The following is a 57671-nucleotide window of genomic DNA, read 5'->3' as shown; positions in this document are numbered from 1 at the left end:
CTTGGTGCTGTGCTTCGTGACCGATTTCAGCGCCAGGCTGTCCGCCAGGTCCTCGCGGACCCGCAGCGGACGGTCGGACTCGCCCTTGCGCTCGACCGTCTCAAGCCGCGCGCTGACCTGGAAGTGGCCGGCCATCGACCGCTTCGGTCCGGCGTGCACCGCGAACACCTTGGAGGACCAGCTGTTCGTGGTCCACCAGCGGTTGCGGTCCTTCAGGGCCTTCTCGCTGAGCAGTTCGGCCGAGACCTCGTTGAGGAACTTCGCCGCCTGGGCCGGCGGCACCTTCGCCTTCTTGAGGTGGTCGGCGAGCTGGTCGACGACCGCCCGCGGAGCGACCGCGTTCACCGTCGAGATGACCGAGCCGAGCCCGGCCGCGTCGGTGACCGGCCGCGGACCCGACGAGGCGGCGGGCTCCGCCGGGCTGTACGCCTGCGGGAAGGCCATGGTCAGCCGGTTCGGGATGCGGAAGGTCATCGGCGCGCCGTCGTCCAGCCGGGCGGTCACCCGGACGTCGCTGTCGAAGGCGTGCATCTCGTCGACCAGGGTGCGGCTGGCGTCCTGGGTGTCGACGGTGACCGTACGGGACGAGCCCTGCGCACCGGACATCTGCACCCGGACGGACGGCGCGACCGCCGCCAGCGGGGCGACCCCGGTCAGCGGCACCGCCATGTCCAGCGGGATCGACGACTGGTTGCTGGTCTCCGTGGCGCTGCCCCGGGTGACGGTCGGTTCGTTGTTCCGGGTGAAGGGCCTGGTGTCGGCCTTCGGCAGCGCCTCGGTGTGCCGGAAGTTCTCCGGCCAGGCGGTGATGCGGACCGACTTGCCGTCGGCCCGGAAGGACAGGCCCTCCTGGAACAGCTTCTGCCAGGCGCGCGGGTCGTCGCTGGTGACGATCGGGCGCAGCTTCACGAGCAGCTTGCCGATGGTGCTGTCGGGCACGCCGATCGCCTTGAGGGTGTCGCTGGTGCGCAGCAGCCAGACGTTGGCAGACTCGTGGGCCCAGGGGCTCACCTTTTCGACATATCCGTCGCCGAGCGCGCCGTCCGCGACGTACCAGGGCACCTGCGGCGCCGGGGTGACGGGCGGCGCCGGGTTGACGGGGGCGGCGGGGTTCGGCGCCGGGGCCGGGTTGACCTGAGGGGCGGGGTTCGGCGCCGGGTTCGGTAGGGGCTGGGGGTTCGGTAGGGGCTGGGGGTTCGGTACGGGCTGGGGGTTCGGGCGGCTGAGGACCGGGCCGTTCTCCGGGCTGGGCAGCAGCGACGGGTCCAGGGTCGGCGCGCCGGGCACCGGGTCGAACCGCGGGGTGCCGAACAGCACACCGCTGGTCGTCTGCGGCCAGTCGCCGAGCGGGAAGCGGGTCAGCTGGTCGGGGTCGTAGTCGTCGACGTTCGCGCCGAGACCCACGGTCACCGGGGTCCCGTCCGTCTCGGAGCGCTCGTCGGTGCTCATGGCGAAGTGGTCGCCCCCGGAGCCGTTGACCACGAGCGAGCCGCGGCGCGGCGCCGGTCCCCGGTCGTCCTGCCAGCGCCGGATGTCCTGGGTCGGCGGCAGCAGCGCCTTCGTCAGACGTTCGCCGAAGGTCAGCTCGGCCTGCTCGTCGGTCATGCCCGGCGGTGTCTTGTACATCTCGGTGATCCAGGACGAGCTCAGGACGCCCTCGTGGAAGGCCGCGAGCATCACCGTCTCGTAGCAGTTGAGGACGGCGTCCTGGGTGAACTGCGGGGCGCTCTCCGCCGGGGCGCCGTTCTTCGCCCAGCGGACGAAGTCGGTGTCGGTGTTGAGCCCGGACGGCTCCCAGTGCATGGTGAGCCGCTGGTCGGCCAGGGACAGCAGGGCGTTCGCCACCCGGCGTCCCGCGTGCGCCTCGGGCAGCAGATCGCCGGACAGGTAGCTGTCGACCAGCATCCGCACGGCGTCGGGGCCGGACGTCGTGGCGGGCACGGGCAGGTCGAAGTCGGAGAGCAGGGTGCGCACCGCCTCGACGTCCGTCGGACGGTTGACGCCGCCCGTACCGACCGAGTCGTCGACGTGCAGGCTCAGCTTGGTGGCCTGGTCGGGGGAGAGCGGGGAGGCGAGCGCCTCCTTGTACGCGTCGAGCACGGGCGCCAGGGTCAACGGCGGGAGCTCCTTGGGCGGCCGGCCCTTGCCGATGACCCAGGTCGTCTTCTTGTCCAGGTTCTCCGTGTGCTGCGCCTGCAACTGGTCCCGGAGGCCGCCGAGTTCCGAGAGGTCGCCGCCGACGCCGAGCCGCTCCATCCGGTCGATGACGCCGAGCACGTCGGCGGGCATGTTGTTGCCGCGTCGGTTGATGCCGCCGAGGCGGCTGCCCGAGGCCAGGGTGACGGTGCCGTCCTCCGGGTTCTCGCCGTTCTCCGGGTCGGCGTCGAGGACGAGCGGGCCCGCGGAGTCGTCGCGGTCCGCCGCGCCGTCACGGGCGTCGCCCAGGGGGCGGTCGGCCGGGTCCGGCCGGTCGGCCGAGGTGTCGGCCAGGGCGCCGGGGTCACCGGCGCGGTGGCCCGGGCCCTGGAGCTGGTCGGGGTCCGCCGTCTCGGTGCGCGGGCGCGGATGGAAGGTCTTGAACACGCCGTCCGTGCCGTCCTGCGACGGCCGGACGAACAGCACGGCCTTCTTGGTGCCGTCGAAGGGCGCGGCGGCGTCGTCGCTCACCACACCCGTACGGCCGGTCGGCGCGTGCACCACGTGCCCGGTGGTGTCGGCGAGTTCCTGCGCGTGGGCGTCCGACTCGCAGCCCGCGAGCACGAGGTCGGCCCGTCGCCGGTCGTCCGGGCGGGGACCGTCCTGCTTCGCGGCCGCCGACCAGTCCTGGAAGGACGGCCAGCTCGCCATCTGGACACCCAGGTCGGTGCCGCTGGTCGCCTTGTCGAGCACGAAGCCCTGCGCGTCGGCGTGGCTCGCGAAGAAGTAGGCGTTCTTCGGGTCCCACGGGACCTGCTGCCGCTTGCCGGTGGGCTGCTGCCAGACCTCGCGCTGCTCGTACTCGGTGAGTTCGGGCAGCTGCCGGTACAGGTCCTCGCGGATGCTCCAGTCGGCGTCGTCGAAGACGGCCTTGCCGAACGGGCGTCCGGCGTCGTCGACGAGGTCGCGCCCGGTGGGCGGCGTGACCGGCCGGTGCGCGGGGTTCTCCGGTCCGGTGGTGTCCTGCGGCGAGTTCTCCGGTTCCGGGCGCGGCGCGGGCGGCGGGGTCCGGTCGGTGCGGTCGCCCATGAACGCGTCGCGCCGCTTGGTCAGGTCGTTCGCCCAGGCCGTCTTGCCGTACAGGGCGGCGAGCTGCTGCTCGGCGACCGGGTCGCCGTCGAACAGCAGGCGCATCAGGTCGACGGTCGAGCGGGCGTCCTCCTTCAGCGTCGCGGCGTCGATCCGGCGGCCGTTGCCGCGGAGCCTGGCGCTGTGGGTGCCGATGGGCTCCCAGGCGCCGAGGTCCGGCTTCCGGTCGCCGAGGGACTCCAGCACCGTGTCCAGATGCGGCGCCAGGTCCACCAGGGCCCGGGCGAGCCGGACCCGGGCCTGGATGACGCCCGGGTCCAGGACGGCGTCGGGGCCGCGCAGCTCGACCCGGTCGCTGGCCCGGTTGTCGGTGTTCATCATGTTGAGCGCGAAGTAGCGGCCCTTGTTGGGGTTGCGCACCTCGTTCAGGGTCTTGAAGCCCTGCGGCGGCGGCATCTCGTTGGGCCGGCAGTTGGCCAGACCGCGGTGCTGGCCGCTGTTGGGGTCCTGGTACAGCCGGTACTGGGAGTCCTCACGCCACCTCTGCTCGTGGAGCAGGTTGGCGTAGTCGTTGGGGGAGTAGTCGCCGGTGCTCAGGTTGATGTGCAGGCCGCCGATGCCGTTGCGGGTCTCGCCGCCGTGCTTCTTGATGATGTCGAGGGCCTTGCCCAGGTTCTCCCAGCTCTGCTTGGTGTCCCGCATCACCGGGGTGACCACCTCGGCCGCGACGCCGACCTCGTTCTCGATGCGCCAGGTGTCGGCTTCCTCCGTGTAGCCCTCCTCCGCGATCTCGTGGGAGGTGTACTGGTGGTCGCTGCGGCTCAGGCCCGCCTCGACGAAGTCCTTGCGGATGTTCGCGAGGGCCTTCACCTGGTCCTCGGGGGACATCAACAGCGGGAACTTGAAGGTCAGTTCGAGACCGAACGGCCGTCCGCCGTCCGGGTCGTCACCCAGCACGTTGTCCCGGACCTCGAACGGCACCTGGAGCTCCGCGTCGTCGCGGTAGCGGTACGCGGTCTCGGCGAAGGTGTCCAGGGACTGCTGCGGGGTGTGCGCGCCGGGCAGGCCGCGCGGCGGCAGCGGGCGCTTGGGCAGCGCGAGGCCGCCCGCCTCGCGCAGCGCGCGCAGCCGGTCGGCCGAGCCGTGCCCGCCGGTCGTCGCGTCCAGGTCGGACAGGATCGCCGGGACCTGGTCGAGCCGGGCCCGCCAGCCCTTCAGGGCGGCGCCCTTGGACAGCGGCAGGTCGGGCGTCGTGCGGTCGGCCCCCTGGCCGCCGTCACGCTGCGCCAGGTGGGTGGCCAGCGCCTTCAGACCGGCCTTCGCGGTGTCGGCGGTCCAGTCCCGGCCGCTGACCGGACCGGAGTCGGTGTCGAGCAGCTTGGCCAGGTCCGCCCCGGCGAGGGCGAGCACATCGCTGCCGCTGAGCCCGTCGGGAACGGTCTTCAGCGACGCCGCCTTGGCGGTGGTGACCAGCGTGTCGAGGACGCCTGCCGTGTCGTCGGTCCTGACCAGCTCCTCCAGGAGCGGGTCGCCGCCGCGATGGGCGGCCCGCAGCAGCGGGTGCGCGGCCAGGATGTCCTTGACGGTGGCGCCGGCCCGCTTGTACGCGGGGAGGTCGACGGCCCCGGGGTCGCGCTCGCGCGCCCCGCGCATCGACTCCTGGAGGCTCAGCAGATAGGCGGCGGCCTCCTTGACGCTCAGTTCCGAGTGGCCGGGCAGGTCGTCGATGACCTCGGCACGACCGCTCTCCACCGCGCTGCCCATCCGGCGGCCCTCGGCGAGGTTGCCGTTGTCACGGCGGTCCATCGCGGCCTGCTGGATGTCGCGGTCGGCCGTCTCGGGCCGCACCCGGGGCTTCTCCGGCGGCAGTTCGTAGCGCTGCCGCTCGGCGTCGACGACGGCCGCGTCGCGCTCCGGGCGGTCCGTGTACAGCGACCTGACGTCGACGAGGGCGTCGACGAGGAAGCTGTGCACCGGGTCGGAGCCGAGCTGGTCCGGGTCGGAGAGGAGCTGGGCCCACCGGGACGCCAGGTCGCCGCCGGATCCCTTGACGAGGTCGGCGAGGTCGGCCGCGAGCGCGGCGTCCGCGGACTCCTCGCGCTGCGCGAACGGCGGGGCGTTGTCGAGCGCGTCGGAGAGCGCGGAGGCATCCCGGGCCGTGCCGGGCCCATCGGCGCTGTCCGACGGGCTGCCGTTCCCGTGCTCGTCCGGGGTGCCGAACCGGACCGTGCCCGGCTCGGCAGCGAACGGGCTGTCCGGGGCGACGGCGGCGACGAAGCGGACGCCGGTGCCGTCGTCCCCGGGCAGCATGAGGAGCGTGATCACGCCGGGGCCGGGCTCGGCACCGCCGTGGACGGTGCCGTGGGTGTCGACCACGGCCGTCTCCAGCTCGAACACGTTGTAGAGCAGGTAGGGCAGCAGCTCGGCGTGGCCCTCCCGCCAGTCGTTGCCCTCCCGCAGCTGACGCATCAGCTCCGCGGCGTCCTGCTTCGTCCTGGCGTGCTGCCGGGAGTCGGAGCCCGACTGCCAGTCGTCGTTGAAGTCCTCGGCGATGCGCTCGCGCAGCACCGCGACGGTCGGGGTCTCCCCGTCGTCGAGGCGGCCGGTCTCCTCGATCAGTTCGGTGCCCGCGTCCAGGAACGCCTTCAGGAACGAGTCGAGGTTGCTGGTGTCGTGCGGGACCGACGGCACGAGGTTCAGCTCGGTGAGGACCTCCTGCTGCTCCTCCGACATGGTGATGCTGTCCGTGCCGAACGACACGGCGTCGTCCGGCGTCAGCAGACCGTCGGCCGTGTCGGTGCGGGTGAATCCGTCGGCCGGGTCCCGGTCGCCGCGCGGCGGCAGTTCGGGGCCGAGCCGCTCGACGCCCGGCTCGGTGCTGTCGGTGTCCGGCCTGCTGAACCGGATCCAGTCGTGCCCCGGCACCAGGGCCGGGACGAGTCCGCCGTTCGGTCCCGGCCGCAGGCCCACCGACTGGGTGGTGACCAGGGCGCCGTTCCCGTCGGGCAGCGAGGTGAACCAGACCGGCCCGTCGGCGGCGTACGCGTCGGCGGTGACGCCCGCGCCCCACAGCTGGTTCATCACCGACGTGAGGTACGTGGCGTCGAGCGCGAGACCGCAGCCGACCAGGCGCAGCGGCGTGACGCCGTCCCAGTCGCCGCGCTCGCGCAGTCCGAGCAACTGGTCGGCGAAGTCCTTGGCGGGCAGCCTGCGGCCGCCCTGCGTGGGGACGTGGTCCGGGCCGGTGTGCATGGCGACGGTGAGGTAGTGGGCGGCGTCCGGGAACCGCTGGAGCGCGGCCTGGGTACCGGCCTGCTTGGCGGCGTCGGCGTGCGGGTCGCCGATCCAGTGCACGGGGGCGGGCGCGGGAGTGGCGGCGGCCTTGAGGGCCTCGACGGTCAGCGGCACCGTGGTGGTGTCGACCTGCTCGGCGAGCGCGAGGAGTTCCCGCACCTGGAGCGGGCGCGCCGGGGTGTCCGGGGTGCCCTGCTCGCCGGTGCCGGCGGTGGGGAAGACCTCGCGGCTCACCAGGCGGACGGAGACCGCCGGTTCGGGGTGCGGACGCAGCTTGGCGAGGCCGTCGAGGGCGCCGACGGTCTGCACCGTGGGCCGCTGGTCGTGCCGGACCGCCAGCTCGACCAGGCCGCGGTAGTGCCGCCGCTGCTCACGGGTGACGGGCGCGTCGGGGGAGAGCCCGAGGGAGTCCCGTACCAGGGTGTCGACGTCGGCGGTGTAGCGCGGACCGTCGGTCTGGTCGGCCTGGTTGGTCTCGTTGGCCTCGAAGAGGTCCTTCATCCCGCCGATCGACCGCAGGTCGACCGGCAACCCCAGGGTGCGGGCCGCCTCGGCGAGCGACAACAGGTCGCCGACCTGCTCCGGCGTCGGGGTGTCCTCACCCGAGAGGCCGAAGGCCATCCGGGTCAGCTGCTCCATGCCCCACTGCTCGCTCTTGCCCGCGGCGGACGGAAGCTTCTGGACGGTCCGCAGCAGCAGGTCCCTGGTCGGCGCGCCCCAGAAGCCGGTGCCGTGGTATGCCTCGGTGAGGTCGGCCTCGGTGATCGGCTCGCCGGGGCTGTCCAGGGTCGCCATGATCCGCACCAGGTCGGCGATGTCGCCGTCGGCGAGGTCCTCGCCGGTGACGCGCCGGACGAGCGGCGCCAGATGGGACACGTCGGACGTGCGCAGGTTCTCGCCGTCGAGCTGCTTGAGCAGGTGCAGGGCGCGCAGGTTCCGGGCGTCGACCGGGAGTCCGAGGTCGAGCAGGGCGGCGCCGTGCGCGAACAGCGCCCGGATGTCGGGCGCCCCGTCGGTGACCCGGTTCGCGAGGGCGTGCACCTGCCGCATGTCGGGACTGGCCTGAGCGTTCGGCCGGGCCGCCTGGAACACCTCGTGCACGGACCGCAGATTGCGCTGCCGGTTGTCCTGGCCGCGCAGCGGGATCCCGTGCGCCTCGGCGGCGTCGATCACCCGGTTGATGCCCCTGGACTGGCTGGGGGTGGGCGTGGCGGTGCCGTGGAACCAGCGGGCCGCCTGGCTCTTCAGATGGGTCCGCTCCACGACGGACAGCTGCGCGGACCGGCCGGGGCGCGGCACGGGGCCGGGCGCGGGCATGTTTCTGGCGAGGCCCGTACCGCCGAACGGCACGGCGTCCGCCAGGTCGGTGAGGCCGCGAGCGGCCTGCTCGTGCGGCAGCAGCCCGTCCTTGGCCACCTTGGCACGCACGTCCACCAGGCTGATGCCGGGCAGGTTCGCGTACATCGTCGCCGCGTCCTTGAACGCGTCCTTGGGCAGCGGCGGCAGTGCCCCCGCCATCTCGGCGCCCTTGAGGATCTCGTACACCGAGTGGTCGGCGGAGGTCAGCATCCAGCCCATCAGGGCGTGCAGCATCGAAGTGTCGTCGACGCCGGGGACCTTCAGGAGCTTGAACGCGTTGAGCATCCGCGCGGTGGTCGCCGAGATGCCCGCGATCACCGGCATGCCCCGGCCGTCGTGGACGTCCTGGTACCAGCCGCTGTTCTCGTTGATGGTGTTGAGGGACCGGCCGGACCGCCAGCTCAGCGGCAGCTCCGGGCCCGGCACGCCCGGCTCCAGATCGGCCCGCCGGGGGTTGTCGATCGTCGCGGGGCCTTGGGTGACCAGGGTGACCCGCGGGCCGCTGCCGTCCTCCGGGTGGCTCACCACGACCTCGACGACGTCCTCGCGGGCCCGCAGCGCCGCCAGGTCGATCTCGCCGTGCTCGTCGCGCGGCACGCGGTCGCCGGTCAGCTGCTCGGACTTCAGGCCGAGCAGCTCCATGGCGACCGGGTGGGAGTCGAGGAAGTTCAGCTCCCGCTCGGTCAGTCCGGCGCCCAGCTCGCGGTAGTCGCGCGGCGTCATGGCGTGCGGGCTGTCGTACCGCTCCGAGGCCGGACGCGGCTTGCGGGCGGCGATGCTGGAGGTGAACTCGCCGCCCTGCTCACGCCAGTTCTTCGACTGGGCGAGGATGTTGCCGGTCGCGAACACGTCCTTGTCGAACATGGCCCGGCCGGGCAGCAGCTTGGAGAGGACCGCGTCCATGGTGCCGCGGGTCCAGCCGTTGAGGAAGTCGGCCTGCTGCTTCAACGCCTTGTCGTTCAGGCCGAGTTCCTTGGCCCGGTCAAGATCGCCGTCGTTCACGAGCTCGTTGAGCAGGGACTTCAGGCCCAGCGCCGAGTCGTTGAAGTAGGCGGCGTTGAAGAACGCGGTCATCAGCTCGCGGGTGGTGCCGTGTTCCATCAGGTCGAAGAACTCGGCCGTGGTCAGGTCGGTGCCGACCTGACCCGCCGAGGTCGGGTCGTCCTTGAGGAAGACCTTGGCGATGTCGGCGGTCCTGGCGTCGGGGTGCGCCGCGGACAGCGTCTCGAACAGCCGCAGCACGGTCTCGCGGGCCGCGTGCTTCGCGGTGGGCAGGTCGTGCGCGTAGGCGCCCAGCGAGGTCTCGAAGGACTCGGCGCTGAACTGGTACAGCGGATCGCGGTGCAGGTCGCCGGGGGCACCGGTGCGGGGCGCCGCGTCGGTGTCACCGAACGAGGTGGCGCCGCTGATGGACGACATCAGGCCGCCGAACAGACCGCCCGCGCCCGACGCGGGGGAACCCGGTACCCGGACGAGCGTGACGACGCGGTCGCCCGTCAGCTCGGCACCCGCGCGATGGCCGGAGTTGATCGTCTCCAGCACCTCGGTGATGATCCGCTTCGGGACCCGGTCGCCCGTCAGCTTCATGGCCCTGTGGAGGAACTCCGTGACGTGGTCGTACGTCACCTCCTCGTGCCGGCCGAGGTTCAGATAGGTCCGGGCGCCGTCGGCGAGGGCCCGGACGTTCTTCAGCGTCTCCCGGTTGACCATGCTGGTGCTGCCGTAGACCTCGCGGGTGAGGTGCGCGATGTGCCACAGCCGCAGCCCCGACCGGTCGTGGCCCTCGCCCGGGTTCAGCCAGTCGGACACCTTGGCCGACGCGGACTCGTCGACGGGCAGCCCGATGTCCTGGGCGAGATGGCGCAGGTCGCGCGGGCCCTTGACGGGGCCGTTCGCGAACGTCGCAAGGCGCTGGGCCATCTCGTCGTGCAGTCTGCGGCGGCCCTGACCCGCGCCCTTGCCCAGATAGGGCAGTCCACCGCTCTCCTCGGTGGCGATGATCCGGGTGACGCCGTCGGCAGGGTCGGTGTCGCGGTGGGTGATGCGGACCCGGGTGCCGGGCTTGAACAGCACCTCCGCCTCGCTCGGGACGCGTGAGAACGGCGAGATGGAGACACCGTTGCGCCCGCTGGCCGCCATCTCCCACATCACCTTGTGGGAGAGCGTGCCGGTCTCCGCCCGGTTGGCGAACATCTGCGCCTGGCTCTTGTTGGTGCTGAAGCTGGCGAAGTGGTCGAAGGTGACGTCGTCCTTGCCGTACTCGGAGAGGAAGCCGAAGGTGCCCGCCGGATCGAGGCCGAGCGACCGGCCGCCCCGGTACACGGTGCCGACGGCGGGCGGCAGCAGCCGCAGCGCGTCGAGGGCCATGTGGGTGTGGAGCCTCATCTCCTCGCGGATGGCGGGCAGCAGGGCGAGCGCGTCCGCCTTCGCCTGCGCCCGGACCGCGTCGAGCTGGTCCATCGGGGTGGCGCGGAAGTTGAGCACGCCCGGCAGGGTGGCGATGACCGCCGGCAGCGCGATGGGCTGCCCTCCCTTCGCCACCTTGTCCATCCAGGTGTCGATGAGCCCCGTGACGGCCGTCTTCAGCGCCAGGTCCTGGGTGTGCCCGCTGTACTTGAGGAGCGGGTTGATCAGCGAGAAGCTCGGACCGGTGTAGACCGCGAGGGCGGTGAAGTGCGACGGGGAGAGTGTCTCGAGGATCCGGTCGGCGCCGACCCCTTGGTCCCGCAGCCAGTCGCTGATCCCCGGCACGAGGCGGCCGCTGTTGGCCAGCGAGAAGTTCCTCCGGGTGTTCTCGGCGAACGTGACGACGTCCCTGTTCGCCTCCTTCAGCGTCTGCGCCTTGACCTTGTCCTGGTAGACCGACTCGTGCGGCAGGACGTCCAGACCGAGGGTGCCGCGCAGGTGGCTCAGCGGCACGCCGGGGATGTCGCGGTACAGGTCTGCGGCGTCGGACAGGTCCCGCTGGGGCGAGTCGCCGAGCGCCCCGGCCAGCCGGATGCCGGCGACGATCTCGTACAGCGAGTGTTCCCGGGTCGGCAGCTGCCAGCCGTAGAGCGCCTGGGCGAAGCGGGACGGGTTCTGCGAGCTGGTGGCCAGGAAGGCACTCATGGTCCGGGCCGCGGAGCCGGAGATGCCCGACAGGGTCGGGATGCCGCGGTCCTTCATCTCGCGGGTCCAGGGCGAGTTCGGGTCGAGCGTGAACCGGTCGGAGCGGGACTTCCAGCCGGTGTCGAGGTCGAAGCCGTCCGACCGCCCGGACCTGGCCAGCAGGTCGAGCTCGGCCTGACTGAGCGGCATCCGCTGCCGCCCGAACTCCTGCGGGGTGCGCGGGCCGTTGTGGGCGGGGAGCTGCTGCGGCGGCCGCATCTTGCGGGCCAGCACCGACGACACGTACTCGCCGGTGTGGGCCTGCCAGCCGTCGGTGGGGTCGACCATGCCGGGGCCCTTGAGCAGGTCGCGCTCCAGGAGCGCGGCGCTGTCGCCCGCGGTCGACCGCAGCGCGGTGGTCAGCTGCTTGCGCAGCCCGTCGTCGGTGGCGGCGGTGAACCGGCCCTGCAGGTAGGCGTGGTCCAGGCCGATCCGCTCGGCCTCCGTCCAGTCCTGGTCCGCCACGATCCGGTCGATGACCCCGTTGAGGGACATCGGGCCGTCGGAGGTCGCCGCGTTGTGGAACGCGGTCATCATCTCGCGCAGATTGCCGTGCTGGAGCAGCCGGTCGAAGGCGGCCTCCCGCTCGCCGGGGGCGGGAACACCGACCTGGCCGGGCGTGCTGGGGTCGTCGCTGAAGAACGAGAGCAGCACCTCGTCCGGGCCGGCGCCCGGGTGGGCCTTGGCCAGCACCGTGGCGAGGTCGAACAGCGAGGCGGCGACCGCCTTGCGGACCTCGGGGTCCCGGTAGTACGTGATGCCGAGGTTCTGCTCGAACTCCTCGGTGTGCTGCTGGAACGACGGGTCGTCGTACAGCGCGCGGTAGGCGGCGTCCTTGCCGAACTCGGTGGTGTCCGAGGCGTCGAGCGTGGACAGCGGGGTCGGATCGGCCTGGTCGAGCGGCGTGTAGCCGTCCGGCGCGGGCAGCGTACGCGGCGGCATCGAGTCGTCCACCGGCATGTACGCGTCGAGCACCCGGGTCTCGACGGAGTCCTGGTGCGGGGCGACGGACAGCTCGATCCAGTGGTCCGGGGCGACCCGGGCCTTGCCGTCGGCGTCCCAGCCGACCTGGAGCGCGGCCACGGTGTGACCGGGACCGTTGCTGTCGGTGGTGCGCGGCCCCGTGACGGCGGGCACGAACCACATGGTGCGCTGCGGCGCGTACGCCGTGAGCGCGGTGTCCGGGCGCAGCGCGCGCAGTTCCCGCAGGGTGGCGGCGGCGTACGACTGGCCGAGGCCGCGGCCGGTGTTGCAGGCCGCGAACCGCAGCGGCTTCGTCAGGTCCCAGCTGCCGTTCTCGGCGAGCTTGGACAGCACCGCCGCCAGCTCGGCCGGGGGCATCGCCCGGCCGCGCCAGGTCGGCGCGCCGTCGGCCCGCACCACATGGGTGGCCAGGGTGAGGAAGCGGTCGTCGGTCGGGAAGCGGCCGACGGTGTCGTTCAGCTTGGCCGCCTCGGCCGGGTCGGTCGCCGGGTCGATGAGGTGGTGGGTGCCGTTGTCCTGGAGCGAGTCGGTGATCGCGGCCACGATCTCGTCGACCCGCGCGGGGTCCGGCTCGAAGGTCGGGTACGGGTCGGCGGACGGGTCCGTCGTGGGGTCCCCGTCCTGCGCGGGGCCGTCGCCGAACTGCCGGGCGCCGGTGATCGGGTCGAGACCGGCCGGGTCCGAGCCGGACGGAGCGGGGGTCCGGCCGCTGGGGCCGGGGGCGTCGTCGCCGTCGGTGGCGAACATGTTCAGCAGGTCGGCGCCGAGGTCGTCACTGTCCGAAGCGTCGTCCGGGTTCTGGGCGTCGGCGTGCCGGGCGACCGGGGTGTCCGGCAGCGGCTCGTCGAAGAGACCGCCGAAGGTGTCCTGTGCGTCCTGCTGCGATCCCTCCCCGAACAGGTCGAGACCGCCGTCGGACAGGTCGTCGAAGGTGCTCGTGGACGCCTGCGCCTTGCCCTTGCCCTTGCGGTCCGCGGGCGCGGGCGCGGGTGCCTGCGGGTCGGGCAGCGGGGTGGCGCCCAGCTGACGGGCCTCCAGGTCGAGGCGGCGCTTGCCGATCGTGCGGAAGTTGCCGCGGATGGTGTCGGGATCGGTGAACATCGCCGCGAGGTCGCGGTACATCTGCTCGTAGTGGTTCGCGAACTCGAACCGCAGCGGCCGGACCGGGTTGCCGTCGGCGTCCGTGGCGAGCTTCGGGCCACCGTCCAGCGGGTGCGTCTGGTTGGGCGACAGCTGGCCGTCGGCCGGATGCCACGCGCGGTTGAAGGTGCCCTTGCCGTGGGCGGCGGCGGCCTCGACGGCGTCGTCCTGCGGACGCCGCTCACCCGTGGTCGTCGCGCGCGACTCGCCTGACTGACCCGATTCACCCGACTTGTCGGACTCCCGGGACTCCTTCGACTCCTTCGACTCCTTCGACTCCCGCGATTCCTTGGACTCCTTGGACTCCTTCGATTCCTTGGACTCCTGCGACTTCTCGGACTTCTCGGAGTGCTCGGACGACAGGGACGCCGTGTCGTCGCCCACCCGCTTGCTGCCGCCGGCCCCGTCCGGCACGAACCCGCGCTGGTCCCAGACGAGCTGCTCGCGGCGGACGTAGCGGGAGTAGCTCGTGTACGAGGAGTAGTCGGCCTGGTAGTACTGGTGGAACTCGTGGAACAGCTTCCCGATCAGCTCGGTGTCCGCGTCCGTCAGATCGGCCATCCGGCGGCCCGCGTCGTCGTGGACGACCACGTCACGGCCGTTCAGCCGCAGCGCGGCCTCTGCCAGCCACTGGAAGGTGTGCTCGCGCTTGGCCGCGGGCGTCTTGCCCGGGTGCATCCCGCGGTAGTAGAAGCCGAACGGGTCGCTGTCCACCATCATGACCGCGGCCTTGAAGGACTTCTCCGCCTCGGGCCCCGACCCCCACAGGTGCCGGAAGCGGCCCATCAGTTCCACGGCGCCCCGGTGCTCGGGCTCGGCGTCGTGGGCACCCTTGGCGCCCTCGCCGAACATGCGCTTGGAGTTCGACTTCTCGATGTCGTGGAAGAGGATCGCCTTGACCACGGCGTCGACCGGCACCACCCGGTCGGTGTCGGCCGCGTCGAGGGAGGCCAGCTTGAGGTACTGGCCCGCGACCATCTGGGCGTGCTCGAAGAAGCTGTACTTCTCGGTGTCCGCGCAGATCTGGCTGTACAGGTGGGACAGCTCCGGGTAGTCCCGCATCAGCCGGTCGACCATGCGGTAGGTCGGCGCGCCGTTCTGCCAGAGCGCGGTCAGCTTCTCACCGGCCCGGAGCTGGAGCCGGACGTTGTCGTCCAGGTCCCGCCGCAGCCCGGCGAAGTCGTGCATCACCGGCGCGTCGGTCAGATTGCGGTCGGCCGAGACCTCGTCGGCCTGCCGGGACAACAAGTGGGCGATCTCGGCGTGCGAGGCCCAATTGAGCACGGTGTCGTGCATGAAGGTGTCCACGCTCGACTTGTCGTGCCCGGCCGACTCGATGTCCGCGTCGAGCACCCGGAGGTCGGGGGCGAGCGTGAGATCGGCCGCGTACAGGGCGGCGTGCTCGGTCAGGAACTTCTTCAGATCGGCGAGCCGGCGGTCGTAGCTCGGCAGATCGGTCTCCGAGACCAGCGGATGCGGCATCCGCTCCTGCGGCTGCTGCTGGAAGTGCTGCCAGGTGACGTAGTGCTGGCGCAGCGTCGTGGAGATCTTCTTCAGGGCGCCCGCGTTGTTGCGGTGCCGGTCGCCGTCCAGCCACGGGTTGTGCGCGGAGGTGAGCTGGCGGCCCTCGACGTCCGGGATGTCCAGACGGCGGCGCAGTTCGTTCACATGGACCGCGCGGCCGTTCTTGGAGTGGGCCGTGCCGGGGGTGTCCTGACTGAGGGCGGTGTCGGTCTCGTAGTACGTGACGAGGGAGTTCGGCCGGATGCTGCGGCGCAGCAGTTCGAGGGACTCGCCCCGGATGCCGAACTGGTTGCGCTCGGCGGGCTGGTCGGTGTTGACCGTACGGTCCCGCATCGGCGTCGGGCCGTCGCCGATCGGGTTGACCTCCGCCTTGCCGGTGAAGGCGGCGTGCTTGTCGGCGTACTCCTGGTGCTTGACGACGAGCTCGGGCGGCGGCGGGGCCAGGTGGGAGTCGGTGCCGCGGAAGGCGGCCCCGGGCTGCTTGGAGTCCTGCTCGGGGACCGCGTCCAGGGTCAGCTTGTGGAACACCGTCATCGGCACCAGATAGGAGCGGATCAGCGGCTTGTTCGCGGCGGGGTCCTCCGCCTTGTACTTCATCGCCCAGGCGACGGCCCGGGCGGGCGTGCCCGCGCCGGTCCAGATGATCGCGTCGCCGGTGCCGCCGGTGCTCAGGACGATGTTGCCGGTGGCCGGGTCCTGCTGGATGTCCTTGTACTTCGCGGAGGTCGCCCGGCCCGGCTGGGCCGGGTCGACCGTCAGATCGGTCTGGTTGGTGACGGCCGTGTACATGCGCACGTGCGGCTCGTCGCCGACCATCTCCACCTCGACCTCGCCGCGGTGGATGTACTTCGGGCCGCGGAAGCCGTACTGCTTCTTGGCCGTGTCGTAGACCAGCGTGGAGTCGAGCGGACGGCTCGGACCGGGGTAGGTCACCCCGGGTATGCCGAGGACCGGGACGTCCTTCGGGCTCGGCAGCGGCCGGGGCAGCGACTGGCCGAGCTCGCTGCCCTGCTTGACGTGCGGGTGCAGCTCGCGCACGGTCACCCAGGACCGGCCGTCCGAGCCGTTGTGCACGCCGGTCACCTCGAAGCGGGCGTCCGGCGCGAACACCACCCGGTCCCGGCCGAGCACGGGACCGGCGTCCCGGGCCGAGTGCGGCTCGACCAGGAACACCACGTTGTGGTCGGGGGCCGGGCGGTGCGCTCCGGCGGTCTTGAAGTTGTTCGTCTCGCCGAACAGTTCGGTGTGCGACAGGACCGAGTGGTCGGTGCCGATGTTGTCGGCGAGGCCGCGCAGCGCGGTCACGGCGACCAGCGACATGGTGGCGCTGTGCTGCACCGGCGTCCGCACCGGGTCGAGCGCGGCCTGGCCGCGCTTGATGCCCGCCACGGTCGGCTGCGGCGAGGAGTCGGACCCGGACAGCAGGGTGCCGTCCCCGCGGGCGTGGGCCACGGCCAGGGTCAGGTCGGCCGCGTCGACCTTGCGGACCTTCTCGGCGCGCAGCAGGTCGATCGCCGTCTTGAAGTGGCTGCTGTGGTCCGGCCGGATGTCCAGGAGCGTCGACAGGGTCGCCGAGCGGCGCCGGTCGGGCCGGGGCCGCTCCTCCTCGCTGTCGGAGTCAGAGAGGTCACGGCCCCGCGAGACGGTGTGGAAGTCGACCAGGTCCCGCAGGCCCGGCTGGTCCGCGGTCAGGTCGGCCAGGTGCCGGTCGATCGCCTCGGCGATGGCCTGAGCCCGCCTGGCACCCGTCCCCTTGGCGCCGAAGAGGCTGTTGCCGCCCGCCGCGACGGTGACCGTCAGCCGCTCCGGGTCCTGCGGCGACTTGTCCTGCCGGTAGGCGAGTTCGGGCAGCAGGCCCCGGGCGAAGTCCCGCAGCCGCCGCTGCTCGTCCGCGCTCAGCTCCTTGGCCTCCTTGTCGAAGGAGACCGTGAGGCGGCTGGGCCGGGCGAGGTCGCCCATCAGGCTGACCTGCACGGAGACGGAGTCGTCGTCCGAGGACGCCCCGTCGTCCTGACGCAGCGCTTCGTCGCCGGAGTCGACGTTGCCGTCGAGGCTGCTGCCGCGATGGCTGTCGGAGTCGGCGAGGCCGTCGGGCTCGTCGGTGTACTGCTGCTCGTTCGACAGCTCGTACGGCTGCTCGTGCGGAGGGTCCGCCTGCGACGGGCCCGGCCGGTCGTCCGCGCCTCCGGTGTCGACCGGGTCGGTCTCCGTACCGAACATGACGGCGTCCGGGTCCGCGCCGTCCTGGAGCTCGTCGCTCCACCGGACGGAGTCGTAGCCCTCCGGCGCCGGGCGGCTCCGGCCGCCGTCCTCGGGCAGGTAGCCGTCGTTCAGGCCGTAGTCGGTGGACAGGTGCTCCGCGCCGCCCTGGTCGGTGAACTCGCGCCACAGCGCGCCCCCGGAGACCACGGCGGGCTTGTTGTCGGCGGTGAAGCCGACCTTGTGGGCCACCACGAGGTGGCCGCCGCCGGTGGTGGCCGGCCGCGGGGTGCCGTCGGTGTTCCGGGCCGGCACGTACCAGACCGGGGCGTTCGCGGCGTAGCCGACGATCTTGTCGCGGTCGGGGGCCACGGTGCCGTCCGGCCGCTGCGCGCGGTGCTTCCACAGGCCGGTCATGATCGTCTTGACCGTCGTGGCGTCGATGGCCATGGCGAGCGAGCAGCCGGTGAACTGGATGCGGGTGACGTCGTCGAGCAGGCCGTCGTCGTGGGCCTTGGTCAGCGCCGCCACGGTCGTGGCGACGTCCGGCGAACCGCCCCGCTCGATGTGCATGCCGACGACGAACGTGCCGGGCACCTTGGGCAGGTTGCGCAGCGCCTGGACCTGGGCGGGGGAGAGGTTGTCGCCCAGCATGAGACCGGCGGGCATGGCCTGGACCACCGGACCGGGGCCGGCGTCGGTGAGGTCGGGGTCGGGGAGCGTACCCGGCAGCGGGGCGGCGTCCTGGTCCTGGGTCTGGTTCGTGTCCTGGGTCTTGTCCTGGCCCTGGTCCTCGCCGGTGGTGTCCTGCGGCTGGTCGGTGCCGGGGCCGGTGGGGTCGGTGGTGTCGGTCGCCGTGGTGGTGGCGGGCTGCTCCGGGCCGGGGTCCTGGCTCGGCGTGCCGGAGTCCGGCGTCGGGTCCGCCCAGTCCATGACCGCCGACATGGGCTCGGCGAAGGTGTTGTCGGAGACGGTGACGACGTTCGGGGTACGGGCGGGGCCGTCGCTCAGCGGCAGTCCGGTCGGCGGGGCGGGACGCTCGCCGAGCGGCAGCCGGGGCAGCTCGGGGGCCGGCTGCGTGGCGTGGTCCAGCGTGACGTCGCCGAGCGCCGCGTTGAGGTCGTCGCCGAACGTCGGGTCCGTCGTGATCTCCGGCAGCCCGAAGTCCTGCACCGGGCCGCCGCTCTCGGTGCGGGGACGGTCCGGGGTCGGCGTGGTGCCGGTCGGCGGGGCGGGCGTGTCGGCCGCGGGGGTGCCGGGGTCGGTGCGGTCGGGCAGCGGACCCGCGCTCTGGGTCGGCGTGTTGAGGACGTCGGCGACCGCGTCCGGCGTCGGCACGTCCACGTCGGTGTCGCCGTGCCTGGCCGGGTGGATCATGCTGCCCAGCGGTACGTCGATGAACGAGACGCCGGAGACCGGGCGCGAGAACACCCACTTGAGCATGTTCTTCATCTCGGTCGCCACCAGGCCGTCGCCCTCGCCGTGGCTCGGACGCGGCACCGGCCACGGCGCCGGGTGGCCCGTCAGGTTGGAGATGAAGGACGCGATGCTGATCGGGTGCAGGATGCCGAAGAACTTCGCGTCGTTCGGGTTGTCGGCGTACTGGTGGCTGAGGACGAACTCCTGGTACTTGATCATCGCGGGCTCGAACATCTTGTGCAGGCCCTTGCCGATGAGGCCCATCGAGACACCGGCCGCGAACGGCCCCCACGTCATCTCGAAGCCCTTGCCCTCGAAGATGACGTTGTAGAACGCCTCCGAGAACGCCTCCTCCGCGCCCTCGTTGAGGGCCTCCGCGACCGCGCCGCCCAGCTGGTACAGCGGGTTGCCGTGCAGCGGGTTCTGCTCCAGGAACATCCGGCGGAACGGGGCGGTGAACTTGCTGCCCTCGGTCTTGGCGGTGGAGAACAGGTCGGGCAGGGCGTCGGTGAGGTTCTTGAGCGACTTGTTGCTGCCGAGGTCGCCGAGCACCTTCTGCAGCGCGTCGGACAGACCGGTGTGGTCGGCGCCCAGCCGGCTCCAGTTGCGCAGGAAGGTGTCGCCGAAGTCGGTGCCGAGGTTGCGCAGTTCCTTCTGGAGCGCGAGGTTGGCGCCCTCGCCGCCGAGGTGCTTCTGGAAGAGGTCGCCCATCCGGTCGGCGAACGCCTTGGACATGGTGCCCTCGCCGAACCGGGTGAAGCCGGTCTCCATCCGGTCGGAGACGCTGCCGAAGAGCTGCCCGAGGTCCTTCGCGAACGCCTTGCGCGCGGCCTCGGTGGTGAGCATCGACTCGACCGGCGGCAGGTGCGACGCCTTGCCCGCCGCGCCGCCCACGCCACCCGCGGTGCCGCCGACACCGCCGGTGGCGTCCGCGGCGCCCTTGCCCCCGTACGCGGGCGGGGCCTCGGTGCCCTTCGAGTACACCGGCGGGTCGGTCTCGGTCCGCGTCGGCCGGCCCGTGGGGGTCTCGGTCTCGGTCCGGGTGGGGCGCCCGGCCGGGGTCTCGGTCTCGGTCCGGGTGGGGCGCCCGGCCGGGGTCTCGGTCTCGGTCCGGGGCGGGCGGCCGGCCGGGGCGTCCGGCGCGTCGGGGCGCGGGCCGCCGGGCGGCGGGGTGAGGTCGTCGCTCGCCGTCCTGACCGGGCGCGGCGACGGCGGCGGGGGCGGGATGTCGGGGGTGTCGTTGAGCGGGGTCTTCTCCGGCAGCGGGCCGGGCTTGAGGTCGTCCGCCTTCTTGGTGATGCCGCCCGCCGGGTTGTCGAGCAGGTCCTTGCCGCCCGACTTGGCGCCGGTCTCGGCGGCGTTCTTGGTGCCCGCGGTCAGCCCGCCGTCGACCTTGTTCAGGACGTCGTCGAGCTTCTTGCTGATGATCGAGGCCGGGTCGCTGCCGCCGAGGAACTTGCCGATGACCTTGCCGCCGAAGTGCGACAGGATCTCCAGCGGGCCGCCGACCAGACCGGTGAGCGCGCCCTGCTTGACGGAGTCCAGGGTCTTCTTGCCGTCCCACTCCTTCGCGTGCCCGGAGCCGATCTGGTACAGCTGCACGATCGCGTCGAGGAACACACCACTGGTGATGCCGATGAAGGTCTGGCTGATGATGGTGCTGATCAGCCAGAGGATGAGGTTCTTGAAGCCCTCCCGGGTCGCCGCCATCGACAGCGAGACCGGTCCCCACAGCCCGCCGAAGGTGAACGGCGAGAAGATCATCGCGAAGATGATCTGCGCCAGCAGCTCGACGAGCTGGAGGATCGCCATGATCTTCGTGTACTCGACCTGGTTGGCGACGTTCCGGGCCGCGTCGGCCAGGTCCATCGACAGCTTCGACGCGTCGAGCAGCTGGTTGCCGCCGCCGATCTGGCCGGTCAGGTCGTTGATCGAGGTGACGAACGCGTCCGCCGCCTCGCCCTCGAAGCCGTTCTTGACGATCGGCAGCAGCTCCAGGCAGTACTCACTGAGCTTGGCGAAGTCCAGGCCGGCGGCGGCGTAGGCGTCCGCCACCTGCCGCATCAGGTCCTCGTCGGCCTTGGGCCATTCCATGCCCGTCACGAATCCGAGAAGGTCGGCGAGTTCCTTCGGTGGATTGATGGACATGGTGGTGTTCCTCTACTGCGGGGGACGGCTTCGCAGGAGAGAACGGGGCCGGTCTCGGACCCGGTTCACCAGTTGTCGGCGGTCGTCTTCGACTCGTCGTCGGCCTTGTTCATGATGTCGGCCGTGTCGTAGCCGCCGTCGACGATCACTCCGAGCCGCTTTCTGACGTAGGCGATGGTCTCCGTCAGGTTCTCGGTCGGCTTGTCGACCTGCTGGTGGTACGCCTGGCCGATCTCGTCGTCGCCCGCGGAGGTCTTGTTGAGGGTGTTCACCCGCTTGATCATCTTGTCGAGATCGTCCAGGCACGTCTTGTACTCGTCGTAGTGCTGGAACCGCTTCTTGAGGTCACCGAAGACCTTGGTGGTGTCAGCCATGGAACTCCTCCTGCTTCCCGGTGGGCACGCGGCTGTCGGATTCGGCCGCGAACTCCTCCTGCTTCTCGCCGCGTTCGGCCTTCGCGGCGGCCGCGGTGGCCTCGTCGGCGATGTACTCCTCCTGGCGCTCGTCCTTCTCCTTCTCCTTCGCCTCCTCGACCTCGAACTCGGCGCCCATCGAGCGCAGCGGCTTCATCAGCTCGTCGAGGTCGGAGGGCATGTCGGCGAACCCGGCGGCCACCCGCAGGGTGGAGCCGAAGTCGGCGAACCCCTTGATCTTCTCGGTGACCTGCTCGCCCATCCGGGCGCGCGCGTCGTTGAGGACCCGGATCAGCGCCGTGGCCAGCTCGGCGGGTGCCATCTGCTGGTACGCGGTGGTGTGGAAGGTCAGCGAGACGACCTGGCCCTGCGGGCCGACGGTCACCGAGACCATCCGGTCCTTGGAGGTCACGGACGTGCTGGCGGCCTCCAGTTCGGTCCTGACCTCCATCATCCGGTCGCGGTGCGCGGTCAGTGAGGCCATGGCCTCCTTGATCCGGGCGTCGATGTCGAGCTGTCCGCCGTTGGGCGGGACGACCCCCGGCGGCAGGAGGCCGGGCTGCGGGGGAGTGCCGAACTGCATGGTGTGTCTCCGGTGGGTCGTACGGGGGAGTCGGGAGGTGCGGTGGGGCGGCGGGGGCGGGCCGGGGCGGGCCCACCCCCGCCGGCCGGAACACGGCGGAACGGGAACAGGGACAGGAGCAGGGGACAGGGACAGGGGCCGGGGCTCAGCGTCCGATGACGCCGCTGACCGTGCCGGTGTCGGTGCCCCAGGTGTCCTCGTCCTCGGTGAGCCAGGTGGTGCGCTGGCGGTCCTTGCCCTGGTTCGGCGCACCGCCCGCGCCCGCTCCCGCGCCGCCCATCGGCGGCATCATCGGGGACTGCTGCCCGGGGGCCTGGGCCGAGGTCTGCGCCGCGGTCCTGGCCTGCTGCGCGGCCGCGGCCGCCGCCGTGGAGGCGGCGGTGGTCGGCGCGGTGGCGCCGAACTTGGTGGCGCGGTCGCCCAGGGTGTTGAGACCGCCGACGGTGTTCGGCGTGCCCGGCTTGACCTTGGGGACGCCGTTGCCGCCCGGCAGCTCCGGAGAGCGGGAGTGGTTGGGGACGTTGGTGCGGTAGTTGTGGTCGCCGCCGCCCTGCGAGGTGGTGTTCGGCCGCGGCGTCGTCCGGTTGTTGTACGCGTTGTCGGCGTTGGTCAGGAGCTGGTGGCTGCGGCTCAGCGGCTTGCCGTCCGGGCCGTAGATCACGCCGTCCTTGATGGTGGAGCCCTTGGGCAGCGTGTACGGGTTGCCGTTGGCGTCGTACAGCTGCTTGCCGTCGGCGCCCACGACCGTGCCGTTCGGCAGGATCTTGGCCCCCTCGGGCAGCCGGATCTGGTCGAACGTGTTCTGGCCGGGGAGGTTCGTATTGTTGTTGTTGTTGTTGTTCTGCGACTGGTTGGGCGTGCCGACCTTGGCGCCGGGCGGGGCCACGATCTGCTTCTTGTCCGGGCCGAGGACCGGCTTGCCGTCCGGGCCGTAGACCTTGCCGTCCTTGCCGATCCGGGAGCCGGGCGGCACCATGATCGGCTGCTTGTTCTTGTCGAGGACCGGCTTGCCGTTCTTGTCCAGGAGCGGAACCTTGTTGCCATTGCCGTTGCCGCCGGGCTGGCCCGGGACGGGGATGTCCGGCTTCGGGACCGTGGGCGGCTTGGTCCCGGGGGTGCCGGGCGGCTTGGTGCCGGGCGTGCCGGGGGACGGCACCGGGGGGATCACGGGCTTGTCGCCGGTGCCGCCGGGCTTGTCGCCGGTCGTGGGGATGTCGGGCTTGGGGATGTCCGGCTTCTCGGTGCCGCCCCCGCCCTCGCCCTCGCCCTCGCCGTCCTTGTCCTTGAAGATGTCGTCCAGGCCGGTGTTCCCGGTGCCGCCGGGACCGGTCCCGCCGCCTCCGCCCGGGGAGAGCGTGAGGTTGGGCGAGTAGACGCCCTTGCCGAGGGCGCGGGCGAGCGTGGAGTAGGCGTCGTCCAGGGGGCCGACGGACGCGTTCGACGCCTTGTCGAGCGTCGCGATCCCGGCCAGCCACTTCTTCTTCGCCTCGGCCTCGACCTTCTTGATCCAGTCGCCGCCCACCACGTCGGCGCCCGTACCGTCGACGACCGTGATGACGTCGGGGTGCTCGTAGTTCCAGCGCTTGTTCCAGTAGTCGTACGTGTACTCCGGCGTCGGTCCGAAGGTCAGACGGGCGCCGTTCATCGCCTCCAGGAAGGCGTCGTGCAGCAGGTCGATGGGGTGCGAGGTCCGCTCGCCCTGCCAGGTCTGCCAGCCCTGGTACAGCACGTGGATCTGCTTGTGCAGCAGATCGTGCTTCTCCAGGACGGCCTTCGAGTACTCGGTCGGCGCGGTGAGGTCGAGCCGTACCTTCGCCATCTCCGTGACGAACGTCAGCAGATAGCGCCGCAGGGCACCGGCCGCGCTGCCCTTCCAGTCCGACACGGTGGAGTCGACGGAGTCCGCCCAGCCCTGCACGATCGGCTGCCAGTGGTCGAACCACTTGACCATGCCGGCGATCTCGTCGGCGCCGTGGTCGAAGGTCCAGACGTTGGTCATCTCGTTGCGGTACGGCGGGTACACCAACGGCTCGAAGTTCTTCTGCGGCTCCGCCGTGGTGAACAGGTTCCACTTGGACGCGGCGTTGGTGAACACCTTGCCCCAGTCGGCGTTGAAGCCGACCACGTGGTAACGGGGCGGCGGGACGAGCCCGTTGTCCGTCACCGTCAGCGTCTGCCAGGCCGACCACCAGAAGTCGAAGACCTTGTTGTAGTCGGTGTTCGGGTCGGCGTTCTTGATCAGCCGCAGGCTGTTCTCGGCGACCCAGCCCTCCGAGCTCGGCCCGGCGACGGCGTTGCGGTCGGTGAGGGTGTTGGTGTCGGGGAGGTAGACCTTGAGTCCCTGTTCCCAGTTCTTGGTCACGGCCATGGCCGGGCCCGGTTCCTTCCGTGCGGAGGCGTCAGCCGGTCAGCTGGCGGGGTTGTTGGTGGCGGGCGCGGTGGGCGGCTTGATGCCCTTCTGGATGTCGTTGAGGATGTCCCACATCTCGGCCGTGGTGATGGACTCGTCGGCCGCGTCCTGAAGGATGATCTTGATGGTGCTGAGCGTGATGAAGCTGCTCTTCGCCGCCGCCTCGAACAGGCCGACCGACTGCAGGAGTTGGGCGCACAGCTTGCGGAAGCCGTCCTGGACCAGCTTGGCGCTGGCCAGTTCCTTGGGGTTCGCGGGCTTCAGCAGACCGGCGTCGTCGCTGAAGGTGCCGTTGGCCCAGCGCTGGAGGTCCTTCATGTACGGGTTCTCGCTGAAGTCCTTGAGGAGCTCCTCGAACTTCTTGGCGAAGTCGAGCAGGACCTCCTCTGTGACCTTGAACTCGTCCTCCTCCGGCTTGTTCTTGTCGTCCTTGTCCTTGTCCGTGTCGGGCTTCGGCGGCGGCTTGGTGGCCATCAGGGGCTCCCGGCGTTCGTGGTGATCTCACTGTCCGGCAGGGAGAACGGGAGGCCGGTGCGGCGCGGTTCAGTCCGCGCGGAGCGGGGTGACGGACGTGAACGACGCGAACGACGGGAACGACGGGAACGACGGAACCCGGCCGCGGGCCCGCTGGGCCGCGACCGGGTCCGGGGACGTGCCGGGTTCAGCGCTGGAAGAGGAACGCGCTCTTGCGGTCACCGTTCTTGATGATGTCGTGGGCCTCGTCGATCGCGCGGGCGCCCGCGTCGAAGTTGATCGAGAGCTCTCCGTCGACGCTGTTCACGGTCTTGGCGAACTCGTCGAACTGGACGGCCGCCTCACCGCTGAACTCTTCCTTGCGGCTCTCCAGGAAGGCGACGATCTCCTCCAGGTCGGTCTTCATCCGCTGGGCGATGCCCCGCATCTGGACCGTCTGATCGGTCAGGTTGTTGTGCTGGACCGTCATGTCCAGGTCGCTCATGGTGCTTCCTTAACGTTGGGAGGAATGAGGGGGTTTCCGCCGGTCAGGGGCGGGGGTCAGCGGCCGAGCAGGCCGCTGTACACGTCGCCGTCCCACATGTCCGAGGTGACCGTGGCGTCGTCGGAGCTCTGCACCATGATGTTCATCGTGGCCTCGATGGCCTCGATGATGTCGTTGTACTCGGCCATGCAGGAACGGACCGCGCGCTGCCAGATCTCGATCTTCTGGACGAAGATGCGGCCCGCCTGGGTCTGCATGCTGGCCCGGACGCCGTTCGCGATGTCCTCGGACTTCGCGTACTCGGCCTCCATCTTGTGGGCGCGGTCCTGCAGCTGGTTCAGCTTCGACTGAAGGTCACCACCTGTGACCTTGAGCGTGCCGCCGGGAGGGGTCGAATCCGCCATGGGAACTCCTGTTTCAGGGGGATCATCAGAGGGGAGCCATCAGCTCCGCCAGGAGGAACGGGCCGCCCGCGACCGGGGGTTCAGCCGCAGACGGCGGATCCGGCGGCGGTGAGCCGCGGCTCCACCACCCCGGCCGCGGCCAGCGACGTCGGGTCCAGGCTCGGCCCGGTCGGCAGCAGCGAGAGCAGCGCCGTCGGCACGCCCACCGGGGCGGCCGCCCCGTACCCGAGGGTCTTCGCGGCGGCGGCCGTCGGGATCGGGTACTTCACGCCGTTGTCCGCCACCAGATAGCTCGCCCCGCTCGCCCCCGCCCCGGACAGCGCCTGGACCAGCGCGCCGCCGCCCGGCGGCACCGCGACCCGGTCGGCGACCTCGCAGCCCGTCGCCACGCCCGGCTGCGGCGCGGGTGCCGTGCCCGCCACCGACAGGGCGTCCACCACGGTCACCCGGGTGCGCGGGGACGCGCCCGACGGCGTCAGGGCCGTGCACACGCCCTGGCCTGCCGCCAGGGCCACCGGCCGCGGCGGGGCCGCCGGAAGCCCGCGCGCGGGCAGCGCCCCGGCCCGCGCCGGATGGGCCGCCAGATCGGCCGCGCCGATCGGCACCGCGACCGGCGCGGCCCCCGCGTATCCGTCCCGCTGGGTGCGCGGATCGCCGCGCAGCAGCTCGAACTCGGTCCGGGCGAGCGGCGCGAGACCGCTGCCGGTCAGCACGTACGGCTCGCCCGAAGGGCCGGTGAACAGCTGGCCCACCCGGGTGGCCCGGCCGCCGAGCGCCGGGCCGGGCCGGCCGCGCCCGTCGATCGCGGGCGGCGCCAGGTCGGGGCCCGCCGGCAGCGCGTTCAGGAAGACGGACGTCACCGGGTACGGCGTCAGCGCGCCGAAGCCGAGCGCCGTGTCGGCGCCGTCCTTGGCGTCCACCCGCAGCCGCCGGCCCTGCCACAGCAGATACCGGGCCCCGTCCGGGGTGCCGACCAGCGTCGCCTGGTCCGGGGTGAGCGGCGCGCCGGTCCGGTCCGCGCCCACCACCACCGACAGGGCGGCGCCCACGCCGCCGGACGGGGTACGGGTCACGGTGCCGCAGACCAGCCAGTCCCGCCGGGTCAGCGCGGCCGCCTGAGGCAGCCCGTCGGGCGCGCCGACGATCCCGACCGGACCGCCGCGCGGCGCGCCCGTCAGGGACTTCAGGCTCACCTGGGCGACGGTCATCCGGTCCCCGGCCACCAGCCGGGCACTGGCCTCGTTGAGCACCGGCCGCAGCTGCCCGTCCAGGAAGAGATAGCGCGCGCCGGTCTCCTCCACCACGACCAGGGTCCCGGGCTTGCGCCAGCCGGTGGCACCGCCCGGCTTGATCGCCCCGTACAGCCCCATGACCAGGGCGATGGCGATCGCGATGAACAGTCCGGTCCTGACCCCACGATGGGTCCGCCGGGGCGTGAGGTCCGGTGCGTCGGGCTCGCCCCGCAGCATCCCGGCTTCGAGCCTGCTCATCACGAACAGATGCGCCTGCACCTGGTCGCGCCTGGACTGCATGTCGACTCCCTGGGAAACATGGGTGGTTCAAGAGGGGGGGTGCGTGAGGGTGCGGACGAGGGGCCGGGGTCAGCCGCTGAGGCCGCGCACCCAGCCGAACAGGCCGGCCACCGTCGCCGCCAGCGGCAGCAGGCTCAGCGCCAGCGCGCTGTGCAGCAGATCGCCGATCCGGCCCCAGTACGGCAGCATCCGCCGCCCCGGCACCGTCCAGGACACGATCGCGAGCACCGCCGCCACCGCGACCAGACCCGCGAGCAGCCCGAGCCGCCCGGCGCCGCCGAGCCCGAGCGACCAGCGCACAGCGAGCAGCGTGAGCCCGTACACCGCCGGACCCACCAGAGCCAGCCGCTGCCAGCGGGAACCCGACTCGCGGGCGTGCAGGAACAGGAGCACGCACAGCACGCCCGTCATGGTCGCCGGGGCCCAGCCCGGTTCGAACGCGAGCACGGTCAGACACCCGGCGCACAGCGCGCCGAGCACCGCGTGGAAGGCGGTCAGATAGCCGTCGGCGACGGCGGTGCGGTCGAGCACCTCCTGCGCCGGATACGGCTCGATGTCGTCCTGCAGCTCGTCCGCGGTGCGCGGCAGCGCGGGCAGCCTCAGACCGGACAGCCGGAACGAGAGCCCGGGCGCGAACGCGCCCAGCAGCACCACCAGGACGGCGACGATCGCCGCCGTCTCGTGCGGGGACGGCCCGGCGAGCCCGATCGCGCCCGCCACCACGGCGGTCACCGAGGTCAGCAGCATCCCCAGGAACAGCGGCGCCGAACAGCCCACCGCCGCCAGCGCGAGCACCGCGCCACCGGCCGCCGCCGAACCGCCCGCGAGCAGCCGCGACACCAGCAGGTCCGCGCTGCCCGACGGCAGCAGCGCACCCGCGAGCGCCAGGTACGGCACGGCCGCCGCGCCGAGCGCGGTACCCGCGCCCGCGTCGCCGACCGCCCGTGCGGCGCTGGCCGCGCCCAGCAGCAGCAGCCCGCCGACCACCGCGGCCGCGAGCACCCGCAGCGACCCGATGCCGTCCGACAGGGCGAGCAGCGGGAGACCGCCACCGAGCGCCGTCAGGGCGAGCGCCAGCGCCACATGATGGGTGAACGCGGGCCGCCAGGCGTCACCACGCTGTTCGAGCCCGACCGACACACCCGCGATCAGATCGTCGAAGTGCACCGTCGGCAGGCTGTCGCGCCGGTGCCGCAGGAACAGCCGCTCGCCGTCCTTGAGCCCGGCGCCCTCCGCGGACAGCTCCTCGTCGAGCGGTTCCCCGCCGAGTCGCTGCACCACCCAGCCGCCGGCCTCCACGGCCTCCTCGTCCAGGTCGTCGCCCGCGTAGCCGATCACCGTCGGCAGCAGATCCGCCAGTGGCACATCCGCCGGTACGGAGAGCTCGACCACCTTCCGCGGCCCGTGAAACCTCAGGCGGCAGAGTCCTGCCACCGCGCTCGCGCTCACCTCACGCCGTCCTTCCCGCTGCGTTGCCAGGAGCGCGTCGAGCGCTCCCGGCCGCAAGAACGGCCCCGGTACGGCGGACGGTTCACCTCCGCCCGGTCCCGCTCGGTCAGTTCCGGCGGAGCGCGTCCACCAGCGTCGTCACGCCGTCCTCGCCGTCCCGCTCGATGAGCACGGCCACCCAGGACGCCGCCTCCAGGCGGTCGTCGGCGGCCCAGCGCGGCGCGGACGGATGCTCGTCGACCACCAGGGCGAGCGCGAGCAGCCGCAGCTCCGCGAACCGCTCGGCGGGCAGCCCGCTGAGCGCGGTGAGCTCGGACAGACCGCTCGGCCGCAGGCCCGGCCCGGTGGACAGCCCGAGCAGCCGGGCCACCGCGGCGATCACCGTCCCGGCGGCCGCGGGCGGCACGTCCAGCCCGGTGCCGTACCCGTCGTCATCGCCGGTGCTGTCGTCGCCACCGCCGTCCGCACCGGCCGCCGGTCCCGCGGCGTCCGCCGCCCATGACCGCAGCAGCGAGCGGACCGCCTCCGTCTCCGCGTATCCGGTCCCGTCCCCGTCCCCGTCGCCGTACACCGGACTCTCCTGACTCTGCTGCTGTGCGTGCCTCTGCTCGGTCTGACTCGCCGACACGGTCCTCGCCACTGTAGCGGCCCACCACAGCGGAACAACGGTCACGACCGCCACCCCGGTTCACCCACCCCACCCGCGCGACGACCGGGTGAACCCCACGCGCCGCACCCCCCGTTCTCCAGGGGGCCGGACGTCCGAGAAGAGCAGCCGCCGGCCAGGTGTGAGGAGCTTTGCGTTGAGCGTGGTGCAAGTCGACCGCCCGCCCCGGCGGCCCGGCCCCGAGATGCCGGACGGCGAGATCCAGTTGCAGGAACCGCCCGTCCTGCCGGAGCGGCAGAGCGGCCTCGGCAACATCATCACGATGCTGCCGATGGCCCTGTCCTCGCTGTCGATGGTCTTCATCTTCCTGCGGCCCAACGGAGGCATCCTCACCTACGTCGCCATGGGCACCATGGCCGTCTCCGCCATCGGCATGATCGTCACCCAGATCATCCGCGGCAACACCGACCGCAAGCAGGAGCTCGCCGCCGAGCGCCGCGACTACCTGCGCTACCTCACCCAGATGCGCCGCCAGGTCCGCAAGGACATCGGCAAGCAGCAGGAGGCCCTGGCCTGGCGCCACCCGGCGCCCGGCGAGCTGCGCTCGCTGGTGCGCACCAGCCGCCTCTGGGAGCGGCGCGCCGCCCACCCCGACTTCAGCGACGTCCGCATCGCCGTCGGCGCCCAGCGGCTCGCCGTACGGCTCGCGCCGCTCGCGACCAAGCCCGTCGAGGACCTGGAGCCGCTGACCGCGCACGCCCTGCGCCGCTTCATCCACGCCTACGGCACCGTCGCCGACCAGCCCGTCGCCATCCACCTGCGCGGCTTCGCGCACGTCCTGATCCGCGACGAGCGGGCCGAACCCGCCAAGGCCGCGCCGGGCGCCGACCCGGCCGCCGAGGCCGAGGCCCAAGCGGGAACAGGACCCGAAGCGGGAGCCGGGGCCGAGGCCGGGGCGCGGGCCCGCGACCTGGTCCGCGCGATCCTCGCCCAGCTCGCCACCTTCCACGCCCCCGACGAACTGCGCATCGCCGTCGTCGCCGCGCCGGAACGCCGGGCCGACTGGGAGTGGACCAAGTGGCTCCCGCACGCCCTGCACCGCAGCGAGACCGACGGCGCGGGCGCGCTGCGGCTGCTCGCCGGCACCCTCGGCGAACTGGAGCAGCTGCTCGGCGACGAGTTCGGCGCCCGCCCGGCGTACGAGCCGGACGCCGTGCCCAGCCGGGAGGAGCCGTACACCGTCATCGTGCTCGACGGCGCCACCTTCGCCGGACCGCACCGCGCCGCCCTCGGCGGCTACCGCAACACCACCGTCATCGACGTCGGCGACACCCTGGAGTGGAAGCACAGCCGGCTCACCCTGCGGCTGCGGATCACCGACACCCCGGCCGCCACCGGCACCGGCGACGACGGCACCGACGACGAGAGCGCCGTCACCGCGGCCGTCGCCTCCGACAGCCAGGGCCCGTACCTGGAGATGGTCGCCGCCGACCGCAACCGCAAGGACGAGGTCACCGCGCTCGGCACCCCCGACCTCCTCACGCTGACCGCCGCCGACCGGCTCGCCACCCTCATGGCGCCCTACCGGATCGGCGACACCCTCGACTCCGGCGAACCCCTCACCACCGACTTCGACCTCACGGCGCTGCTCGGCATCAAGGACCTCCACCACTACGACGTGGCGGAGACCTGGGGCCGCCGCACCCTCGGCACCAAGCTGCGCGTCCCGCTCGGCCTCGGCCCCGACGGCACCCCCATCGACCTCGACCTCAAGGAGTCCGCGCAGGGCGGCATGGGCCCGCACGGCATGCTCATCGGCGCCACCGGCTCCGGCAAGTCCGAGCTGCTCCGCACCCTGGTGCTCGCCCTCGCGCTCACCCACTCCTCCGAGATCCTCAACTTCGTCCTCGTCGACTTCAAGGGCGGTGCGACCTTCCTCGGCCTCGACGACCTCCCGCACACCTCCGCCGTCATCACCAACCTCGCCGACGAGGCCGACCTCGTCGACCGCATGCGCGACGCGCTGCACGGCGAGATGATCCGGCGCCAGGAACTCCTGCGCGCCGCCGGAAACTACTCCTCGCTCCTGGAGTACGAGACCGCGCGCGCGGGCGGCACCCCGCTCGACCCGATGCCGACACTCTTCGTCGTCGTCGACGAGTTCTCCGAACTCCTCGCCGCGCACCGCGACTTCATGGACCTGTTCGTGATGATCGGCCGCCTCGGCCGCTCGCTCGGCGTGCACCTGCTGCTCGCCTCGCAGCGCCTCGACGAGGGCCGCGTCCACCAGCTGGAGTCGCACCTCTCCTACCGCATCGGTCTGCGCACCTTCTCCGCCATGGAGTCCCGCGGCGTGCTCGGCGTCCCCGACGCCTACCAGCTGCCCTCCCAGCCCGGCAACGGCTATCTGCGCAGCGACATCTCCACCCTCAGCCGCTTCAAGGCCGCCTACGTCTCCGGCGGTTACCGGCCGAAGCGGCGCACCGAGGCGCAGCGCGCCGTCGTCGCCGGACAGGTCGTCGCCTACAGCACCGAGTACGTGGCCCCGCGCACCCTCCCGCAGCCCGCCGAGGAACCCGAGCAGCAGCCGGAGACCGAGGACAGCCGCTCGCTCCTGGACATCGCCGCCGACCGGCTCAAGGACGCCGGACCGCCCGCCTACCAGGTGTGGCTGCCGCCGCTCGACGTGCCGCCGACCCTCGACGAACTGCTGCCGCCGATCGGCCCCGACCCCGACCACGGCTTCACCGTCAGCACCTCGCTGCGCGGCACCCTCAAGGTGCCCGTCGGCGTCGTCGACAAGCCCTTCCAACAGCTGCGCGACCTGCTCGTCGCCGACCTCGGCGGCGCCGACGGCCACGTCGGCATCGCGGGCGCCCCGCAGTCCGGCAAGTCGACCCTCCTGCGCACCCTGATGACCGGGCTCGCGCTCACCCACTCCCCGGCCGAAGTGCAGTTCTACTGCCTCGACTTCGGCGGCGGCACGCTCTCCGGACTGCGCGGCCTGCCGCACGTCGGCAGCGTCACCGGACGCCACGACCCCGAGCGGGTCACCCGCACCATCGCCGAGATCAACTCGATCATCACCCGGCGCGAGCAGTACTTCGCCGAGCAGGGCATCGACTCCGTCGCCGTCTTCCGCCGCAGGAAGGCCGCCGGAGAACTCCCCGACGACCCGCACGGCGACGTGTTCCTGGTCATCGACGGCTGGAACACCCTGCGCCAGGAGTTCATGGACTACGTCCAGCAGCTCACCCTGATCTCGCAGCGCGGCCTCAACTACGGCGTCCACCTGATGGTCGCCACCACCCGCTGGGGCGAGGTCACCAGCAACCTGCGCGACCAGCTGCAGACCCGCTTCGAACTGCGGCTCGGCGACCCCGTCGACTCCGTCATCAACATGCGGGCCGTCGCCAAGATCCCGAAGATCCCCGGCCGCGGCATGACCGCCGACCAGATGCACTTCCTCGCCGCGCTGCCCCGGATGGACGGCATCGGCACCACCGACGACCTCGCCGAGGGCATCGCCGACCTGGTCGACGTCGTCGCCGACCACTGGAGCGGACCGCGCGCCCCCGAGGTGCGGATGCTGCCCCTGCTGCTCGACGCCGCCGCCCTGCCGGCCCCGCGCGGCGCGCTGCGGATCGCGCTCGGCCTGGAGGACCAGAACGTCAGCCCGCTCTGGCACGACTTCGCGCAGGACCCGCACCTGATCGTCGTCGGCGACACCGAGTCCGGCAAGACGAACATGCTGAAGTACCTGGCCGGGCAGATCATGACCGCGTACACCCCCGACGAGGCCCGGATCATGCTCGTCGACTACCGCCGCGAGCTCTACGAGACGGTGCCCGAGGCGTACCGCCTCGGCTACGCCGTCGCCGCCGACCCGCTCCGCAAGATGATCGCGGGCGCCGCCAAGGCGATGGGCGGCCGGGTGCCGTCCGCCGACATCACCCCGGACCGCCTCAAGCTGCGCGACTGGTGGACCGGACCCGAGCTGTTCATCATCGTCGACGACTACGACCTCGTCAGCGGCGGCATGCAGCACCCGTTCCAGCCGGTGCTCGAACACCTCGCGCAGGGCGCCGAGGTCGGCCTCCACATCATCGTCGCCCGTTCCGCGAACGGCGCCGGACGGATCGGCGGCGACCCGCTGCTGCGCCGGATGCAGGAGGTCAACACCCCGGGCGTGCTGATGTCCTGCCCGCCCAGCGAGGGCTACGTCTTCGGCAACACCAAGCCGCGGGTGCTCACGCCCGGCCGCGCCCTGCACATCACCCGGCGCCGCACGGTCCAGCTCCAGACGCCGTACCTCGACCCCGACACCCCGCAGAACGGAACGGACGGATGACCCCGACCACCACCCGCCTCAGCCCGGTCGGCCCGCACCTCGTCATCGCCCCGGCCGAGGCCGAACCGGCCCTCGCGTCGGCCCTCGCCGGGCTCGACGGGGTCCCGGACGCCGTGGTCGTGCTCGCCGCCGCCGCCGACGCGGCCCCGGTGCTGCGCGCGGGCCTCGCCGACCTGACCGCCCTCGCGGCGGCCCGCGACGCCCGCTGTCTGATCCTCGCCGCCTCGGGCCTCGGCGCGGCCGGCCCGGACGGCACCCGCCCGGCCCAGGCCGTGGCCCGGGCCGCCGGCTTCCCGGTGATCGCCCCCGACGACGTGGTGACCGTCGACCCCACCGGAGCGCTCGCCCTGGGCGACGGCGGCGCCTGGTGGCTCGCGGTGCCGGGGGAGGAGCCGGTACGGGCCGGGTCGACGTGGCCGCCGACGGTACCGGGGCACGCGGCGGAGGCCGCCCGGCCGGAGGAGCCGTCGGAGTCCTCGGAGCCGGAGCAGCCCTCGGAGTCCTCGGAGCCGTCGGAGCCGTCGGAACCGGAGACGGTGGTGCTTCCGGCAGTGCCGGAACGTGATGAACCGGATGAAACGGTCGTACGGCCCGGGGTGTTCGCCGGGTCCGAGGCGCCGTCGGCGACCGACGAGGCCCCGGAGCCCCAGCCCCAGCCCCAGCCCCAGCCCCTGGCCCCGGCCGCGCCCGAGCCGCTCGCCGCCGCGATCGCACCGGCGACCCCGGTCCGGGCCGCGTCCGGCGCCGCCGGCATGTTCGGCGGCGCCGACCCCGACAGCCCCGACTTCGGCATCCTCGGCGGCACCCGCGTCCCCATCGACCGGCCCACGGCCGCCACACCGCCGGTCACACCCCCGCCCGCCGCCCCGGCCCCCGCCCCGGTCCGCTGGCTCGGCGAGACCCCGGACGAGATCGCCGCGCTCGCGGCCGTACGGGCCGGACAGCACGTCCTCGGCTACGGGATGCCGCCCTACGGCACCCGCTACCTCGCCGAGTTCGTCGCCCTCGTCAAGAAGGCCGACCCGGACCCCGAGGGCCTGGTCCTGACCGCGCCCTGGGCCGAACCCGACCAGCTCTGCGCGCTCGCCGCCGCCCTCGCCGAGCTCTTCGGCCAGGACGTCCGCGCCGCCGTCGGACTGCCGGTCCGCACCGAGGACGGCGAGTTCGCCGCCGTGCACGTCGACCACACCGGCACGCCCACCTGGCGCCCCGGCCTCGTCGAACTGCTCGCCTCGCCGGGCCGCCGCCGCGTGGTGCCGTCCGCGTGGCGCCGCCTGCCCGGCCTCGCCCCGCTCGGCCCGGCCGTGCACCGGGCACCGGTCACCGGCTGGGTCGTCGAAGCCGTCCCCGCGGGCTACTGGCTGCGCCCCGAGACCCCGGCCGGCACCCCCTGGCCGCGCGAACTCCTCGTCGAACCGCACCGCCCGGCCCTGGTCGTCGGCGACGCCCACGGCGCCACCGACCCCGAGGTCTGGGAGCGGCTGCGCCCGCTGCTGGACGCGCTGCCGCCCACCGGGACCCCCGCCGCGTACGGACTCCGGGTGTACGGGGAGCACCCCGAGGTCCTGGCGAGGGCCCGGGCGGCGGCGGCCGGGCACGGGCTGGTGTGGCTGGGCCCGGTCGACGAGTCCGACGAGTCCGAAGGGTTCGCGGAGTCCGAGGAGTTCGAGGAGGGGGACGACGAGGCGGAGGAGCAGACCGCCGAGGCGGAGCCCGTGCCCGTGCCCGTACCGGCCGTACCGCAGGCACCCGAGCCGGAGCCGCAGCCGGAACCCGAGCCCGAGCCCGAGCCGGTCGTGGCCGCCCCGGCCCCCGCCCCCGCACCGCCCGCTGCGCCCCCCGCCGTCCCGGCCGCCCCGGCGCCCCCGGCGCCCCCGGCGCTCCCGGTGCCCACGCGCAGCGGCGGCGGCGACCGCAGCGGGCTCAAGGACCTGCTCGGGCCGCGCTACCACCTGCTGGCCAGCAAGACGGAACTGCTCGCCTCGCGGCTGCCCGCCCTGCGCTCGACCACCCAGGACGACCTCAAGCCCGACCTGGTGGCGATCGCGCTCTACCACGCGGACACCTCCGAACCGGCGTCCCGCGCCGAGCTGGTGGCCGCCGCCAGGTCCGGCGTCGCCGGGCCGTACACACCGCTCCTGACCTGCCTCGGCTCGGGGCTCCGGCGACTGCCCAGCCACTACGGCGCGGTGATGCTCGCGGCGCCCGCCGAGACGGTGCCGCTCGACCGCTATCTGCCGGGCGAGGTCCTGGTCGAGCCGGGCCCGGTCGCCGCCGTGGCCGCGTGCGACCTGGAGCTGGACGGCGCCGTGGAGTTCGGCATCTGGTCCACGACGGGCCGCAGGACCAATGTGTTCGGCGGCGCCGACGCCGAGCCGGAGGTGGTGTTCCCGCCCGGCGCGTCGTTCGTGGTGCTCGACCTGATCGCACCCGAGGACGACGGCCCCATCCGGGTGCTGCTGCGCGAGGTGTCGCCGGGCGAGGGCCCGGGCCCCCGCGACGAGCGGGCCAGGGAGCGGCTGTCGAGCTGGTTCGAGCGGCGCGACATGCTGGAGGCGGAGGACCGCAGGCGCCTGCCGGACGGCGGCGCCCGCTTCCACCTGGCCCCCGGCGCCCCGCTGCGCTGACGCCCGCCGTACCCGGACACACGAGAGCGGCCGGCACCCCCCACCGGGTGCCGGCCGCTCGTTCATGGGGCGCCGCTCGCGGGGCGCCCCGGCTCACCGCTGGTTCAGTGCTGGCGCCGGCCGCGGCGCGCGACCAGGACGGCGCCGCCACCGGCGATGAGCACCGCACCGGCCGCGCCGATGGCGATGAGCTGGCCGTCGGACGAACCGGTCTCGGCCAGGTTCGGCGGGGTGGACGGCTTCGGGGGCTTCGACGGCTCGGGGGTGGCCGGCGGCGTGGTGGACTCCGACGGGGTCGGGGTGGGCGTCGTGGTCGACGGCGTGGGGGTGGGGGTGGTCTCCGACGGCGTCGGCGTCGGCGTCGGCGTGCTCGGGGTGGGGGTCGGCGGCTTCGGGGTCTCCGGCGCGCAGCCCTCCAGGACACCGACCTCGACCGAGGCCGTCAGCGTCTCCTTGGCGGACGGCACGACGGTGACGGTCCACTTCACGGCCTTGCCCGCGTAGGGGACGGTGACCTTGGTGGTGCCGCGGCCCGGCACGTGGCCGGTGAGCTTCTGGTCGTCCTGGTCGTTGGTGAGCGTGAAGTCCGCGCCGTTGCGGTACTTGTCGCCGACCGTGACGGCGAGCTCGCCCGGCTTGTCCTCGCACTCCGCCTTGATGGTGATGCTTCCGGGCGGCCAGGCCGCGGCCGAGGTGATGGTGGCGGCGCTGATGAGGGCCGTCGAGGCGAGCACGACGGCGGCGCGCAGGCGCTTCATGGATTCTCCTGGGTACGTGTCCGCGGCCACCCGTGCGTGCCGCGTCGACCGCCAGAACGGCCCGCACCGCCCCGAGGGTTCACCGCCGCCCGGACCGGGTCCGCCGGACACCCCGGCGCGAGACGGGTTGAACCCGTGGCCGGGTCCCGGGCGTTCTTCGCGACAGGACCGCTCGTGGCGCCGCCACACCCCGTTCTCCGCGGTCCGCCATCCCCGTCATCCCTGTTCTCACCCCTGTTCTCATCCCCTTCCCCTTTCACAGATCGGCGAATGTCCATGCGTGTTCTGCGTGCACTGGGTCTGGGCGCGGCCGCCCTGACCCTGTCCGTGACCTCCGGCCCTGCCGCCCTCGCGGCCACCCCCGCCGAGGCCCCGGCCCCGGCGCAGGCCCGGGCGGCGGCCTCGGAGTCGTACTACCTCTCCCTCGGCGACTCCCTCTCGACCGGCTACCAGCCCGGCCTCGGCGACACCGACGAGGGCTACGCCGACCGCCTCCACCAGGTCCTGAAGGCGTTCCGGCCGGGCCTGAAGCTGGTGAAGCTCGGCTGCACCGGCGAGACCGCCAACACCTTCGTGAACGGCGGCAAGTGCGCGTACGGCGACGCCGACAGCCAGCTCGACGCGGCCGTGGACTTCCTGCGCGCGCACCCCGGCAAGGTGTCGTACGTCACCCTGAACATCGGCGCCAACGACATCAACGCCTGCGTCCGCCCGAACGGCGTCGACACCACCTGCCTGACCTCCGCGATGCAGGGCGTCGCCGCGAACCTCACCCGGATCACCCAGACCCTGAAGGAGGCGGGGGCCGCCGGCACCGTCACACCGCGGTACGTGGGCATGGGCACGTTCGACCCGCTGCTCGCGGCCTGGCTGCGCGGGCCCGCCGGGCAGGAGCAGGCCCGCCAGTCGGTGCAGCTCGTCGCCGGTTTCAACGCCCTGGAGAGCGGCGTGTACCGCAAGGCGGGATTCGGTGTCGTCGACGCCGACCGGCTGTGGCACACCGCCGACTTCACCCACACGGTGACCCTGCGCGACTTCGGCACGGTGCCGGTCAACGTCGGCCTGGTCTGCTCGCTCACCACCATGTGCACCAAGGGCGACCTGCACCCCACCCCGGCGGGCTACGCGTACATCGCCGCCGCCTTCGCCGTGGAGATCGCCACCGGACGCGAGAGCGCCGAGGGCTGAACCGGGCTCCCCGCACCGTCCGTTCCAGGCGGTGGCACGACCGCCGCGTGACCCCCGCACGCGGCGGCAGGACCCGGAGGAGGACCCCGCTGATGTCTGAGATGTCCGACGTGTTTCGCTTCGGCGCCCATCCCGAGCACGGTTACGTGGCCTCGGCCCCGGAGGGCGTGTCCGCGCACCTGGCGCACTGGCTGCTCGGCTGCGTGCAGTTCCTGCCGGTGCCCGGCGCCCCCGCCGTGTACGCCCTCACCGACCCGCACGCGGACGGGGCCCGGCGCACCCGCCGGGCGGTCGCGGACCTGCGCCGCAAGGGCCACCGGGTGGACGCCGACTACCTTCTGGACCCGGCCCGGTCACCGGACCCGACCCCGCCCCCGCAGCCCCCGGTCCCCGCGGCCGCCCGCCCGGTCACGCTGCCGCTCGTCCTGCCCCGTTTTCTCCCGGCGGCCTGAGCGCAGGTGCCGGAACGCCGAACCGGCGCCGCCCCGTCCACGACGGGTGCGGCGCCGGTCCGGCGTTCCGGGGCGGTCGCTCGTGCGCCCCGCGCCCGTGCCGAGCACGGGACGGTGCGCGGCGCGACTCAACCGGGCACGTCCTCAGCCCGGCGCGTCCGAGGGCCGCCGCGAGGCGCCGTAGTGGGCGGTCAGTTCGGCCGCGTAGGCGGCGGGCACGCGGCGGTCGCGGAACACCGGCCGCAGCCAGGAGCCGAGGACGCCGGCCACGTCGAGGGCGGGTCCGTGGCGGGCGCACCAGTCGCGGCGGGCGGCCTCGCCCGGGAAACCGCGCAGGACCGCGACCTCCGGGTCGCGTTCGCCCCAGCAGCCCCACCGGCCGGAAGGCCCGGTCAGGGCGACCGTCCGGGCCGCGATGGTGACCGATTCCCAGGCGTCCCCGTCCTCCTCGAAGCCGACCCGCGCCCAGTAGTCGTCAGGAGTGGCGTCGACGGGCAGCGAGAGGGCCGGGACGACGTCCCCGTCGGCGGCAACCACCAGCAGGTCGATCCGCCGGTCGCCGTGCAGCCCGGCGAGCGCGGTCAGCGCGGGCCAGGCGTCCGGGGTGAGCAGCGTGTCGAACGGGTAGAACACCGCCTCGTCGGCGAGCTCCCGGAACACCTGCGCGGGCAGCCGCGCGTCCAGGTCGAAGACGGCGGCCGCGCGGTCGCGGACGGTGTCCGGCCGTGGGGCGGGGACGGGGGCGTGATCGGTCACCGGGCGAGCGTACCGAGCCCGGTGACCGGCCACGGCCTGGCTCGGCCTGACCTGACCTGACTTGACCTAGTGCCCGGCGGCGCGGCCGAGCCGGACCGGCAGGCCCTGGTAGCTGTGCAGGGCCACCGTCGGGTTCGGGACCAGTGCGGACGCCGGGACCGCCAGGTCGAGGTCGGGGAAGCGGTCGAAGAGGGCCGGGAGCGCGATGGCCGCCTCCATGCGGGCCAGGTGGGAGCCGGGGCAGATGTGCGGGCCGTGGCCGAAGGAGATGTGCCGGGTCCCGGTGCGGGTGATGTCGAAGCGGTCCGCGTCCGGGCCGTGGGTCTCCGTGGCGTGCCCCATCGCCCCGTACGACATGAGCACCGGCTCGCCCTTCCCGATCACCCGGCCCGCCACCTCCACGTCCTCCGTGGCGTAGCGGAACAGGAAGTTGTTGACCGGCGACGCCCAGCGCAGCGTCTCCTCGACGACCGCCTCCCAGGTCGCCTCCCCGGCCCGCACGAGCTCCAGCTGATCGCGGTGCAGGCACAGCGCGCGGACCGCGCTGACCAGCAGGTTGACCGTGGTCTCGTGCCCGGCGGCGACCATCACGCCGAGCGTGCCGCGCAGCTCCACGTCACTGAGCCGGTCACCGTCCTCGTTCACCCCGATCAGCGCGCTGGTCAGGTCGTCGCCCGGGTTCGCCCGCCTGTCCGCGATCACGCCGAGGTAGAACTCCTGGAGCGAGGCGAGCGTCGCGAGGGTCTCCTCGGGCGAGGTGATGCTGCTGAACAGCGAGTCGTACAGCCCGCGCAGCCGGTCGGCGTGCACCTGGGTCAGCCCGAACAGCGAGCCGATCACGCTCATCGGCAGCGGGAACGCGAAGGTGTCCTTCAGGTCCACGACCTCGTCCGCCGTGTGCTCCGCCACCAGCCGCCCGAGCAGCCCCTCGGTGATCTCGGTGATCCGGGGACGCAGCGCCTCCACCCGCCGCACGGTGAACGCCGCCGCCGTGTACGAGCGCAGCCGCCGGTGATCGGCCCCGTCGACCGTGACCACGCTGCGCGGCGAGGTCACCGCCCCGATCAGCGGCCAGCCCGCCGGCACCTCGCCGCGCCGCCAGGCGCCCCAGTGGTTGATGTCCTTCACGAACCGCTGGTCGGTGAGCAGCTCCTTCGCCACCTCCTGCCGGGTCACCGACCACGCCCGCACCCCGCCGGGCATCTCCACCCGCACCAGCGGACCGGCCGCGAGCAGCCTGCGGTGCTCGTCGTGCCGGTCGACGGCGAACGGGTCGAGGACGAAGGGCTCCTCGGTGGTCGCGGTGGCGGGTCCCGTGGTGCTGGAGGTCATGCCGGTGTCCTCTCGGTGAAGCGGATGCGTCGTCGCGTGGTCGCGTGGGTCGCGTTCACCCGGACCGAACGGGCCGGACACCCGCCGGAGTTCACCGCGTGCGCCGGGCGCCGCGCGCCCCGCGCGCCCCGCGCGCACCGCCACGGTGACACCGCGGTCCGCCGTTGGCGCCGCGTTGGCCGCGCGTTGGCGGGCTCGCGCAGAGTGTGTGGGGTGAAGACCTCTCCTGACCCCGGCACGTCGGACCCCGGTACGGCGGACAGCGGTACGGCCGACGGCGGTACGGCCGACGGCGGTACGGCGGGCCGGACCGCGACGCCCGCGCGCGGCGCCCGGCTCGCCCCCGACGTGTTCGCCGAGCTGTACCGGGCGCACGCCCCCGCCCTCCTGGGCGCGCTCCTGAAGCTGACCCACGGGGACCGGGGCCGCGCCGAGGACGTCATGCAGGAGACCTTCGTCCGGGCCTGGACCCACCCGGAGGCGATCCGCTCCGTCGCCCAGGGCCGCCCCCGGCTGTTCACCGTCGCCCGCCGCATCGTCATCGACCAGTACCGGGCGCAGGCGTGCCGGGTCCAGGAGGTGCCGGGCGAGACCCATGAGGAGCAGGCACCGGCCGTCGCCGCCGACCCGTACGACGCGGTGCTGCTCGCGCACGACGTCGAGGGCGCCCTCGCCCGGCTGCGCCCGCACCACCGGCAGGTCCTGGTGGAGGTGCACCTGCGCGGCCGCTCGTTCGCCGACGCCGCCCAGGTCCTCGGCGTGCCCGTCGGCACCGTGAAGTCCCGCGCCCACCACGCGGCCCGCGCGCTCCGCCCGGTGCTCGCCGACCGCGGCCTCAGCCGGGCCGGATGACACCGCGGGCGTCAGCCCTCCGGTACGGCCTAGTCCGGGTCAGGCTCCAGCCAGCGCGCCCGCACCCCCGCGAGGCGGTCCGCCTGCACGGTGTCGCCGAGCCGGGTGTACAGCGCGAAGGCCGTGTCCAGATGCTCCAGGGCCTCGCCGGAACGCTCCGCCGCCCGCAGGAAGTTGGCGTACTGGAACTCGAACAGGGCCTCCACCGCCAGCGCGCCGGTCGTCCGGGCGAGCGCCAGCGAGTCGAGCAGCACCTCCTGCGCCTCGGCGTGGTGGCCGAGCCGGTGCAGGGCCTCGGCCTCGTTGTAGCGGGCGTTGAACTGGTACGTCGCCGTCGGATGGGCCGCGAGGAACCGACGGGCCTCCCGCGCGTAGTCCAGGGCCGTCGCCAGATCGCCCGAAAGCCCCTTGAAAGCCGAGGCGTTGGCGTACGCGCGGGCCGCCGACTCGGTCAGGCCGCTGCCCCTGATCAGGTCCAGGACCCGCTCGGACAGCGCGTCGGCGCCCGGCAGGTCACCCCCGTCGGCGACCGCCGTGGCCTGCGCGACCAGCGCCTGGATGTGCAGGTTGCCGTCCCCGGGCGTGGTCCGGGCGACCGCGCGCGCCGCCATCTCCCGGGCCTCGTCGGGGCGGCCGAGCTTGCTGAGCGCGGTCGAGAGCGCCGCCTCCAGGGTGACCACGCCCGCCGTGCCCCCGGTGCGCAGCGCGGCGCGCAGCCCCGCCCGCAGACAGTGGGCCAGGTCGCCGAACGGCTCCGCGCCGAAGTACAGCCAGTGCACCGCCGCCGCGAGCCGCCAGGACCGCTCGTCCTCGCCGCGCTCACCGGCCCGGGTCACCAGGGCCCGGACCACCGGCTCCTCGCGGCGGAACCAGGCGCGGGCGGCCGGCACGTCGGGCAGCCGGGGCAGCGCCCGGGCCGCGAACTCCAGCGGCCGGTACGCCTCGGGGCCCGGCTGCACATGCCCGGCGGCCCGGCCGACCGCCGCCAGGTGGTAGTCGAGCAGCCGCGCGAAGGCGCGGGCCGCCACCTCGGGCGGTTCGGCGGCGAGCAGTTCCGCGCCGAACAGCCGGACCAGGTCGTGCCGCCCGTACCGGCCCGGCGCGTTGTCGGTGAGCAGGTGGTACGCGGCGAGCGAGCCGAGCGCCCGGCGGGCCCCCGGCGCGTCCGAGCCGAGCAGCGCCGCCGCGCCCGGCACGTCGACCTCGGCGCCCGGGTGCAGCGCGAGCAGCGGCAGCAACCGGGCGGCGTCCGGCGGCAGATGACGGTACGTCATGGTCAGCGCGCTGCGGACGCCGAGCGAGCTGTGGGTGTCGAGCACCACCAGCCGGGTCCGCTCGTCGTCCAGTTCCTCGACCAGGTCCGCCAGGCTCCAGCCGGGCCGCGCGGTGAGCCGGGCGGCGGCGATCCGCAGCGCCAGCGGCAGCCGGTCGCACAGCGCGACCAGCCGGTCGGCGGCCGCGGGCTCGGCCCGTACCCGGTCGGCGGTGAGCAGCCGTTCCAGCATCACCTGGGCGTCGTCCACGGGCAGCGGCTCCAGGCTGACGAGCGCGGCGCCCTCGGTGACGAGCAGGTCCTCCAGGGTGTTGCGGCTGGTGACGACCGCCGCGCAGCCGGGCCCGGCGGGCAGCAGCGCCGTCACGTCCTGCGCGTCGGAGGCGTTGTCGAGGATCACCAGGAGGCTTCTGCCCGCGGTGAGTTCGCGGTACAGCCCGGCGCGTTCGGTGCGGTCCTCCGGCACGCGGGCGTCCGGCAGGCCCAGGGCCCGCAGGAAACGGCCGAGCACCTCGCCGGGGTCGGCGGGGCCCGCCGGGTCGAAGCCGCGCAGGTCGGCGAAGAGGCACCCGTCGGCGAAGCCCTCGGCGGCGGTGTGCGCCCAGTGGACCACCAGCGCGCTCTTCCCGGACCCGGCGGCGCCGACCACCACGGCGAGCCCGCCGCCGGTCCGGTCCCGCCCGCACTCCACGTCGAGCCGCCCGGCCTCCCCGGTCCTGCCGACGAACCCGACCGGCGGGCGGGGCAACGGGGTTCCGGTGCCCGCGCCGGTGGCGAGCACCGTGCGCTCGGCGAGGGAGGCGGGGGCGCTGGAGGAGGCGGCCTCGGACGGGCCGGGTGCCGGGTCCGTCCGAGGCCGGGTGAGCGCAGAGGGCCCAGAGGGCCCAGAGGGCCCAGAGGGCCCAGAGGGCCCAGAGGGCCCAGAGGGCCCAGAGGGCCCTGGGGGCTCGGCCGCGAGCACCGCCGCGAACGCCTGCCGCAGCTCGGGACCCGGCAGCACCCCCAGCTCCTCGTCGAGCCGCAGCCGCGCGTCGTGGTACGTGGTGAGCGCGTCGGCGGTCCGGCCCGCCTGCTGGAGGCAGCGCATGAGGAGGGCGACCGCGGTCTCGCGCAGGCCCTCGGCCCGTACCGTCTGCTCCAGGGCGGGGACGGCCCGGGCCCCGGTGCCGAGCCGCAACTGCCGTTCGGCCCAGGCGGCGAGCACCTGTGCCCGGGTCTCGTCGAGCGCGTGGGCGAGTTCGGCGCGCAGCGCGGTGGCGGGCAGATCGGCGAACGGCGCGCCGTGCCAGAGGTTCAGCGCCTCCTGGAGCAGCGCCGAGGCGTCCCGGTCGTCGGCGAGGGCCCGGGCCCGGGCGGCGAGCCGGTCGAGCCGCAGCGCGTCCACCCGGTCGGCATCGCCGAGGAGTTGGTAGCCGGGGGAGCGGGTGAGCAGCTCGAACGGGGTGCCGGCCAGGACCTTCCGCAGGGCGGCCACATGCCCCTGGAGGGCGGCCTTCGCCTGAGCGGGCGGTTCGTCGTCCCACAGCAGCGCGTAGAACCGCTCGACCGGTACAGGACGGCCCAGTTCATGGGCGAGCAGCGCGAGCACGGCGCGGCGCTTGGCGCCGGACAGCGGTGCGGTCGTGCCGTCGGCGGTGCGCAGTTCGACCGGCCCGAGCAGCCGGACACCGCTCGCGTCCACCACCATCGGCCGACCCCTTCCCCGCATCACCGCCGTGCGGCGGTGCGTCCCTCAGGAGGGCCACAGCTTACGCGGATTCCGATCAAGCGAAACCCCCGATTCCGTCACCCGGACACCGGCTCCGGACCAGGCCCGGGACCCGGCCGTGTCCGGCCCCCGGCGCCGCCCTACGCCCCGGCCGCGGCCCTACGCCCCGGCGTCGGCCGTGGCCCCGGACGTGGTCCCTGCCTCGGTCGTGGTCGCGGATGCGGTCCCGGTCATGGCCGTGGCTTCGGGTGCGGCTCCGGCTGCGGCTCCGGCCTCGGCTTCGGCTTCGGTCCCGGCCGGGCGCAGGGCCTGACCGTCGCTCTCGGTCCGTACCGCCCGCTCCTCGCTCGCGATCCGGACGTCGGGCCCGTCGGCCTCCGTCCGTACCGCGCGCCCCTCCGCCGCGCCCGCCGCCCGCTCCCACTCGGCGAGCAGCCCGGTCATCCGCTCGACCTTGATGGTGTCGCCGAGGTCGGCGAACATCGCGAGCGCCTCGCGCAGCCGTCGCAGCGCCGCCTCCGGATGGCCCCGCTCCTTGAGGGTGTTGGCGTAGACCCAGGTGAACTCGGCGAGCATCTGCGGCGACCCGGCGGCCCTGCACTGCTCCTCCACGTCCCGGATCGCCGCCTCCGCCTCGGTCAGCCGGCCGAGCGCCATCAGCGTGACGCCCTCGTTGAACATCGCCATCAGGTAGTACGAGGAGTGCGGGTGCTCCCGCAGGATGTCCCGGGCCTCGCGGGCCAGCAGCAGGCTCTCCTCGTGCTCGCCCGCCATGCCCTTGAAGCCGATCGCGTTGTTGTAGACGCGGGCCGCGTACTCGGTCAGTCCGGTCGTCCTGACCAGGCCGAGGGCCTGGTCGGAGACCGCGGACGCGGCCGCCCGGTCGCCGCCGTGGAACAGCGCCATGCACTGGGCGATGAGGGCGTGGATGTGCGCGTTGCCGTCGGCGGGCGTGGTGCGTTCGACCGCCCGACGGGCCAGCGCCAGGCCCTCCGCGTGCCGCCCGCAGTCGGACAGGGCGTCCGCCGTGCACGCCTCCAGGGTGGCCACGGCCCGGGTGGTGCCGCTGGTCCTGGCCGCGCGCAGACCCGCCCGCATGCAGTTGAGGCGGTGACTGAGCCGCCCGGTGGACAGATAGCCGCGGCTGGCGACATGGGCGAGCCGCCAGGCCCGCTCGTGCTCGCCGCGGTCGGCGGCCTGTTCCACCAGGGCCCGGATCACCGGCTCCTCGACCTCGAACCAGGCGAGCGCCGTCCGCACGTCGGGGGTACGGGGCAGGGCGCGCGGCGGGTGGGCCAGGGGTTCGTGGATCTCGGGGCCGGGCTGCACGATCGCCGACACCCGGCCGACCGCGGCCAAGTAGTAGTCGAGCAGCCGCGCGAAGGCGGTCGGCCCGGTCTCCGGCGGCTCGCTCTCCAGGAGTTCGGCGCCGTAGAGCCGGACCAGGTCGTGCCGCCCGTACCGGCCGGGGGCACTCTCGTTCAGGAGGTGGTACGCGGCGAGCGAGCCGAGCGCGTCCCGGGCGCGCCCGATGTCGGAGCCGAGCAGCGCCGCCGCCGAGGTGGCCGCGACCTCGGCGCCCGGGTGCACGGCGAGCAGCGCCAGCAGCCGGGCCGCGTCGCCGGTCAGATTGCGGTAGGTGACCGAGAGCGCGGTGCGCACCCCGGTGGTGCCCTGGGTGTCCAGGGTGATCAGCCGGGTCTGCTCGTCCTCCAGCTCCTCGACCAGATCGGCCAGGCTCCAGCCGGGCCTGGCCGCGAGCCGGGACGCCACGATCCGCAGCGCCAGCGGCAGCCGGTCGCACAGCCCGACCAGGCGCCGGGCGGCGTCGGGTTCCTGGCGCACCCGCTGCTCGGTGAGCAGCTGCTCCAGCATCCGCAGCGCGTCCGGGTGCGGCAGCGCGTCGAGGTGGAGGAGGGTGGCGCCCTCGGTGACGATCAGGTCCTCCAGGGAGTTCCGGCTGGTGATCACCACGGAGCAGTCGGCACCCGCCGGGAGCAGGTCGGCCACGTGCCGGGAGGAGGCCGCGTTGTCGAGCACGACGAGCAGCCTGCGGTCCCGGGTGTGCTCCCGGTAGAGCGCCGCCCGGTCCTCGAACTCCTCGGGCAGCGCGGCGCCGTGCACGCCGAGGCCGTAGAGCAGCTGGCCGAGCGCGTCGGCCGGGTCGGTGGCGCCCGCCGGGTCGAAACCGCGCAGGTCGGCGAAGAGACAGCCGTCGGCGAACCGGGCCGCGGTGTCCCTGGCCCACTGCACGACCAGCGAGCTCTTGCCGGAGCCGGCCGCCCCGGCCACGATCGCGCAGCGGCTGCCGATCCCGTCGGGGCCGCAGGCGCGGTCGAGCCAGCGGGTCTCGGCACCCCGGCCGACGAAACCGGGCGGGCGGCGCGGCAGCCGGGTGTGCGGATCGCCGTCCCCGGTACCGGTACGGACACCGGTACCCGTACCGGTGTCCGCTCGCGCGGTCTCCGGGGCGTGCTGGGCCTCCGTACCGTCGGGGCCCGCGGGTGCGTCGTGGCCGGGGGAGCCGTCGACGGTGTCGCCGTCGCCGTCGCCGTCGCCGTCTCCGTCGGTGTCCGCGGCCGGAACGGCTCCGGCCGTGCCCTCGTCCGGCGCCGCTTCCGTCACCGGGCCGGGCCCGGCCGTCGTACGGACCGGTCCTGGCGAACCGTACGCGTCCGGCTCATCCGGCTCCTGCCCCTGCCGGGCCTCCCGCCCCTCGCGCTCGACGAGCGCGGACAGCGCGAGCCCGATGGTCGCCTGCGGCGTCGGGGCGGCGACCGGCTGCCCGGAGAGCACGTCGGAGAATGCCTGTTGCAGCGCGGCGCCGGGCACGATGCCCAGTTCCTCGTCGAGCCGGCCCCTGGCCTCGTGGTACGCGGCGACCGCGTCCGACGCGCGGCCGGCCTGGTGCAGACAGCGGATCAGGGCGACCACGGCCGGCTCCCGCAGACCGTCGGCGCGGACGCACTGTTCGAGGGCCGGGATGGCACTGGCGCCCGAGCCGAGCCGGAGCTCCCGCTCCGCCCACTCGGTGAGCACCCCGACCCGGACCTCGTTGAGCTCGGTCGCGAGCGAGGCGCGCAGCTCGGTGTCCGGCAGATCGGCGAGCGCGGCCCCGCGCCACAGCCCGAGGGCCTCCTGACAGCTGGCGGCCGCCGACCGGTCGTCGGGCAGGGTCCTGGCCCGGTCCGCGAGCCGGCGGAACCAGAGGGCGTCGACCGTGCGCGGGTCGCCGATGAGCTGATAGCCGGGCTGCCGGGTGAGCAGGTCGAACGGGGAGTCCACGAGCAGTTTGCGGAGCGCGGCGACATGGCCCTGGAGGGCGGCCTTGGCCTGGGCGGGCGGTTCGTCGCCCCACAGCAGCGCGTAGAAGCGTTCGACCGGGACGCAGCGCCCCAGGTCGTACGCGAGCAGCCCGAGCACCGCGCGGCGCTTGGCGCCGCTGAGCGGAGCGGGCGCGTCCGTGCCCGGCCAGAGCTCGACCGGGCCGAGCAACCGTATGCCGACCTGCTCTCGTTCCACCAGGTCAACCCCCACATCCACGATCCTGGCGGCACAGCATACGTGCGTCGGGGTCATGGTGGATGTCTTCCGGCGCAAGATCATCTGTCCTGGGGCGGTCGGTCCCGGTACCTGACGGAGTCGCGCGCTCCGCTCCGTCCGGTGAACCGGCGTGGCCAGGACCCGCGTTCTCCCCTGCATCTCCGGCCGACAGACCCGTGAGGAGAACCGCTCCGGATGCCCCAGTCCCCCGATCACATCAGTCACTCTGATCACTTTGACCACTCTGATCACAGCGATCCCGCCCATCGCATCGGTCCCACCGACTCCACCGACTCCACCGACTCCACTGACTCCACTGATTCCACCGAACCCACCACGCCCACCACGCCCACCACGCCCACTGAGCCCACCGCACCCGCCGAGCCCCGCTACTTCCCCGAGCCGCGCGGCGCCTGCCCGTTCGCCCCTGCGCCCGCCTACGAGCGCGCCCGCGAGGAGGAGCCGGTCAGCCGGGTCCCGCTGCGGGACGGCTCCCGGCCCTGGATGGTGACCCGGCACGCCGACGTCCGTACCGTCCTCACCGACCGCCGCTTCGGCGCCGACGCCCGCCGGGCCGGATTCCCGTTCCCGTTCGCCGCCCGCGCGTTCGTGCTCCAGGGCGAGCCGCCGTTCGTCCGGATGGACGGCGAGGAGCACGCCGCCCAGCGCCGGATGGTCACCCGGCACTTCACCGCCCGCAGGACCGAGGAGCTGCGGCCCCGGATCCAGGAGATCACCGACCGGGTGCTCGACGAGCTGGTCGCGGCGGGCCCCGACGCCGACCTGGTGCGGGACTTCGCGCTGCCGGTGCCCTCGCTCGTCATATGTCACCTCCTGGGGGTGCCGTACGCGCAGCACGCCTTCTTCCAGGAGCGCAGCCGCGCCCTCGTCGACCACACCGCCACCCCCGAGCAGACCGCCGAGGGCTGGCGCGAACTCGTGGAGTACCTGGAGCGCCTGGCCCAGGACAAGCTGCGCGAACCGGACGACAGCATCGTCAGCGACCTGGTGAACAAGGAGTGGCTGGAGCCCGCGAAGGCCGCCGCCATGGCCCGGGTGCTGCTGGTCGGCGGGCACGAGACCAGCGCCAACATGGCCGCCCTCGCCGTGCTCGCGCTGCTCCGCCACCCCGACCAGCTGGCCCTGCTCCAGGAGCGGCCCGAGCTGCTGCCCGGCGCGGTCGGCGAACTGCTGCGGTACGTCACCGTGGTCGGCGACCCGGGACTGCCCCGGGTCGCCGTCGAGGACGCGACCGTCGGCGGGCAGCCGATCCGGGCGGGGGAGGGCGTCCTGTGCATGCTGCCGGTCGCCAACCGGGACCCCGAGGTGTTCCCGGCGGGCGCGACCCTCGACGTGACGGCCGACGCCCGCGGCCATCTGGCCTTCGGCGCGGGCCCGCACCAGTGCCTGGGGCGCCCGCTGGCCCAGCTCGAACTGGAGATCATGATCGGCTCGCTGTTCCGGCGGCTGCCCGGCCTGCGGCTCGCCGTCCCCTTCGAGGACCTGCGCTACCGGGAACGCGCGCTGATCCACGGACCCCTGGAGCTGCCCGTCCGCTGGTGAGCCGGGTGGACCCGGGGCGTCCGCCCGGGCGCCCGGCCCGGCCGGAATGCCGTCCGGAATGCCGTCGGGACCCTGGCCGGGGCCGGGCCCGCTGCGTACACTCCACCCTCAGTCCGGGGTCCGGGGCCTGGCATCCGGCCCGGGGGTCCGGACGTGGACGCGCCGGTACGAGCCGGAGCGCGCGGGCGTGTGCGGGTGTGTGCGAGGGGGGCGAGCGGATGGCGACGGAGCCGGTTCCCCGGCGTGAGGTGGTCACCCGGCGCCCGGACAGCGGCCCGGCCCCCGTGCCGTACCGGCCGCAGGCCGAGCCGTCCGACGACCTGCCGCCCGCCGCCCGCGCCCACGTGCGCACCCTGATCCGCGCCCAGCTGCGGGCCGCGCTGCTCACCGGCGGCGCGCTCGTGCTGTTCGTCGGCACGCTGCCGCTGGTGTTCCGGCTGCTGCCCGGCGGCGGGCACGGGACGGTCGCCCCGGTCGTCGTCTGGGCGGTGCTCGGCGGCGCCGTCTACCCGCTGTTCCTGGTGCTCGCCCGCTGGTACGTGCGGCGCGCCGAACGCAACGAGGACGACTACCGCCGGGCCGCCGCGGAAGGAAGCTGACCGGTGGCCCGTACGACGAGGACCGCGACGGCGGCCCCCCGACCCTGGAAGCCGCGCCGATGACCGTCCTGTTGCCGCTCCTGATGTGCTGCGCCGTCGCCGGGGCGGTCGGCTTCGCCGCCGGGGCCGCCTATGTGCGCGGCGCCTGGTTCGTGCCGGGCGCCGGATACGTCAGGGGCCGGGCGCGCGTCCGGGGCGCCGGGCGGGCGCGGCGGGCCGAGGCGGGCGCGGGCCGGGGCGAGCGGCCGGAGGTGCCGGACACCGTGGAGGGCGCCACATTCCACACCCTGCACACCGCGTCGCTCGCCGCGCCCCCGCTGCGCGCCGGGCTCAACGCCGACACCGCCCGCAAGGCGGTCCGGCGGCTGCGTCCGCTGCTCGGCACCCGGTCCCTGGCGCTCACCGGTCCTGACGGCGTCCTCGCCTGGGAGGGCGCGGGCGACCACCACGCGGAGCAGCTCGCCACCCACGCCACCAAGGCGGTGCAGACCGGGCGGACCCGTACCTTCAGCGTGGACTGCGAACAGGGCGACTGCGGCGTACGGTTCGGGGTCGTCGCCCCGCTCACCGCGGGCGGCCGCAACACCGGGGCGCTCGCCGCCTTCGGCAGCCACGACTCGGCGGCGGTGGTCAGGGCCACCGAGGAAGTGGCCCGCTGGGTGTCGGTCCAGCTCGAACTGGCCGAGCTCGACCGGGCGCGCAGCAGTCTCATCGAGGCGGAGATACGGGCGCTGCGCGCGCAGATCTCGCCGCACTTCATCTACAACTCGCTCGCCGCGATCGCCTCGTTCGTCCGCACCGACCCCGAAAGGGCCCGTGAACTCCTCCTCGAATTCGCCGACTTCACCCGCTACTCGTTCCGGCGGCACGGTGACTTCACCACCCTCGCCGAGGAACTGAACTCCATCGAGCAGTACTTGGAGCTGGTCCGGGCCCGCTTCGGCGACCGGCTCCAGGTCACCCTCCAGATCGCCCCCGAGGTCCTGCCGGTGGCCGTCCCGTTCCTCTGCCTCCAGCCCCTGGTGGAGAACGCCGTGAAGCACGGCCTCGAGGACTCCGCCGACCGCAGTCTGGTCACCATCGCCGCCGTCGACGAGGGCGCGAACGCCAGGGTCAGCATCGAGGACAACGGCGTCGGCATGGAGCCCGACCGGCTGCGCCGGATCCTGCACGGCGAGGCGGGCCCCGGCACCGGCATCGGTCTGCGCAACGTCGACGAACGGCTGCGCCAGGTCTACGGCGCGGAGGCGGGCCTGGTGATCGAGACGGCGCTCGGCGCGGGCACCAAGATCACGCTGCGGATCCCGAAGTACCACCCGGGCGTCCACGCCCGGGCGGCCGCCCGCTAGGCCGTGTTTTTCGGATCAGGCCGGATCAGCTCTCGAAGCCGTAGAGGGCGACCTCGTCCGCACCGGTGCGGCAGACGTTGAAGACACCGGCGGAGCCGTCGGCCTTGGTGACCTTGACGGTGGCGTTGCCGTCCTTCGGGAGGGCGAACTCGATCGTGGACGCCTGGACGGGGCAGACCTCGCGAGCCGAAGCGGAGCCCTCGAAGTTGAGGTCGGTGTAGGCGACCCGGGCGGTGACCGAGGCGCCGGGCTTGATGTCGACGGCGTCGGTGCCGTTCTCCGCGTTGTCGACCATGACCGGATCCGCCTTGCCCTGGTCGTCCTTGGCGGTCAGGGTGCTGGCGCCGACGATGGTGCAGGTCTTCTTGGAGACGTTGGTGACCTTGACGACCGCCGAGGCCGGCTGGTGCTCGCTGGCGTGGTGCGCCGAGGCGGTGAAGGTGACCGAGGTGTTCTTGGTGGTGCAGGCGACGGTGTCGTAGGAGTCGCCGCTGCCGCCGGTCGAGCCGCCGGACGCCGAGGCGCCGCCGGACGAGGCCGAGGCGGAGGCCGACCCGCTCGGCTGGGCGCTCGCGCTCGCGGTGGCGGTCGCCGTGGCCGGGGCGGCGGCCGACGTGGAGGTGCCGTCGGCCGGTCCGGCGTCGGCGGCCTTGTCGGAGCCGCCGCAGCCGGAGAGGGCCAGGCCCGCCAGGGCGACGGAGGCGGCGACGAGGGGGATACGGGCGGGAATGCGCATGACGTCCTTCAGGGCAGGGCGGAACGAACAGCCGTCACAGGCCAGAACGCCGTGGACATGATCGCGGTTCACGACCGCACAGGACCTTCACGAACCGCACGAACGGGCCATGCCCGGCGCACCACGCCCGGACGTGTCATTTGCCTTCGCGTGCACTCCAACACCTAGCGTGGCGAACGCATCGACCGAGCGACCAGGTGACCGACCGGTCGCACGAACGAACGACAGTGGAGAGCGCCCTCATGAGCACCCAGGCCGACACCTTGAAGACCGTCCTCATCACCGGCACCTCGACCGGCATCGGCCTGGCCACCGCGGTCGCCGCCGCCCAGGCCGGGTTCCGGGCCGTGGCCACCATGCGCGACACCGGCAAGGCCGACCGCCTGCTCGCAGCCGCCACCGAGGCCGGGGTCGCCGACCGGGTCGTCGTCAAGCGCCTCGACGTCACCGACGCCGCCTCCGTGAAGGAGTGCGTCGCCGAGGTCGTCGCCGCCTACGGCGCCCTCGACGCGGTCGTCAACAACGCGGGCGCCGGGCAGGTCGGCACCATCGAGAACGACGGCGTCGACGCCGTCCGCTCCGCGATGGAGGTGAACTTCTTCGGCGTCGTCGAGGTCACCCACGCCGCCCTGCCGCACCTGCGCGCCGCCCAGGGCCGCCTGATCACCGTCACCTCGGTCGGCGGTGTCGTCGGCCAGCCCTTCAACGAGGCGTACTGCGCCGCCAAGTTCGCCGTGGAGGGCTTCATGGAGTCGCTGGCCCCGGTCGCCGCGACCGTCGGCGTGACCGTCACCGTCGTCGAGCCGGGCGCCGTCGCCTCCGAGTTCGTCGCCAGCGCCGCGCCCGACATCCCGGCCCTGCTCGCGGCCGCCGGCCCGTACCGCCCCGCGATGCAGGCGTACGTCGACCGCACCACGACCTCCTTCAGCGCCGCCCAGACCGCCACCGACGCCGCCACCCCGATCATCGAGGCGCTCACCGCCGAGAAGCCGGTCTTCCGGGTGCAGACCTCCGACTGGGCGCGCGGCTTCGTCGGCACCAAGCTCACCGACCTCGACGGCTCGGGCGTCCAGGGCCTGACCACGACCTGGGTCCGCTGACCGCCCGAGCCCTCGGGGCGGCGGCCCGCGTCCGCCCGGCTCCCCGCGTACGGGGAACCGGGCGGAGCGTCACGCCTCCTGAAGGTCCGCCCTGAGCTGGTCCAGGATGGCCGCCGCCTCCTCGTGGCCCGCGGCGCGGCAGCGGGCCGCCTCCGGGACCAGCCGGGCGATCGCCGCGTCCCGCAGCTCAAGCCCGTTCGCCTCGATGAGCGCGGCCATCCGCACCGCCTCGGCCCGGGGCAGCTCGCCGTCTGCGCCGCCCCGCCCATGGGTGGCGATCGCCGCCTCCATCGCGGTCAGCGCCTCCGGGAAGCGCTCCGCCTCCGCGAGCACCCGGCCGCGCCGGTACTCGACCGACCCCACCTCGTACCAGAGCGCGAAGGCCTCGTCGTCCGCCGACGCGGCGGCGAGCAGCTCGTCGCCCCGGTCCAGATGGGCGAGCGCCTCCGCCACGCCCTCGGCGCCGCGCTCCACCATGACGAGCCGGGCGAACTCCCGCGCCATATGGACGGTCCGCGGGGTGTTCGGCGCCTCCGCGTGTGCGGCGAGCGCGCGGTCGTACGCGGTGCCCGCCGCGTCCCAGCGGTCGGCCAGGGCCAGCGTGATCGCCGCGTCGGTGGCGACCAGGGTGAGCACCGCCCGGTCCTCCACCGGCCAGCCCGACACCAGGTCGGCCAGGCGCAGGAACTCCTCCGCCGCGGGCAGGAACTCGCCCAGGTCCCGCAGCCCGCGGCCCAGCGAGAGCCGCGCCTGTGCGAGGACCCGGTCGTCGAGCAGGTCCGCCGAACCGTCCCCGAGCACCGACTCCAGGACCGCGACCGCGTCCTCGGGCCGGCCCGACTCGCTCAGCACATCGGTGAGCTGGAGCCGGACCGAAGCGGCCTCGGCCGCCTCGCCCGCCTGGTCGAACCGGGCCGCCGCCTCCGACAGGTGGCGCACCGCACCGGCCGCGTCGCCCGCGTGGCTCGCGGCGTGCCCGAGCAGCGCGTACGTCGGCGCCATCGGGAAGTCACGGTCGTCGTACCGCACCGCGTCCGCGATCGCCTGGTGCAGCAGCTCCAGCGCCTCATCCGGCCGGTCCGCGCCGATCAGGAACTGCGCGAGGAGACAGCGGGCCCGGGAACCGCGCCACGGCCGCCCGGCCGCCGCCACGTCGGCGAGGGACGCCCACAGCTCGGCCTCGGCCATGGCGAGATCGCCCCGGCGGCCCGCCACATCGGCCACGAACTGCCGGGCGGACGCCACCTGGTGCGGCATCGCGAGGGCGCCCGCCTCCGCGCGCAGCGCGGACACCGCCCGGTCGAACCGCGCCACGGTCTCCTCGGCCGCCTCCGGCAGCTCCGTGAGGAGTTCCCGGTAGGCCGCGTAGGCCACCGAGTTGAGCACCTTCACGTATTCCTGGGCCCGGGCCGCGCCGACCCCGTGCCCGTCGACGGCCGAGGCCGTCTCGCCCGCGCTCGGCGCCGTGTCGGTGAACGGCGCCTTCTCGCGCAGCACCGCCGCCTCGTCGAGCACCGCGTCGAGCGCGGCCCTGGCCTCCGCGACGGTCATCGCCCGCACCTCGGTGCCGGCGCCGTCGTCCGCGCCGTCGTCCGCCGTGGCCGTGGCCGTGTCCTCGTCGGAGTCCCCGAGCCACGGGCCGAAGGCGAGACCCCGCGTCCGTGCCGAGAGCGCGTGCCACTCCATCCCCACCGCCGTGTACAGCTCCGCCGCCCGGTCCACCTCGGCGACGAACTCCGCGCGCCGCTCGGCGTTCCCGAACTCCGCGGCCCGGTGCAGCGCCAGCTCCGCGTCGAACAGCTCACGGGGACCGAGCGCCTCGTCGTACGGCTCGGTGGCGTGGCGCTCCTCGACCAGCGTCCACAGCCGGCTCTCCACCGGCCGCCCCTCGCTCGACCGGCGGCGCGCCTCGCGCACCAGGGCGGTGAAGTCCTCGGGGACCGTCACGACGGGACGGTCGGCCGCCTCGGCCACCCCGGCCGCCGGAGCGGCGGCGGTGGTGGCGGCGGTGGCGGGCGCCGCGCTCCGCGCGAACGTCGCGCGCAGCCCCAGCGGCAGCGCCGTGTCGAGCAGCGGGGCGCGCTCCAGTCGGGCCCGGCGGCGGTCGCCGACGGCCGTCGTGCCGTTGCGGGCGTCGAACGCGGCGGCCAGCCGCCCGGCCTCGGCCCGCGCGTGGGCGAGCAGCGTGTCCGCCGTCCAGTTCCGGCCGGGCGGGCCCGCGACCGCGGTGTCCCCGTGGCCCTCCGCCACCAGCCGGGCGACCAGCACCTCGACCCCGGTGAGGAAGCCGAGCCGGTCCAGCGGGGCGCCGTCCGCGTCGAACAGCGCGCGGTTCTCGGCGAGGATCTCCAGCCCCCGGCCCTCGTTGCGGGACAGGGCGCAGAACTCCAGGTGGAGACCCACCTCGTGCTGCATCCCGGTGTTGCCGCGGACCTTGCGGTAGCCGGTCAGGTGGTGCGAGCGGGCCTCGTCGAGCCGCCCGGTGCGCAGCAGCGGGAGCAGCGCGCGGGCCTGGCTCATCTGCGGCTCCTCGGAGCAGCTCTGTGCCCCGTCGAGGACCGGCTGCCACCGGTCGAGGGCCGCCGTGTCGTCGCCCGAGGTCACCAGATGGGCGGCCATGCTCCGGGTCTCGCACGCCTCGCAGTCGCTGAGCTCGGTGCGCGGCCGGGTCACCCACAGGTCGAAGGCGTCGTCGGCGCCCGCGCCGATGTGCGCGGCCACGTGGAAGCGCATGGCCGCCACCGGCTGCATCTCGTGCCGCGCGGACTCGTACCGCTCGCGCATCCGCTCGGTCCAGCCGCGCACCGACGCCAGCGGCACCTCCGGCACCTGGAGCAGCGAGGTGGTGACCCACTTGAAGCGCCAGAAGACCTGGTGCGCCTCCCACTCGCTGAACGACTCCGGCTTGTCGTCCCACAACTTGAGCAGCCGGGCGAAGACCACCGGAGACTTGCGGTGCTCACCGGTGAACTCGTATGCCGTCATCAGCTCCAGGAGGGCGGTGACCAGCACGTCCGCCTGGTCCAGGACCTCGGCGGCCTCGACCAGCTCCTCGCCGGTCACCGTGCGGTGCAGACCGTGCGGCCGGTCGTGGTTCTCGCGCAGCGCCTCGAACACGGCCTCGGGGGTGTCCAGCATGCTCAGCTCTCCTTCCGGGGCTCGGTGCCGGGGGTGTCCGTACCGGGGTGGTGCATGGCGTGGGTCAGCAGACCGATGAAGGCGCGGTTGAGCAGGGCGCTCTCGCTCGCCCGCAGCGGGCGGCGGCTGAGCAGCAGCGCCTGCCCGTACAGCGCCTCGGCGGTAGTCACCGCGAGCCCCCGCTCGGTGATCGTCAGGGCCTGGCGGACCAGCGGGTTCAGATGGTTGAGGACCAGCTGGGCGCGGGGCGTCTCGTGGCGCAGCGAGCCGAGGATGTCGGCCCACAGCCCGTCGCTCTCGCTGGCGAGCCCGGCCCGGGTGCGCTCGTGGCGGGCGTCCCGGTTGTCCAGGAGCAGCGCGGGCGCGGTGACCGGCTGGAAGTCGCGGAGCACCACGTCGCAGTCGTGGACGCCGACGGTCTCCCGGGCGACCGCGAGGAACGCGGCGGCGCGCAGCTCGGCGGTCGGGTCCACGGCGTCCAGGTGCGCGGTGACGGTCGCCGGGTCCAGGTCGGTGACGGTGGTGCCCGGGCGGATCTCTGGCAGCCGGAGCACCAGGTCGCGGTCGTAGGTGTAGCCGCCGTTGACCACGCCGAGACCGGCCGCCGCGGCGATCGGCGCGACCTGCCGGAACTCCTCGACGCTGCGAGCGACGAGCAGCGTCGGGTGGGTGCGGGCGAACTCCTCCAGGGTCACGTTGCCGTCGGTGGTCTCGAACGGCAGCCAGGGCAGCACGATCCGCAGCAGCTCGTCGTCGTAGCGGGCGAGCGCCTTCACCGCGAGGTGATGGGTGTCGATGAACCGGTGGAGCAGCGACGGGTCGCTGGCGGCGAGCCCGGTCAGCCAGTCGCGGATCCGGTCGCCGAGCGCGTCCCGTACCGCGGACAGCGTGCCGTCCTCGTACAGCGACTCGCGCGACGCGGTCGGCCGCAGGGTGCCGGTGTCGACCACGCAGCGCACGAAGAACGCCCAGTCGGGCAGCAGTTCCGGCGCCTGGTCGGTGAGCAGCATCCCCTTGAGGTGCACCCGGTGCCCGGCCCGCTGCGCCGGGCTGACCGGCGTCGGCAGCACGTACGCCACACCGCGCAGTCCGGCGGCCGGCAGGTCCAGGTCGATGGCGTCGAGCGGGGTGAAGTCGAACAGCTCGCGGCAGTACGCGGTCAGCGCCTCGCGGCGGGCCAGCGGGGAGCGGTGGGTGCGCTCCCACGGCGGCGTGTCGTTGATCCGGTGCTGGTCGCCGCGCGGTCCCACGACCGTCACCGCGTGCCGCAGCAGCCCGCCGTAGTGCCGGGCCAGCTCGACCACCCGGTCGGGCGTGGTCCACTCCGCGTTGTCCAGGCGCGGGGTGAGCCGCACGGTGGTGCCGGGCTCGGGCGCCTCGGCGGCGGGCAGCGTGCGCAGCGTGTAGCGCCCGTCGGAGTGGCCGCGCCACTCGACGGCGGGCGCCGCCGGGTCGGCCGCGGACCGGCTGACCACGGTGATCTCGTCGGCCACCACGAAGCAGGCGAGCAGACCGATGCCGAACTGGCCGATGAACTCGCCGCGCGCC

Annotated in this window: 27 protein-coding genes (2 of these 27 cut by a window edge); 9 read left to right on the top strand and 18 right to left on the bottom strand. The window is 73.6% G+C overall.

The genetic code is table 11. The features are described 5' to 3' along the window. The 10 genes from ACIPXM_RS15585 to ACIPXM_RS15540 form a co-directional block, all read right to left on the bottom strand. On the bottom strand, nucleotides 1-20442 hold the 5' portion of the coding sequence (locus ACIPXM_RS15585; RefSeq protein ID WP_401655432.1) for a hypothetical protein. It extends 6180 nt beyond the left edge of the window; 20442 of the gene's 26622 nt are visible here — the first part of the coding sequence; the start codon lies at nucleotides 20440-20442; its stop codon lies beyond the left edge, outside the window. Between the two features lie 65 nt (nucleotides 20443-20507). Then, nucleotides 20508-20816: a hypothetical protein gene (locus ACIPXM_RS15580; protein WP_401655431.1), complete on the bottom strand. Its 309-nt coding sequence runs from the start codon at nucleotides 20814-20816 to the stop codon at nucleotides 20508-20510. Continuing rightward, on the bottom strand, nucleotides 20809-21438 hold the full coding sequence (locus tag ACIPXM_RS15575; RefSeq protein WP_401655430.1) for a YbaB/EbfC family nucleoid-associated protein: 630 nt from the start codon (nucleotides 21436-21438) through the stop codon (nucleotides 20809-20811). The genes ACIPXM_RS15580 and ACIPXM_RS15575 overlap by 8 nt, the downstream gene beginning before the upstream one ends. Nucleotides 21439-21583: 145 nt before the next feature. Then, nucleotides 21584-23806 carry a hypothetical protein gene (locus ACIPXM_RS15570; protein WP_401655429.1) on the bottom strand — a complete coding sequence of 741 codons (2223 nt, stop codon included), beginning with the start codon at nucleotides 23804-23806 and terminating at the stop codon, nucleotides 21584-21586. Nucleotides 23807-23845: 39 nt separating this feature from the next. Continuing rightward, on the bottom strand, nucleotides 23846-24322 hold the full coding sequence (locus ACIPXM_RS15565; RefSeq protein WP_401655428.1) for a hypothetical protein: 477 nt from the start codon (nucleotides 24320-24322) through the stop codon (nucleotides 23846-23848). Between the two features lie 187 nt (nucleotides 24323-24509). Further along, entirely contained in the window at nucleotides 24510-24806 is a 297-nt protein-coding gene (locus tag ACIPXM_RS15560; RefSeq protein ID WP_401655427.1) for a hypothetical protein, read from the bottom strand. Between the two features lie 56 nt (nucleotides 24807-24862). Continuing rightward, nucleotides 24863-25210, bottom strand: a complete 348-nt coding sequence (locus tag ACIPXM_RS15555; RefSeq protein WP_401655426.1) for a hypothetical protein — start codon at nucleotides 25208-25210, stop codon at nucleotides 24863-24865. Between the two features lie 80 nt (nucleotides 25211-25290). After that, the gene (gene eccB / locus ACIPXM_RS15550; protein ID WP_401655425.1) at nucleotides 25291-26742 is read right to left on the bottom strand and encodes a type VII secretion protein EccB; all 1452 of its coding nucleotides are present in this window, start codon (nucleotides 26740-26742) and stop codon (nucleotides 25291-25293) included. A gap of 69 nt (nucleotides 26743-26811) precedes the next feature. Beyond that, nucleotides 26812-28191, bottom strand: a complete 1380-nt coding sequence (gene eccD / locus ACIPXM_RS15545; protein WP_401655424.1) for a type VII secretion integral membrane protein EccD — start codon at nucleotides 28189-28191, stop codon at nucleotides 26812-26814. 106 nt (nucleotides 28192-28297) lie between these two features. Then, the gene (locus tag ACIPXM_RS15540; protein WP_401655423.1) at nucleotides 28298-28762 is read right to left on the bottom strand and encodes a hypothetical protein; all 465 of its coding nucleotides are present in this window, start codon (nucleotides 28760-28762) and stop codon (nucleotides 28298-28300) included. Between the two features lie 232 nt (nucleotides 28763-28994). Between ACIPXM_RS15540 and eccCa the strand changes: the two genes are divergently transcribed. Both eccCa and ACIPXM_RS15530 read left to right on the top strand, forming a co-directional pair. Next, nucleotides 28995-33149, top strand: a complete 4155-nt coding sequence (gene eccCa / locus ACIPXM_RS15535) for a type VII secretion protein EccCa (RefSeq protein WP_401655422.1) — start codon at nucleotides 28995-28997, stop codon at nucleotides 33147-33149. After that, on the top strand, nucleotides 33146-35776 hold the full coding sequence (locus ACIPXM_RS15530; RefSeq protein WP_401655421.1) for a hypothetical protein: 2631 nt from the start codon (nucleotides 33146-33148) through the stop codon (nucleotides 35774-35776). The genes eccCa and ACIPXM_RS15530 overlap by 4 nt, the downstream gene beginning before the upstream one ends. Nucleotides 35777-35880: 104 nt before the next feature. Here the strand turns inward: ACIPXM_RS15530 and ACIPXM_RS15525 are convergent, their stop codons facing one another. Continuing rightward, nucleotides 35881-36534 carry an LPXTG cell wall anchor domain-containing protein gene (locus ACIPXM_RS15525; RefSeq protein ID WP_401655420.1) on the bottom strand — a complete coding sequence of 218 codons (654 nt, stop codon included), beginning with the start codon at nucleotides 36532-36534 and terminating at the stop codon, nucleotides 35881-35883. Between the two features lie 270 nt (nucleotides 36535-36804). On the opposite strand from ACIPXM_RS15525, the gene ACIPXM_RS15520 reads away from it, so the two are divergent. Beyond that, nucleotides 36805-37722 carry an SGNH/GDSL hydrolase family protein gene (locus ACIPXM_RS15520; RefSeq protein ID WP_401655419.1) on the top strand — a complete coding sequence of 306 codons (918 nt, stop codon included), beginning with the start codon at nucleotides 36805-36807 and terminating at the stop codon, nucleotides 37720-37722. Nucleotides 37723-37814: 92 nt separating this feature from the next. Next, the gene (locus ACIPXM_RS15515; protein ID WP_401655418.1) at nucleotides 37815-38174 is read left to right on the top strand and encodes a hypothetical protein; all 360 of its coding nucleotides are present in this window, start codon (nucleotides 37815-37817) and stop codon (nucleotides 38172-38174) included. A 144-nt stretch (nucleotides 38175-38318) separates the two neighbouring features. Here the strand turns inward: ACIPXM_RS15515 and ACIPXM_RS15510 are convergent, their stop codons facing one another. Both ACIPXM_RS15510 and ACIPXM_RS15505 read right to left on the bottom strand, forming a co-directional pair. Then, entirely contained in the window at nucleotides 38319-38930 is a 612-nt protein-coding gene (locus tag ACIPXM_RS15510) for a hypothetical protein (RefSeq protein WP_401655417.1), read from the bottom strand. Nucleotides 38931-38996: 66 nt separating this feature from the next. Continuing rightward, nucleotides 38997-40262 (bottom strand): cytochrome P450, encoded by a 1266-nt coding sequence (locus tag ACIPXM_RS15505; protein WP_401655416.1) that lies wholly within the window; start codon nucleotides 40260-40262, stop codon nucleotides 38997-38999. Between the two features lie 213 nt (nucleotides 40263-40475). Here ACIPXM_RS15505 and ACIPXM_RS15500 point away from each other — a divergent pair, with 213 nt between their 5' ends. After that, nucleotides 40476-41114, top strand: coding sequence for a sigma-70 family RNA polymerase sigma factor (locus ACIPXM_RS15500; protein WP_401655415.1), 639 nt, complete (start codon nucleotides 40476-40478; stop codon nucleotides 41112-41114). 29 nt (nucleotides 41115-41143) lie between these two features. Here the strand turns inward: ACIPXM_RS15500 and ACIPXM_RS15495 are convergent, their stop codons facing one another. Together ACIPXM_RS15495 and ACIPXM_RS15490 are read right to left on the bottom strand one after the other, a co-directional pair. Further along, nucleotides 41144-44074: an AfsR/SARP family transcriptional regulator gene (locus ACIPXM_RS15495; RefSeq protein ID WP_401655413.1), complete on the bottom strand. Its 2931-nt coding sequence runs from the start codon at nucleotides 44072-44074 to the stop codon at nucleotides 41144-41146. 180 nt (nucleotides 44075-44254) lie between these two features. Further along, complete coding sequence (locus ACIPXM_RS15490) at nucleotides 44255-47617, bottom strand: BTAD domain-containing putative transcriptional regulator (RefSeq protein WP_401655411.1); 3363 nt, start codon at nucleotides 47615-47617, stop codon at nucleotides 44255-44257. A gap of 216 nt (nucleotides 47618-47833) precedes the next feature. Here ACIPXM_RS15490 and ACIPXM_RS15485 point away from each other — a divergent pair, with 216 nt between their 5' ends. The 3 genes from ACIPXM_RS15485 to ACIPXM_RS15475 all read left to right on the top strand — a co-directional run bounded on the left by ACIPXM_RS15485 (nucleotide 47834) and on the right by ACIPXM_RS15475 (nucleotide 51149). Next, a complete protein-coding gene (locus ACIPXM_RS15485) occupies nucleotides 47834-49201 on the top strand; it encodes a cytochrome P450 (protein ID WP_401655410.1) in 1368 nt (455 codons plus the stop codon). Nucleotides 49202-49419: 218 nt separating this feature from the next. Next, the gene (locus tag ACIPXM_RS15480) at nucleotides 49420-49800 is read left to right on the top strand and encodes a hypothetical protein (RefSeq protein ID WP_401655409.1); all 381 of its coding nucleotides are present in this window, start codon (nucleotides 49420-49422) and stop codon (nucleotides 49798-49800) included. A gap of 59 nt (nucleotides 49801-49859) precedes the next feature. Then, nucleotides 49860-51149, top strand: coding sequence for a sensor histidine kinase (locus ACIPXM_RS15475; protein ID WP_401655408.1), 1290 nt, complete (start codon nucleotides 49860-49862; stop codon nucleotides 51147-51149). Between the two features lie 25 nt (nucleotides 51150-51174). Here the strand turns inward: ACIPXM_RS15475 and ACIPXM_RS15470 are convergent, their stop codons facing one another. Continuing rightward, on the bottom strand, nucleotides 51175-51885 hold the full coding sequence (locus ACIPXM_RS15470; protein WP_401655407.1) for a DUF4232 domain-containing protein: 711 nt from the start codon (nucleotides 51883-51885) through the stop codon (nucleotides 51175-51177). 242 nt (nucleotides 51886-52127) lie between these two features. Here ACIPXM_RS15470 and ACIPXM_RS15465 point away from each other — a divergent pair, with 242 nt between their 5' ends. Beyond that, nucleotides 52128-52985, top strand: coding sequence for an SDR family NAD(P)-dependent oxidoreductase (locus tag ACIPXM_RS15465; protein WP_401655406.1), 858 nt, complete (start codon nucleotides 52128-52130; stop codon nucleotides 52983-52985). A 69-nt stretch (nucleotides 52986-53054) separates the two neighbouring features. Here the strand turns inward: ACIPXM_RS15465 and ACIPXM_RS15460 are convergent, their stop codons facing one another. Next, a complete protein-coding gene (locus tag ACIPXM_RS15460; RefSeq protein ID WP_401655405.1) occupies nucleotides 53055-56123 on the bottom strand; it encodes a hypothetical protein in 3069 nt (1022 codons plus the stop codon). Nucleotides 56124-56125: 2 nt separating this feature from the next. After that, on the bottom strand, nucleotides 56126-57671 hold the 3' portion of the coding sequence (locus ACIPXM_RS15455) for an HSP90 family protein (RefSeq protein WP_401655404.1). Its footprint extends 353 nt past the window's final position; only the last 1546 of its 1899 coding nucleotides appear in the window; the start codon falls outside the window, past its right edge; the stop codon is at nucleotides 56126-56128.

The organism is Streptomyces sp. NPDC090025 (genome assembly GCF_044748125.1).
Classification (GTDB): domain Bacteria; phylum Actinomycetota; class Actinomycetes; order Streptomycetales; family Streptomycetaceae; genus Streptomyces.
This window is presented reverse-complemented; position numbering and strand designations above follow the sequence as displayed.

Bases quoted from the DNA above. Each gene is read 5' to 3' on its own strand.
- eccB (WP_401655425.1), bottom strand. From the start codon at position 26,742: ATGCAGTCCAGGCGCGACCAGGTGCAGGCGCATCTGTTCGTGATGAGC.
- ACIPXM_RS15560 (WP_401655427.1), bottom strand. From the start codon at position 24,806: ATGAGCGACCTGGACATGACGGTCCAGCACAACAACCTGACCGATCAG.
- ACIPXM_RS15460 (WP_401655405.1), bottom strand. From the start codon at position 56,123: ATGCTGGACACCCCCGAGGCCGTGTTCGAGGCGCTGCGCGAGAACCAC.
- ACIPXM_RS15495 (WP_401655413.1), bottom strand. From the start codon at position 44,074: ATGGTGGTGGACGCGAGCGGTGTCCGGCTGCTCGGGCCGGTCGAACTG.
- ACIPXM_RS15575 (WP_401655430.1), bottom strand. From the start codon at position 21,438: ATGCAGTTCGGCACTCCCCCGCAGCCCGGCCTCCTGCCGCCGGGGGTC.
- ACIPXM_RS15475 (WP_401655408.1), top strand. From the start codon at position 49,860: ATGACCGTCCTGTTGCCGCTCCTGATGTGCTGCGCCGTCGCCGGGGCG.
- ACIPXM_RS15520 (WP_401655419.1), top strand. From the start codon at position 36,805: ATGTCCATGCGTGTTCTGCGTGCACTGGGTCTGGGCGCGGCCGCCCTG.
- ACIPXM_RS15470 (WP_401655407.1), bottom strand. From the start codon at position 51,885: ATGCGCATTCCCGCCCGTATCCCCCTCGTCGCCGCCTCCGTCGCCCTG.
- ACIPXM_RS15465 (WP_401655406.1), top strand. From the start codon at position 52,128: ATGAGCACCCAGGCCGACACCTTGAAGACCGTCCTCATCACCGGCACC.
- ACIPXM_RS15570 (WP_401655429.1), bottom strand. From the start codon at position 23,806: ATGGCCGTGACCAAGAACTGGGAACAGGGACTCAAGGTCTACCTCCCC.
- ACIPXM_RS15580 (WP_401655431.1), bottom strand. From the start codon at position 20,816: ATGGCTGACACCACCAAGGTCTTCGGTGACCTCAAGAAGCGGTTCCAG.
- ACIPXM_RS15505 (WP_401655416.1), bottom strand. From the start codon at position 40,262: ATGACCTCCAGCACCACGGGACCCGCCACCGCGACCACCGAGGAGCCC.
- ACIPXM_RS15565 (WP_401655428.1), bottom strand. From the start codon at position 24,322: ATGGCCACCAAGCCGCCGCCGAAGCCCGACACGGACAAGGACAAGGAC.
- ACIPXM_RS15485 (WP_401655410.1), top strand. From the start codon at position 47,834: ATGCCCCAGTCCCCCGATCACATCAGTCACTCTGATCACTTTGACCAC.
- ACIPXM_RS15515 (WP_401655418.1), top strand. From the start codon at position 37,815: ATGTCTGAGATGTCCGACGTGTTTCGCTTCGGCGCCCATCCCGAGCAC.
- ACIPXM_RS15530 (WP_401655421.1), top strand. From the start codon at position 33,146: ATGACCCCGACCACCACCCGCCTCAGCCCGGTCGGCCCGCACCTCGTC.
- ACIPXM_RS15555 (WP_401655426.1), bottom strand. From the start codon at position 25,210: ATGGCGGATTCGACCCCTCCCGGCGGCACGCTCAAGGTCACAGGTGGT.
- ACIPXM_RS15480 (WP_401655409.1), top strand. From the start codon at position 49,420: ATGGCGACGGAGCCGGTTCCCCGGCGTGAGGTGGTCACCCGGCGCCCG.
- ACIPXM_RS15525 (WP_401655420.1), bottom strand. From the start codon at position 36,534: ATGAAGCGCCTGCGCGCCGCCGTCGTGCTCGCCTCGACGGCCCTCATC.